This window comes from Kordia algicida OT-1 (genome assembly GCF_000154725.1).
GTDB classification, from domain to species: Bacteria; Bacteroidota; Bacteroidia; order Flavobacteriales; family Flavobacteriaceae; genus Kordia; species Kordia algicida.
Genome location: NZ_DS544873.1, coordinates 3,385,339 through 3,443,009, shown reverse-complemented (window position 1 = coordinate 3,443,009; position 57,671 = coordinate 3,385,339). Strand labels below are relative to the sequence as shown.

Annotated in this window: 44 protein-coding genes and 1 pseudogene (1 of these 45 running past the window's edge); 19 read left to right on the top strand and 26 right to left on the bottom strand. The window is 34.4% G+C overall.

Features of this window, described 5'->3' with window-relative positions; genetic code table 11:
• The 5 genes from KAOT1_RS14780 to KAOT1_RS14760 all read right to left on the bottom strand — a co-directional run.
• Nucleotides 1–343: the 5' end (the start) of a glycoside hydrolase family 13 protein gene (locus KAOT1_RS14780; RefSeq protein ID WP_007095659.1), read on the bottom strand. Its footprint begins 1,622 nt before the window's first position; 343 of the gene's 1,965 nt are visible here — the first part of the coding sequence; it begins with the start codon at nt 341–343; its stop codon lies off the left edge, out of view.
• A 286-nt stretch (nt 344–629) separates the two neighbouring features.
• Nucleotides 630–2,936: a glycoside hydrolase family 65 protein gene (locus KAOT1_RS14775; RefSeq protein WP_007095658.1), complete on the bottom strand. Its 2,307-nt coding sequence runs from the start codon at nt 2,934–2,936 to the stop codon at nt 630–632.
• A 93-nt stretch (nt 2,937–3,029) separates the two neighbouring features.
• Nucleotides 3,030–3,686, bottom strand: a complete 657-nt coding sequence (gene pgmB / locus KAOT1_RS14770; RefSeq protein WP_007095657.1) for a beta-phosphoglucomutase — start codon at nt 3,684–3,686, stop codon at nt 3,030–3,032.
• The gene (locus KAOT1_RS14765; RefSeq protein ID WP_007095656.1) at nt 3,676–5,184 is read right to left on the bottom strand and encodes an MFS transporter; all 1,509 of its coding nucleotides are present in this window, start codon (nt 5,182–5,184) and stop codon (nt 3,676–3,678) included. The genes pgmB and KAOT1_RS14765 overlap by 11 nt, the downstream gene beginning before the upstream one ends.
• Nucleotides 5,185–5,385: 201 nt before the next feature.
• Nucleotides 5,386–6,426, bottom strand: coding sequence for a LacI family DNA-binding transcriptional regulator (locus KAOT1_RS14760; protein WP_007095655.1), 1,041 nt, complete (start codon nt 6,424–6,426; stop codon nt 5,386–5,388).
• Between the two features lie 303 nt (nt 6,427–6,729).
• On the opposite strand from KAOT1_RS14760, the gene KAOT1_RS14755 reads away from it, so the two are divergent.
• The 4 genes from KAOT1_RS14755 to KAOT1_RS14740 all read left to right on the top strand — a co-directional run bounded on the left by KAOT1_RS14755 (nt 6,730) and on the right by KAOT1_RS14740 (nt 15,350).
• Nucleotides 6,730–9,654 carry a SusC/RagA family TonB-linked outer membrane protein gene (locus tag KAOT1_RS14755; RefSeq protein ID WP_007095654.1) on the top strand — a complete coding sequence of 975 codons (2,925 nt, stop codon included), beginning with the start codon at nt 6,730–6,732 and terminating at the stop codon, nt 9,652–9,654.
• Nucleotides 9,655–9,679: 25 nt separating this feature from the next.
• On the top strand, nt 9,680–11,260 hold the full coding sequence (locus KAOT1_RS14750; protein WP_007095653.1) for a RagB/SusD family nutrient uptake outer membrane protein: 1,581 nt from the start codon (nt 9,680–9,682) through the stop codon (nt 11,258–11,260).
• Nucleotides 11,261–11,272: 12 nt separating this feature from the next.
• On the top strand, nt 11,273–12,334 hold the full coding sequence (locus KAOT1_RS14745) for a SusE domain-containing protein (RefSeq protein WP_007095652.1): 1,062 nt from the start codon (nt 11,273–11,275) through the stop codon (nt 12,332–12,334).
• Between the two features lie 139 nt (nt 12,335–12,473).
• The gene (locus tag KAOT1_RS14740; protein ID WP_007095651.1) at nt 12,474–15,350 is read left to right on the top strand and encodes an alpha-amylase family glycosyl hydrolase; all 2,877 of its coding nucleotides are present in this window, start codon (nt 12,474–12,476) and stop codon (nt 15,348–15,350) included.
• A 212-nt stretch (nt 15,351–15,562) separates the two neighbouring features.
• Here the strand turns inward: KAOT1_RS14740 and KAOT1_RS14735 are convergent, their stop codons facing one another.
• Nucleotides 15,563–16,849: an AAA family ATPase gene (locus KAOT1_RS14735; RefSeq protein ID WP_007095650.1), complete on the bottom strand. Its 1,287-nt coding sequence runs from the start codon at nt 16,847–16,849 to the stop codon at nt 15,563–15,565.
• A gap of 303 nt (nt 16,850–17,152) precedes the next feature.
• Here KAOT1_RS14735 and KAOT1_RS14730 point away from each other — a divergent pair, with 303 nt between their 5' ends.
• Entirely contained in the window at nt 17,153–19,360 is a 2,208-nt protein-coding gene (locus KAOT1_RS14730; RefSeq protein ID WP_040559592.1) for a peptidase domain-containing ABC transporter, read from the top strand.
• A 1-nt stretch (nt 19,361) separates the two neighbouring features.
• Complete coding sequence (locus tag KAOT1_RS14725; protein WP_007095648.1) at nt 19,362–20,720, top strand: HlyD family secretion protein; 1,359 nt, start codon at nt 19,362–19,364, stop codon at nt 20,718–20,720.
• A gap of 88 nt (nt 20,721–20,808) precedes the next feature.
• On the opposite strand, the gene KAOT1_RS14720 is transcribed toward KAOT1_RS14725, so the two are convergent.
• The 9 genes from KAOT1_RS14720 to KAOT1_RS14685 all read right to left on the bottom strand — a co-directional run bounded on the left by KAOT1_RS14720 (nt 20,809) and on the right by KAOT1_RS14685 (nt 29,753).
• Complete coding sequence (locus KAOT1_RS14720) at nt 20,809–21,084, bottom strand: hypothetical protein (protein WP_007095647.1); 276 nt, start codon at nt 21,082–21,084, stop codon at nt 20,809–20,811.
• 166 nt (nt 21,085–21,250) lie between these two features.
• Entirely contained in the window at nt 21,251–21,484 is a 234-nt protein-coding gene (locus KAOT1_RS14715; protein ID WP_007095646.1) for a hypothetical protein, read from the bottom strand.
• Nucleotides 21,485–21,573: 89 nt separating this feature from the next.
• Complete coding sequence (locus KAOT1_RS14710; protein WP_040559591.1) at nt 21,574–23,286, bottom strand: helix-turn-helix domain-containing protein; 1,713 nt, start codon at nt 23,284–23,286, stop codon at nt 21,574–21,576.
• Nucleotides 23,287–23,445: 159 nt separating this feature from the next.
• Nucleotides 23,446–23,583 carry a hypothetical protein gene (locus KAOT1_RS23015; RefSeq protein WP_007095644.1) on the bottom strand — a complete coding sequence of 46 codons (138 nt, stop codon included), beginning with the start codon at nt 23,581–23,583 and terminating at the stop codon, nt 23,446–23,448.
• Between the two features lie 277 nt (nt 23,584–23,860).
• Nucleotides 23,861–24,775, bottom strand: coding sequence for a thiopeptide-type bacteriocin biosynthesis protein (locus KAOT1_RS14705; RefSeq protein ID WP_007095643.1), 915 nt, complete (start codon nt 24,773–24,775; stop codon nt 23,861–23,863).
• Nucleotides 24,768–27,023: a lantibiotic dehydratase family protein gene (locus KAOT1_RS14700; protein ID WP_162014344.1), complete on the bottom strand. Its 2,256-nt coding sequence runs from the start codon at nt 27,021–27,023 to the stop codon at nt 24,768–24,770. Before KAOT1_RS14700 ends, KAOT1_RS14705 begins: the two co-directional genes overlap by 8 nt.
• A gap of 5 nt (nt 27,024–27,028) precedes the next feature.
• Nucleotides 27,029–28,246 carry a lanthionine synthetase C family protein gene (locus tag KAOT1_RS14695; protein ID WP_007095641.1) on the bottom strand — a complete coding sequence of 406 codons (1,218 nt, stop codon included), beginning with the start codon at nt 28,244–28,246 and terminating at the stop codon, nt 27,029–27,031.
• 140 nt (nt 28,247–28,386) lie between these two features.
• Complete coding sequence (locus KAOT1_RS14690; protein ID WP_007095640.1) at nt 28,387–29,199, bottom strand: tetratricopeptide repeat protein; 813 nt, start codon at nt 29,197–29,199, stop codon at nt 28,387–28,389.
• The gene (locus tag KAOT1_RS14685; protein WP_007095639.1) at nt 29,196–29,753 is read right to left on the bottom strand and encodes an RNA polymerase sigma factor; all 558 of its coding nucleotides are present in this window, start codon (nt 29,751–29,753) and stop codon (nt 29,196–29,198) included. Before KAOT1_RS14685 ends, KAOT1_RS14690 begins: the two co-directional genes overlap by 4 nt.
• Before the next feature lie 169 nt (nt 29,754–29,922).
• Between KAOT1_RS14685 and KAOT1_RS14680 the strand changes: the two genes are divergently transcribed.
• From KAOT1_RS14680 to KAOT1_RS14665, 4 genes are all read left to right on the top strand, one after another.
• On the top strand, nt 29,923–30,315 hold the full coding sequence (locus KAOT1_RS14680) for a hypothetical protein (protein WP_007095638.1): 393 nt from the start codon (nt 29,923–29,925) through the stop codon (nt 30,313–30,315).
• A 2-nt stretch (nt 30,316–30,317) separates the two neighbouring features.
• A complete protein-coding gene (locus KAOT1_RS22060; protein WP_007095637.1) occupies nt 30,318–33,071 on the top strand; it encodes a choice-of-anchor L domain-containing protein in 2,754 nt (917 codons plus the stop codon).
• A 417-nt stretch (nt 33,072–33,488) separates the two neighbouring features.
• Nucleotides 33,489–34,796 (top strand): S8 family serine peptidase, encoded by a 1,308-nt coding sequence (locus tag KAOT1_RS14670; protein WP_007095636.1) that lies wholly within the window; start codon nt 33,489–33,491, stop codon nt 34,794–34,796.
• A gap of 1,379 nt (nt 34,797–36,175) precedes the next feature.
• Nucleotides 36,176–38,848, top strand: a complete 2,673-nt coding sequence (locus KAOT1_RS14665; RefSeq protein ID WP_007095634.1) for a CHAT domain-containing protein — start codon at nt 36,176–36,178, stop codon at nt 38,846–38,848.
• An 84-nt stretch (nt 38,849–38,932) separates the two neighbouring features.
• Here KAOT1_RS14665 and KAOT1_RS14660 read toward each other — a convergent pair whose 3' ends face one another.
• Entirely contained in the window at nt 38,933–39,883 is a 951-nt protein-coding gene (locus tag KAOT1_RS14660) for an NAD-dependent epimerase/dehydratase family protein (protein ID WP_040559585.1), read from the bottom strand.
• Between the two features lie 298 nt (nt 39,884–40,181).
• Between KAOT1_RS14660 and KAOT1_RS14655 the strand changes: the two genes are divergently transcribed.
• The 3 genes from KAOT1_RS14655 (at nt 40,182) to KAOT1_RS14645 (ending at nt 43,535) form a co-directional block, all read left to right on the top strand.
• Complete coding sequence (locus KAOT1_RS14655; protein WP_040559584.1) at nt 40,182–40,847, top strand: hypothetical protein; 666 nt, start codon at nt 40,182–40,184, stop codon at nt 40,845–40,847.
• A 7-nt stretch (nt 40,848–40,854) separates the two neighbouring features.
• Nucleotides 40,855–41,373 carry a nuclear transport factor 2 family protein gene (locus tag KAOT1_RS14650; RefSeq protein WP_007095631.1) on the top strand — a complete coding sequence of 173 codons (519 nt, stop codon included), beginning with the start codon at nt 40,855–40,857 and terminating at the stop codon, nt 41,371–41,373.
• A gap of 95 nt (nt 41,374–41,468) precedes the next feature.
• Nucleotides 41,469–43,535, top strand: coding sequence for a M13 family metallopeptidase (locus KAOT1_RS14645; RefSeq protein ID WP_007095630.1), 2,067 nt, complete (start codon nt 41,469–41,471; stop codon nt 43,533–43,535).
• A 324-nt stretch (nt 43,536–43,859) separates the two neighbouring features.
• Here the strand turns inward: KAOT1_RS14645 and KAOT1_RS14640 are convergent, their stop codons facing one another.
• Nucleotides 43,860–46,142 carry a M28 family metallopeptidase gene (locus KAOT1_RS14640; protein ID WP_007095629.1) on the bottom strand — a complete coding sequence of 761 codons (2,283 nt, stop codon included), beginning with the start codon at nt 46,140–46,142 and terminating at the stop codon, nt 43,860–43,862.
• Between the two features lie 122 nt (nt 46,143–46,264).
• On the opposite strand from KAOT1_RS14640, the gene KAOT1_RS14635 reads away from it, so the two are divergent.
• Nucleotides 46,265–46,735 carry a CBS domain-containing protein gene (locus KAOT1_RS14635; protein WP_007095628.1) on the top strand — a complete coding sequence of 157 codons (471 nt, stop codon included), beginning with the start codon at nt 46,265–46,267 and terminating at the stop codon, nt 46,733–46,735.
• Between the two features lies 1 nt (nt 46,736).
• Here the strand turns inward: KAOT1_RS14635 and KAOT1_RS14630 are convergent, their stop codons facing one another.
• The 4 genes from KAOT1_RS14630 to KAOT1_RS14615 are packed head-to-tail and all read right to left on the bottom strand — an operon-like array spanning nt 46,737 to nt 48,626.
• Nucleotides 46,737–47,426, bottom strand: a complete 690-nt coding sequence (locus tag KAOT1_RS14630; RefSeq protein ID WP_007095627.1) for a hypothetical protein — start codon at nt 47,424–47,426, stop codon at nt 46,737–46,739.
• Nucleotides 47,427–47,428: 2 nt separating this feature from the next.
• Nucleotides 47,429–47,737 (bottom strand): hypothetical protein, encoded by a 309-nt coding sequence (locus tag KAOT1_RS14625; protein WP_007095626.1) that lies wholly within the window; start codon nt 47,735–47,737, stop codon nt 47,429–47,431.
• A gap of 1 nt (nt 47,738) precedes the next feature.
• A complete protein-coding gene (locus KAOT1_RS14620; RefSeq protein WP_007095625.1) occupies nt 47,739–48,089 on the bottom strand; it encodes a hypothetical protein in 351 nt (116 codons plus the stop codon).
• A gap of 3 nt (nt 48,090–48,092) precedes the next feature.
• Entirely contained in the window at nt 48,093–48,626 is a 534-nt protein-coding gene (locus KAOT1_RS14615; RefSeq protein WP_007095624.1) for a GNAT family N-acetyltransferase, read from the bottom strand.
• A 183-nt stretch (nt 48,627–48,809) separates the two neighbouring features.
• Here KAOT1_RS14615 and KAOT1_RS14610 point away from each other — a divergent pair, with 183 nt between their 5' ends.
• Nucleotides 48,810–49,142 (top strand): single-stranded DNA-binding protein, encoded by a 333-nt coding sequence (locus KAOT1_RS14610; RefSeq protein WP_007095623.1) that lies wholly within the window; start codon nt 48,810–48,812, stop codon nt 49,140–49,142.
• A gap of 53 nt (nt 49,143–49,195) precedes the next feature.
• Here the strand turns inward: KAOT1_RS14610 and KAOT1_RS14605 are convergent, their stop codons facing one another.
• From KAOT1_RS14605 to KAOT1_RS14600, 3 genes are all read right to left on the bottom strand, one after another.
• Nucleotides 49,196–49,555: a hypothetical protein gene (locus KAOT1_RS14605; protein WP_007095622.1), complete on the bottom strand. Its 360-nt coding sequence runs from the start codon at nt 49,553–49,555 to the stop codon at nt 49,196–49,198.
• 418 nt (nt 49,556–49,973) lie between these two features.
• A complete protein-coding gene (locus tag KAOT1_RS23010) occupies nt 49,974–50,117 on the bottom strand; it encodes a hypothetical protein (RefSeq protein ID WP_007095620.1) in 144 nt (47 codons plus the stop codon).
• The gene (locus KAOT1_RS14600; RefSeq protein WP_083777311.1) at nt 50,110–50,724 is read right to left on the bottom strand and encodes an RNA polymerase sigma factor; all 615 of its coding nucleotides are present in this window, start codon (nt 50,722–50,724) and stop codon (nt 50,110–50,112) included. The genes KAOT1_RS23010 and KAOT1_RS14600 overlap by 8 nt, the downstream gene beginning before the upstream one ends.
• 254 nt (nt 50,725–50,978) lie before the next feature.
• Between KAOT1_RS14600 and KAOT1_RS23005 the strand changes: the two genes are divergently transcribed.
• Nucleotides 50,979–51,143 carry a hypothetical protein gene (locus KAOT1_RS23005; protein ID WP_007095618.1) on the top strand — a complete coding sequence of 55 codons (165 nt, stop codon included), beginning with the start codon at nt 50,979–50,981 and terminating at the stop codon, nt 51,141–51,143.
• 262 nt (nt 51,144–51,405) lie between these two features.
• On the opposite strand, the gene KAOT1_RS14595 is transcribed toward KAOT1_RS23005, so the two are convergent.
• On the bottom strand, nt 51,406–52,098 hold the full coding sequence (locus tag KAOT1_RS14595; protein WP_007095617.1) for a hypothetical protein: 693 nt from the start codon (nt 52,096–52,098) through the stop codon (nt 51,406–51,408).
• A 102-nt stretch (nt 52,099–52,200) separates the two neighbouring features.
• On the bottom strand, nt 52,201–52,878 hold the full coding sequence (locus tag KAOT1_RS14590; RefSeq protein ID WP_007095616.1) for a Crp/Fnr family transcriptional regulator: 678 nt from the start codon (nt 52,876–52,878) through the stop codon (nt 52,201–52,203).
• Between the two features lie 114 nt (nt 52,879–52,992).
• Between KAOT1_RS14590 and KAOT1_RS14585 the strand changes: the two genes are divergently transcribed.
• From KAOT1_RS14585 to ccoN, 3 genes and pseudogenes are all read left to right on the top strand, one after another.
• On the top strand, nt 52,993–55,365 hold the full coding sequence (locus tag KAOT1_RS14585; protein ID WP_007095615.1) for a heavy metal translocating P-type ATPase: 2,373 nt from the start codon (nt 52,993–52,995) through the stop codon (nt 55,363–55,365).
• A 338-nt stretch (nt 55,366–55,703) separates the two neighbouring features.
• Nucleotides 55,704–55,874 (top strand): cbb3-type cytochrome oxidase assembly protein CcoS, encoded by a 171-nt coding sequence (gene ccoS, locus KAOT1_RS14580; RefSeq protein WP_007095614.1) that lies wholly within the window; start codon nt 55,704–55,706, stop codon nt 55,872–55,874.
• Nucleotides 55,875–55,898: 24 nt separating this feature from the next.
• Nucleotides 55,899–57,671: pseudogene (gene ccoN, locus KAOT1_RS14575) on the top strand (cytochrome-c oxidase, cbb3-type subunit I); the annotation flags it as partial.

Here is a 57,671-nt window from a genome sequence, read left to right as displayed (position 1 = left end):
CTTTTTGTTTGAATTCAATATTGAATTTACCTGCTTGTGCGTTAGCAATGTTTAAGTCAATGAAAAGATAGTTGGGACTCTCGCCTTGTTGAATTTTTTCGATTTGAATATTTGCATTTGTTATGCTTGGTGTTGCTTTGGAGATGTTAGGATGTTTGACTAAGAGCTGGAGTTTGTTGTTTTTGAAACCTGTCCACCAATACGGCGGTTCTATGCGTTCTATGTCATTTTTGATTTCTGTGACTTCTGTAGATGATTTTTTTGCAGTAGTTATTGTTTTGTTTTCTTTGTTTTGACAAGAGAAGCAAAATGCTAGTAGCGTAACTAAGATTATTTTTTTCATCAGATTGGCTTTTTTAAAGGATTGAGCTGTTAATATTGAGAATTGAGACGTGTTTGTTTTACCTTTTGGTTAAAAAAAGAAGCAGATTACTTCGTCATACTTCCTCGCAATGACGTTTTTGAAGTACTTCTCAATACTAATATCTCAATTCTCAATACTATATATTCCAATATTTTATATGAAACTCAAAAGTTTCTGACTAGCCCTGATTGCAGCGACATCCTCCCGATTTTCTCGGGAGATACAGCGGAAAGCAGGAAATAGCTTCAAATTTTTATTTTTACAGTTAAACAGTAACCAAATCATTTGGCGAAACTGCTACTTTTTTTCCATCGACTAAGATTACTAAATCATCACCTTTTTCAAGTTCGAACGAGGTTCCATCTTGCGTTACGTTGATTTTGAGAATGTGATTTCGGTAGTTGACTTTGAACGAATATCCTTTCCATTGCCAAGGAATTCTAGGTTCAAAAGATAGCGTGTCGTTTTTCATACGCATGCCGCCAAAACCTTCTACAATACTCATCCAAGTTCCTGCCATTGAGGTAATGTGTAAACCTTCTTCGACTTCTTTGTTGTAATCGTCTAAATCGAGTCGCGATGTACGTAAATAGAACGTGTATGCCATGTCCATTTTATCGAGTTTTGCCGCCTGAATGCTGTGTACGCAAGGTGAAAGTGACGATTCGTGAACGGTAAATGGTTCGTAGAAGTTGAAGTGTTTTTCCAATTCTTCTTGTGTAAAATGATCTTCAAAGAAGTAGAAACCTTGTAAGGTGTCTGCTTGTTTGATGTATGGCGAACGCAGGATTCTGTCCCAACTCCATTTTTGATTGATTGGTCGTTGTGACGGATCTAAATCGGCAACACTTACCAAATCTTTGTCTAAGAAACCATCTTGTTGTAAGTATACGCCATATTGTTCGCTGTATGGGAAATACATGTTTTCGGCAACTTCCATCCACGATGAGATTTCTTGTTCGGATAAGCGAACTTTTTGCATGATGCGTTCGTAATCTGCCGTATATTCTTGTCTTACTTTTTCAATGTGTTCGTTGGTAAATTTGATACACCATTGTGCGATATAGTTGGTGTACCAATTGTTGTTTACGTTGTTTTCGTATTCGTTTGGTCCTGTAACGCCAAGAATTACGTATTTGTTTTTTGCTGTAGAGAAACTTGCTCTTTGATGCCAAAAACGTGCAATTCCGATCATAACTTCGAGTCCCATTTCTGGAATGTAGCTGTAATCGCCTGTGTAACGTGTGTAGTTGTAAATAGCAAAGGCAATGGCTCCGTTTCGGTGAATTTCTTCAAAGGTAATTTCCCACTCATTGTGACATTCTTCGCCATTCATCGTTACCATTGGATATAATGCAGCGCCATTGTTGAAACCGAGTTTTTGTGCGTTTTCGATGGCTTTTTCTAAGTGATTGTAGCGATATTGCAATAGGTTTCTAGCAACTTGCTGATCTTTTGTAGTCATGTAAAACGGAATGCAGTACGCTTCCGTGTCCCAATAGGTACTTCCGCCGTATTTTTCGCCTGTGAATCCTTTTGGACCAATGTTGAGACGTGAATCTTTCCCTAAGTAGGTTTGATTGAGTTGAAAGATGTTGAAACGAATTCCTTGTTGTGCTTTTACATCGCCTTCAATGGTTATGTCTGCCATTTCCCAAATTTTCGCCCAAGCTTCTTTTTGGTTTTCTAGCAAGGCATCAAAACCTAATGAAGTTGCTTGTTGTAGCGCTTTTTTGGCAGCAGTAATGAGTTCGTATTTATCATGATTTGTACAAACGGTGTAACCACCATATTTGTGAATGGTTAAGGTTTCGTTTGCTTTTACTTCTTGTGAATAGTGAAACGAAATGTCTGTTGATTTTTGCGAAACATTCGTTGGTAAGTCAATCGATTTGTCGTTTAATTTTAATTCCGTTTGCATGAAGGTACACGCATAGAAATCTGTTTTGAGTGTTTTGGCAACGATAAATGCTTGATTGTTTTCTTCTTTTACTTGAATGGTTTCCCAGAATTTTTCTTCCCAGTTGGCATCTTCATTTTTGATTCCAGCATCTAAATACGGTGTGTATGTTATGGTAGCATCATTGTTGAGTGGTTTTACGCTGTATGCGATGGCACCCACTTCGTCAATATCTAAGCTTAGAAATCGTTTTGCAGTTACTGCTATTTCGATATCATTTTGTAGTGTTGCTTTGAATGTACGTTCGTACCAACCTTCTTTCATGTTAAGTTCGCGACGAAAGTCAGCCACATTTTTACATGCGTTTAGGTCTAGTATTTCATCATTGATTTTCACATTGATTCCAATCCAGTTTGGTGCGTTGAGTACTTTGGCGAAATATTCGGGATATCCGTTTTTCCACCAACCTACTTTTGTTTTATCAGGATAATACACTCCTGCAATGTAACTTCCTTGGAATGTAGCTCCAGAGTAGTATTCTTCAAAATTAGCTCGTTGTCCCATAGCGCCGTTTCCGATGCTAAAGAGACTTTCGGAAGATTTGACACTTTCGGTATCAAATCCTTCTTCGATGATCGACCAGTTGTCTGGTTGTATATAATTCTGATTCATTTTATTTGGGTATTTGATATTTGGTTTTTGGTCTTAGGTTTTGGATTTTTTAACACAAATCCCTATTTCCTAATTCCACATCCCTAAATACCATCATATTTTTATTAATTCGTTTATAAAACTCGTTTGTATTTCGGTAAAATCTTTGAAGACATAATCGGCATGACCTAGTGTTTCTTTTGAACCTATTCCGATAGAGATCATTTCTGCGCTGTTTGCTGCGGTAACGCCTGCAACAGAGTCTTCAAATACAATACAATCTGTTGGTTTTTTGTTTAGTTTTTGAGCGGCAATTAGGAATACTTCTGGATCGGGTTTAGCTTTGCTTACGTCGTTTCCGTCTACAATAGCTTGAAAAACATCGAATAAGTCTACTTTTTGTAGAATTTTGCGTGCGTTTTTGCTTGCGGATCCTAAGGCGATTCCTTGCTGTGTTTCTTGTAAATAGTTGAGTATTTTTGGAACGTCTGGAAGAATTTCTCCAGCGTCCATTTGTGCAATATGCGATAAGTAATTATCGTTTTTCTCTGCCATGTATTTGTTGAACTCGTCTTCGGAGAGTGTTTTATTTCCCCAGTCTAAAATAATTTCTAGTGAACGTACTCTGCTAACTCCTTTGAGTTGTTCGTTTTGTGCTAGCGTGATGTCGAAACCTAGTTCATTGGCAAGCGTTTTCCAAGCTAGGTAATGGTATTTTGCGGTATCGACAATGACACCATCTAAATCGAATATAAATCCTTTATTGTTCATTGATTGCTGTTGTTGCTTCGTCTTTTACTCTAAGCGTTAATATTCCTGCAATAATCATTGATACTCCACCAACAACTAATGCATAAATTGGTTCTTTGTTAAAAAATGTAGTAAGGATAAATCCTAAAATAGAAGCCGCAACGATTTGCGGAATTACAATAAAGAAGTTGAAAACTCCCATGTAATAACCCATTTTAGAAGCTGGTAATGAACCTGTAAGCATTGCATATGGAATTGATAAGATACTAGCCCATGCAATTCCTACACCAATCATAGATATTAATAAATAATCTGGATCTGTGATGAAGAAGTAAGAGATCAATCCTAATCCTCCCAATGTAAGACAAATAAGATGTGTTACTTTTCTATTGGTGTATTTTGCTAATACGGGAAGTAAGAATGCAACAATGGCGGCTACTAAAAACTTGATTCCCATGAGGAAACCAACCCAATCGGCGCCTTCATTGTATAGTTTTGAAGTTGTTTCAACTGTTTTATAAATGTGACTGGTAACACCTGAAGTTGCATAAATCCACATAGAAAACATTGCAAACCATGAGAAAAACTGAACAAAAGCTAATTGTTTCATTGTTTCGGGCATTCTCAACAAATCTGTCATAATGTGTACAAATCCGTTGTCTGCTTTTTTACTTCTCAAATAAGATGCTAATAAAAATAGCAAACCAACAATGGCAATTCCAACTGTTAGAATGTATAAATCTTTTTTGAGCTCATAGAATACAATTCCCATTGTACCTAAAAGACCTGCGATCATCATTCCAATACCTACACTCGATTGCTTTTTTCGTGTAACTTCTTGTTGATTTTCCTCATTTGTTGCTTTTTCTTGTTCTTCGAAAGCTTCAAATTCTTCTGGTGAATATTCTTTAGAACGTAGCACTGTCCATAAAACAGCTAATAAAAAAGCTGCTGCTCCAAAGTAAAAAGAATATTTTACAGTGTCAGGAATGACACCATCTGGTGCTTCACTACTTATGTTTAGCCAATTAGAAAATACATATGGTAATGATGAGCCTACAAATCCACCAATACCAATAAAAAAGCTCTGCATGGCAAAACCTAGCGTACGTTGTTTTTCGGGTAAATTGTCTCCAACAAAAGCTCTGAAAGGCTCCATTGAAACATTAATAGATGCATCCATAATCCATAGAACACCTATTGCCATCCATAAAAGAGGAGAGTTTGGCATTAAGCACAAAGCAATAGATGCTAATATTGCTCCTACAAGAAAATAGGGACGTCTTCGTCCTAATTTAGGGTGCCAAGTACGGTCGCTGAAATATCCTATGATAGGTTGTATAACTAGACCAGTTACGGGTGCAGCTAACCAATAGACAGCTAAATCGTCTACTTGTGCTCCTAAGGTTTCAAATATTCTTGAGGTATTGGCATTTTGAAGTGCAAACCCGAATTGTATTCCTAAGAAACCGAAACTCATGTTCCATATTTCCCAGAAACTTAACTTACGCTTTTCCATTATCGTAATGTATTAGTTAGTACTCTATACGATAAGCGCTAAGACTTATCAAAACTTACTTTTTGGGTGAGAGGTAAAAATATAAGTCTTGATTTTTATGCTGTAAATATAGGTGTTTTTTTGAAACAGCCATCATAAAATTATAAATCTCATAGAGATTTTCTTGAAATTTTAACAGTTTCACGCCTGAAAATCACTATGTTATCGTGTAGTGTCACGCTCTATTAATGTGGTATTTATGACTTCTGTTTGATATTTTTCTTCATCAACTAGTTCTTCTAATTTGTCAATTAACATCGTTGCCGATTTCTCGCCCATTTCCACTGCATGCTGACTTATTGTGCTTAATGAAGGAATGGCATGTTTTGATAAAACGCCATCTGTAAAAGCAACAATAGACATGTTTTCTGGAATTTTATATCCTTTATTAATGGCAATTTTCATCGCAGTAATTGCGTAGAGCTCGTTTACGGCAAATATTCCGTCAATCGATTTTTCTTTGTCAAGCAAGGCAGAAATTTCTTTTTCTAAGGTTTCAATCTCAATTTCCTTGTCTTTGTTTTCTTCTACTTTGATAATGAGTGAAGATTTTGGCGTAATTTTATGTTCTTCCAATGCTTCTAGATAGCCTTGTGTTCTGAGCTTTCCGACGTTTACATAATCTTTAGTTGTGATGAGCGCAATGTTTTCGCATCCACTATCAATCAATTTGGCAACTGCTTTTTTAGAGCCTAGTTTATCATCAACCACAACCTTATCACAGGCAATTTCGTTCACAACTCTATCAAACATTACAATTGGCATTCCTTGATTGATGGTTTCATAAAAATGATGGTAATCTTGTAAGAGTAACGTTTCTTTAGCAACTGACAAGATAAATCCGTCAATACTACCGTTGGCAAGCATTTCAATGTTAATTACTTCTTTATCAAACGATTCATTCGACAATCCAATAATAACATTATAACCTCTATTGTTGGCTTCTTTTTCAATGCCGCTAATCACTTTGGAGAAAAAGTGATGCACAATTTCAGGAATAATGACACCAATGGTTTTGGTTCGCTTATTTTTTAAACTTAAGGCAATATTATTTGGGCGGTAATTATAAAGTTTTGCAAACGCTTGCACTTTGCTTCTGGTGTCTAAACTTATTTCTTTACTATTCCTTAAAGCTTTCGAAACAGTTGATACTGAAACGTCTAATTCTTTGGCTATTTGTTTGAGAGTTACTTTTCGCTTCATAAGGGTTTATTATAAGATCAATAATTAAAGCTACGAATTTTTATTTTTTTGTTAAAAATACACTGTTTTAATTGGATAAAACCTAATGTTTACAAAAGTTTTCAACACGAAAACGTTTGCGTAGTACCAAAAGTTATGCCTAGATTTTGATTTACTTAAATTTTACATAGTTTTAACATCGAGAGGTGAAAATATAAGAGTATTTAATCAAAAATAACACGGATTTTGTCAAAAAAAATTCAGAAATAATTGGAAAAAATACGTGATTATTTTACGACAATTTTGAAAATAAAAACTAAACAAATGAAGAAAATGCAAAAATTTATTTTGTTTTTGGCTTTTTTAATTCCCATCGGAATGCTTGCCCAAACAAAAGTGACAGGTGTTGTTACTGAGCAATCTACAGGCACTCCATTATTAGGAGTAAATGTAGTTCTTAAAGGTACATCTACTGGAACCACAACCGATTTTGATGGTAAGTATCAAATAACTGCTACGAATGGTCAAACCATCGTATTCACGTATGTGGGCTACAAAACTCAGGAAATTCCGTATACAGGACAAGCTACTGTAAATGTAGCACTAGAAGAAGATGCCTCTACACTTGATGAGGTTGTCGTAGTAGGATATGGTTCTGCTGTAAAGAAAGATGTAACTGGAGCTGTTGAATCGGTAACGTCAGAAGACTTTAATGGTGGAGCAATCGTTTCTCCTGAACAATTAATTGCTGGTAAAACTGCCGGAGTACAAGTAACACCACCAAGTGGAGCACCAGGTTCTGGTTCTGCTATCAAAATTAGAGGTGGAGTTTCTTCGTTATCTGCGAGTTCTGCTCCTTTAATTGTAGTTGATGGAGTTCCGTTAGATCAAGGAAATAGTGGATTAAATTACATCAACGCCAATGATATTGAGTCATTCACAGTATTAAAAGATGCCTCTGCAGCTTCTATCTACGGATCGAGAGCAACAGGTGGTGTTATTTTAATTACGACTAAGACAGGAAAATCTGGTCAGTTAAACTTTAACGTAAACCATTACACTTCAGTTGGAAATAATGTAAATGAAGTAGATGTATTATCATCAACACAGTTTAGAGACTTGGTATTGGCAAACGGAAACGCAAATCAAATAAGTGATTTAGGGAATTCAAGTACTGATTGGCAAGATCAAATTTATAGAGGTTCTTTAACAACAGATACAAACGTAACTGTTTCTGGAGGTTTTGACAATTCGAACTTCAGAGCTTCTATTGGATATGTAAGCCAAGAAGGAACATTGAGAAACTCTAAAGTTAATCGTTGGACAGGTTCTGTTAAATTTATTCAACGATTATTAGACGACGATTTAAGAATTGAAGCAAATGTATTAGGTGCATTGATAGATGATACTTTTGGAAATCAAGGTGCCATTGGAGCAGCCGTTTCTTTTGATCCTACGCAATCTGTATTTGACCCGAATAGTCCTTTTGGCGGATATACGGAAAATGTGAACAACGACGGTTCTATCAACACAATTGCTGTTCGTAACCCAGTTGCTTTGCTAGAATTATATAGCAATACAGCAGATACAAAAAGAAGTACAGGAAGTTTAAAAATTGACTATACATTACCATTCTTTAGAGATTTGAAATTAACAGCAAAAGGTGGTTATGATTATTTTGAAGTAGACGGAAACTTAGTCATTCCTGCAACTGCTGCTTCAAACTCTAATACAGATGGTTTAATTGGAACAAATAGTACATTAAACAGAAGTAGACTATTAGACTTATATGCAAACTATAAGAAAGATATTGAAAGCATTAAAAGTACGATCGACTTAACTGTTGGTCACTCGTTCCAAAGTTTCTACAGATCAAACCGATTTCTAAATACACCTGGAGTTGGACAAGTTACAGGCAACGTTTTTAAAACAGAAAATGCTTTAGAATCATATTTTGGTAGACTGAACTTTGCATACGATAACAAATACTTAGTGACTTTAAATCTTAGAAATGATAGTTCATCTCGTTTAAATCCAGATGATCGTTCTGACTTCTTTGGAGGAGTTTCTGTTGGATGGAACATTATCGATGAAAACTTCATGAAAGATTCAAAAGTATTCTCTCAATTAAAACTTAGAGCTGGATACGGAGAAACTGGACAGCAAGAATTTGGTCAAGACTACGGATACATTCCACGTTACACAACAGGAGATGGACAAGTACAATACCAATTTGGGTATAACTCAGATGGATCACCACGATTTGTAACAACAATTCGTCCAGAAGAATATGATGAAAACTTACGTTGGGAACGTTCAAAAACAATCAACCTTGGTTTAGACTTTGGGTTTTTCAACGATCGTTTAACAGGTTCGGTAGAAGTATATGAGCGTAAAGTAGAAGACTTAATCAACTTTATTCCAGTACCAGCAGGAACAAACTTATCAAACGCTTTGTTTACAAATGTTGGTAACTTAGAAAATAGAGGTCTGGAAATCAACTTGAATGCTGCCATCGTTGAAAATGAAAACTTCTCATGGAATACCAACTTCAATGTTTCATTCTTTGACAACGAAATCACAAAACTATTCTTAACAGACGATCCAACATCACCAGGATCTCCAACAGGAGGAATTGCAGGTGGAGTAGGTAACACAATTCAAATCAACTCTGTTGGGTATGAAGCAAACTCTTTCTTTGTATATAAACAAATATATGATGCAAATGGTGCGCCAATTGAAGGAGCGTATGTAGATATTAACGGTGATGGAGTAGTTGATACAGATGACAGATACAGATATAAAAGCCCAAATCCAGATGCCGTATTAGGTTTCAATTCTAACATGCAATACGGTAATTTTGACTTTAGTTTTACAATGAGAGCAAGTTTAGGTAACTTTGCATATAATAATGTAGCGTCTAACACAGGAAATGTACAATCATTATTCGGTGCAAACTCTATCAATAATGTAAACTCATCAATTCTTGATACAGGATTCCAAAATCAGCAACTATTCTCTGATTACTACGTGCAAGATGCTTCTTTCTTAAAATTAGACAACCTAACAATAGGTTACAGTCTTGATAACGTCTTTAAAGACGTACGCATGAGAGTGTATGCAACAGGACAAAACCTATTTGTAATTACTGATTACGATGGATTAGATCCTGAAATCAATGGAGGAATTGACAACAACTTCTATCCAAGATCAAGAAACATATTAATGGGAATCAATTTGAACTTATAATAAGTAATACCAAATACACACAATGATGAAAACAATGAGAAAACAATCAAATCGTATAGGTATTGTACTGCTATTGCTAGTGGCAAGCATAGGATTCACGTCTTGTGAAAGCGAACTAGACTTAGAACCAATAGTAGAACAGTCAGCAGCAGATGTATTTGACGATCCTGCAGCATACGAACAATTCCTTGCAAGAATATATGCAGGTTTTGTAGTGAGTGGACAACAAGGTCCAGCAGGTAATCCTGATATTACAGGAATTGACGAAGGGTTTTCAAACTACTTAAGACAATATTGGAAACACCAACAATTAACTACAGATGAAGCATTAATTGCTTGGAATGACGGAACAATTCATGACCTTAACTGGCAAGTATGGACGCCAGCCAATGAATTTATCACAGCAATGTATAACAGAATTTATTTTCAGATTTCAATCTCAAATGAATTTTTAAGAGCAACTGCAGATGTACCAGAATCAGAATTCTTACCAGCAGCTTATAAAGCTGAGGTTCGTTTCTTAAGAGCGTTAAGCTACTGGCACGCAATCGATATGTTCGGAAATGTTCCTTTTGTAACTGAAGAAGATCCTATTGGAGCATTCTTACCAGTACAAGGAAGCAGACAAGAAGTATTTGACTTTATTGTAGCTGAATTAAACGAAATTGAGCCAATAATGATCGATGCACGCCAAAACGTTTACGGACGCGCAGACAAAGCAGCCGTTTGGATGTTATTGGCAAAACTACACTTAAATGCAGAAGTGTATACAGGAACAGATCAAAGTGCACAAGCAATTCCGTACTTAGAAAACATTATTAGTGCAGGTTACATGCTTCATGATGACTACGACGAATTGTTCTTAGCAGACAATGACACCAACGGAGCGCAAAACGAAATGATTTTCTCTTTCAACTCTGATGGATTAAATACTCAAGGATTCGGAGCAATGACATTCTTAGTTCATGCACCAGTTGGAGGAAACATGAGTGCAGCAGAATTCGGTATCAACGGAGGTTGGGGCGGAATCAGAACAACCAAAGCATTGGTAAATCAATTTCCTAATGGAGCTTCATCTGTTGATGACAGAGCAAACTTCTTTACAGATGGACAAGAATTAGAAATTGCAGATGTATTCAACTTTAATGATGGATATGCTGTTGAAAAATACAAAAATGTAACAAGTGAAGGAGTACCAGGATCTGATGCTTCAGGAGACTTTATCGATACAGATTTCCCAGTATTCCGTTTAGCAGACGCGTACTTAATGTATGCAGAAGCTGTAAAAAGAAGCGGAACAGGCGATCAAGGATTGGCCGTACAATACGTAAACTTAGTAAGACAACGTTCTAATGCAAACCCAATTGGTGGATTCTCTGAAATTACAGATGAATTCTTATTATCAGAACGTTCAAGAGAACTCCACTGGGAAGCACACAGAAGAACAGATTTAATTCGCTTCGGGCAATTCTCAGATCAAGGTATATGGCCATGGAAAGGAAATGTTGAAAATGGAACAACAACAGAATCATTCAGAGATTTATTCCCAATTCCATCTACAGATATTACTGCAAACCCTAACTTAACTCAAAACCCAGGTTATTAAAAAAATTCACAAATGAAAAAATTAAATAAAATATCAGCAGGCTTTTTAGCAATCGTAGCCTTTGTTGGATTCAACGCGTGTAGCGATGATGACAACCTAATCATTGCTTCTCCTCAAGGTGGACCAGAATTACGAACTCCTGCATCAGGAACGGCTTTAATCTTAAATGCTGATAATGCTCAAGATGTAGCAACTACACTTGTGTGGGATGATGCAGATTATGATACACAAACAGCTGTAACATACGATGTAGAAATTGCTCTAGGCGGAACAGAATTTGCAGCACCAGTTAATGCGGGTTCTACAAATGAAAGATTTCTTTCTTGGACACACACGCAATTAAATGATGCGGCAATAGGATTAGGATTAAGTCCATTTATAGCTGGAGATGTAGACGTTCGTATTGTTTCTTCTATCGGAACACAAGATGCTCAACAACAAGTTTCGGAAGTACTTACAATTAGCGTAACTCCATACACAACTTCATTACCAAAAATTGCGGTTCCAGGAAATCACCAAGGATGGGATCCAGGAACAGCACCAAGATTGGCAGCTTCTGATTTTGGAGCTTCTGATTATGAAGGATATGTTTGGTTAGAAACAGAATACAAATTTGTTGCTCCAGATGACGCAGGAAACTTTGCTTGGGGTAACTTAGATTGGGGAGATGATGGAAGCTTCTCAGGAATATTAACAGATGACGGAGAATCTAACGTACCAGCAACGCCAGGATACTACTTATTACAAGTAGATACTGAAAACCTAACATACAGTGCAACTCAGTATTCAAACTGGGGACTTATCGGATCAGGAACACCAACAGGTTGGGACAGTGATAACGATATGACGTATGATCCAGCAACGCAAACATTCTCTATTACAATTGATTTAACTGCAGACGAAATCAAATTCAGAGCAAACGACGGTTGGGATTGGAACTACGGAGATACAGGAGCTGATGGAAAATTGAATCCAGGAGGAGACAATATTGCCGTTCCAGCAGCAGGAAACTACACAGTAGTCTTAGACCTAAGCAATCCAAGAGAATATACATATACATTGACACTTAATTAATTCAACGATCAATCAAAAAGGCTGTAACAATTAGTTACAGCCTTTTTTATCTTATACAAGAAAGCATTTAAATAATAGCTATGAAATAGGTTGTGTAGCAAAATCACGCAACATATTCCATCTGAAAAAAAAGAAACAGATGAAAAAAAAATTACACATATTATGTTTATTGTTTGCAAGTATTGCGTTTGGTCAAGTAACCATTACGCCATCACCTTTTGAGGTAAACCAATCAATAACGATTACAGTAGATATTAATAGTTCGGCAACAGACTGCGACGGAATCAACAATCCAAATAAAGTATACTTGCATTCTGGAGTTGGAACAGACGCCAATCCTTGGACGTATGTTGTTGGAAATTGGGGACAAGATGATGGTGTAGGAGAAATGACCGATATGGGCGGCGGATTATGGCAAATTACTCTTGTTCCAGAAACATACTACGGATTAACTAGCGCTCAAGCTGCCACCATTACAAAAATGGGAATGGTTTTTCGTAATGAAAACGGAGGACAAGAGCTAAAAGCAACAGGTTGTAACGATTTCTTCTTTGATGTAGGAGCGTTTCAATCAACATTAGTAACGCCAGATGATGGAAGTACAACCATTTTAGCCTCAGGTTCAAACCTTACTATCACAGCAAACAACACAGGTGGAAGTGCAACGTATGTACTAAAAGCAAACGGAGCAACCATCAATTCAAACAGTGGTACTTCATATTCATACACAGATACAAACATCACTGAAAATAAAAACTACGCATTAGAAGTTACACTTAGCGGAACAACAATTACCAAAAACTTTAATGTTATCATCAACCCTGGAACGGTTACAGAATCATTACCAGCAGGCTTAGAAGACGGAATTAACTACAACGCCGACACATCAAAAGCAACGTTGGTGTTAGATGCGCCAAACAAAGACTTTGTATACATTGCAGGAAGTTTTAACAACTGGCAACCTGACGGAAGCTACGCAATGAAAAAAGATGGAACTACAGGAAAATTCTGGTTGGAAATCAGTGGATTAACGCCAGGACAAAACTACACCTATCAATATTGGGTAATTGACGAAACGCCAATAGCGAATTCACCATCGTTAGTAAAAACAGCAGATCCATATTCTACATTAGTATTATCGCCTTTTGACGATCCTTTTATTCCTGCATCAACATATCCAAACCTTCCAACTTATCCTGCGGGACAAGAACGTGAAGTAACGGTATTACAAACAGGACAAACACCTTACAATTGGCAAGTACAAAACTTTACAAAACCAAAGAAAGAAGACCTAATCGTATACGAAGTATTAATTCGTGATTTTGATGCCGATAGAAATTATCAAAACTTAATTGATCGTATCGATTACTTCAAAAACTTAAACATAAATGCCATTCAGTTAATGCCAATCATGGAATTTGAAGGCAATGAAAGTTGGGGATACAACACGTCTTTCCATTTAGCTTTAGACAAATACTACGGAACGGCAGACAAATTCAAAGAATTCGTAGACTTATGTCATCAAAACGGAATTGCCGTAATCTTAGATGTAGCTTTAAATCATGCTTTCGGAAGAAACCCAATGGTGCGTATGTGGATGAACGATCCTGACAATGATGGTTGGGGAGAACCAAGCTCAGAAAATCCATACTTCAATCAAGTAGCAACACACAGTTACAGTGTTGGTTCTGACTTTAATCACCAACAATCAAGAACGCAATATTACACAGAACGCGTGGTAAAACATTGGATTGAAGAATATAAAATTGATGGTTTCCGTTGGGATTTAACCAAAGGATTCACACAAGAATGTACTGCCAGCGACGAAGGTTGTACCAACGGTTACCGAAACGATCGTGTGGCTATTTTAAAACAATACGCTGACTATTCTTGGAGTTTGGATGATACACATTATGTGATCTTTGAACATTTAGGACAAGACAACGAAGAAAAAGAATGGGCAGATTATCGTTTAGGTGAAGGTAAAGGAATAATGATGTGGGGAAAAATGACCGATCAGTACAACCAATTAACAATGGGTTATGCATCAAATGCAGATATTTCTCGTATGGGACACAACAGTAGAGGTTTTAACGGACCTAGACTCATCGGTTATGCAGAAAGTCATGATGAAGAACGATTAATGTACAGAAACCTACAATTTGGAAACACCGCATTATCGTCTCACAACGTACAAGATTTAAACACGGCATTATCAAGAATGTCTGCGCTAGGCGCAGCGTCATTGACAATTCCAGGTCCAAAAATGATTTGGCATTTTGGTGCTTTAGGAATGGAGAACTCTATCTTTACTTGCAACAACGGAACAGTAAATACACCAAGCGATCCAGCGCCTGGCGATTGTAAATTAGATACCAAACCACAACCACAATGGACAGATAACTGGTTGGCAGATGCAAACCGAGCAAAAATCTATAACGATTGGGCGCGTATCATCAACCTAAAAGTTGCAGAACCTGTATTTGAAGGAAACTATTCTATAAGTCCTTATATTAATGACATTCGACAACGTATTTATATTTGGGATGACAATATTCCTGCAACAGATTTAAAGAATGTAGTGATTTTGTGTAATTTCTCTGTAGCAGATTTAACAATTGTTCCAGACTTTCCATATAATGGTGTTTGGTACGACTTAATGGACGAAACAGGCGCAACTAGCATCTTAGTAACCAATACGGCAGATCCAATTGCAATTCCTGCGGGACAATTTAGAATCTTTGGAAATCAGCAATCAATTTTAAGTACAGAAGAATTTCAAAATACAACAAGCACAATTTCATTATATCCAAATCCTGCTTCCGACAGTTTTAAACTAGACAAAAACGTACAAGAAGTTCAGATTTACGATATTACTGGAAAGCAAATCAAAACATTTGAAGGTAGTTTTGCTGCCGGACATACATTTGATGTTTCAGAATTAACAAACGCTTTATACTTGGTAAAAATAGTTTCTAACAAAGGAACAGCAACCAAACGCTTGTTGATAGAATAACATTTTTTTCTAATGAATGAATCGGCTATATTATTATTTGACTAAACTTGTTCGTAGCTTGTGTATTATCAATAAAATAAGAAGAAAATGTTTTTAAAAAAGGTCGCTAGTAATAGCGACCTTTTTGTTGTTATAGTTGCTTTTACTGGTAGAATAAAAGTGTATATAGCAATGTAAATCGTGTTTTGAATGTTCTCGCGAAAGCGAAAAGTTTACGCATCAAACAAACGAAAATTATCATCAATTTTCAAATCAGGAATTCCATCATACTTTCCTTCGAGATAGTCTTTTTCGAAAGAAGCATCTTTGCGGATTTTTTTGTCGTACAACGATTCTAGTGAAGTAACGCCGTACTGATCTTTTTCAGCAATAATAATTTGATCGCGTCTAAAAAGTTTTCGTTTTGAATTGATTAATGAAGAATTGTGCGAAGCAAAAATCAATTGCGCACCATGCGGATTGTTCTCTTTAGAGTTGAACAACTCTACAATAGATTTACTTAAATGTGGATGTAATTGTGCGTCAAACTCATCAATAATCAGTGTTTTTCCGTGTAATAATGTATCTATAATTGGACCCGAAAGCGCCACGTATTTTCCCGTACCTAACGATTCATTCACAAATAAATTAAAGTAAATAGTGTCTATTTCTTCGTTGTTTTCATCATAAATAGGATGTTTTGTACTTACCACAACATTTTCCTCATCCGATTCTAAAATCATTTTTCTAATTTCCTTCGGAACGTTTCCTTTCTCCAAAATTTCTTCTGTAAGTTTAAAACGTTCTACTTTCGTTTCGGTAAATCCTAAATCGGCACCAGCAATAAAATTATCAATATATTTTTTCTTTTCAGGATCGTCCATCATGTCAATCGTAAAATTGATTGTAAACCGATCTTGCATTCCAGAAATATATTGCACATTGTTCAATGCTTTTAAAATAGACATCGCCACAGGAATATTGAATTGTGCACAAACCGATAAAAACAACGCATTTTTTCGTGTAATTGAAGTCAGATTTGTGCTTGCAGCATCATATTTTTTAGTAATGCTGATATCTTGCAGCGCTCGTTCAAACAAAAGTTGTTCTTTATTCTTTGTGGTCATGTACAACCATTCTTTGTGAATTTGTTCTTCATCTACTTCAAAACCGTATCGGTATTTTACACTTTCATGAATAAATATAAACTCAAAAAAACTAGGATTTTCAATGGTTTCAACAGACAAGCAGAAAGGTTGCACTTCTATAGCTTCATCTGCTTGCGAGTTTTTAGAAGAATTAATGATAAACTTTCGCGCAAAGTTGATGGCCTTAAATAAATTACTCTTACCGTTAGAATTTGCTCCGTAAACAATCATACTTTTTAAAAGCGTCAAATTTTTCAATGGCGCATCATAAAGATTGGTACTTCGCAATTCGGTAAGTGAAGTAGCTGTCAAATCAATAGAGGTTCTATTTTTAAAAGATAAATAGTTTTCTACTGTGAATTTTACGAGCATTTAGGTAATTTTTTTAGGTTCTGCATTACAAATATATCATTTTATACGAAAATATCGTACAAAAAGATGTTTTTTGTTTTGGCTAGATGAAATAAAAGTATATATTTGTACGTGTTTTTCTCATAAATGATAATTTTTTTATTGAAAAAACATGAATTTTAGAAGAATCATCGTAAATACCGCATGAACTGTTAAAAACAATAATTAGTTGCTTAAATGATTCTTCAAACATAAAAAGATCAGCTGTTTAGTGCGTCTTTTTACAACATCGATTAAGTATAAATTACACGATAAAGAAAGTTAATGATAAAGAGAGAATTTCCTTTTTACAGGCAGTTAGACCAAATGGATTGTGGACCTACATGTTTGCGTATGGTAGCAAAACATTTTGGACGCGCATATACAATTGATTTTCTACGAAGAAAAGCAAACATTACCCGAGAAGGTGTTTCCTTAGGAGGAATTGCTGAAGCTGCTGAAGAAATTGGCTTGCATACATTGGCAGTAAGTGTCGATTATAAAACCTTAGTTGACGAAGTTCCGTATCCGTGTATTGCGCATTGGAGACAGCGTCACTTTGTGGTCGTATATAAAATAAAAAGAAATAAAGTGTATGTTGCCGATCCTGCGCATGGATTGGTAAAATATTCTAAAGAAGACTTCTTAAAAGGTTGGATAGGAAATACTGCTGATCCAGATACTGCGGAAGGATATTTACTGCTTTTAGAGCCAACTCCAGAGTTTTACGAAATGGAGAAGGAAGAAAAGAAAGAATACGGATTTAAGTTTCTATTCTGGTATTTTAAGCCTTACAAAAAATACATCATGCAGTTGGTGTTGGGACTTATTGTAGGGAGTTTGTTGCAATTGATATTTCCGTTTTTAACCCAATCTGTAGTGGATTATGGTATTAATTATCAGAACAAAAACTTTGTATTCCTGATATTAATTGCGCAATTAACACTGTTTATATCGCAAACTACTGTCGAACTGATTCGAGGTTGGATTTTACTCCACATGACGAGCCGGATTAATATTAATTTGATCTCAGATTTCTTAATCAAGCTGATGCGTTTGCCAATTGCATTTTTTGATTCGAAAAATACAGGAGATATCATTCAGCGTATTTACGATCACAATAGGATTCAGAGTTTTCTATCGTCAACTACATTAAATACACTTTTCTCGGCGTTTAACATGATTATTTTTGGAGCCGTATTAGCATATTACAACATGCAAATTTTCGCCATATTCTTTATTGGTTCAGCTTTGTATATTGGTTGGACGTTGCTGTTTATGAAAAAGAGAGCCGAACTTGATTACAAACGATTTGACCAATCTTCCGACAATCAAAGTAGTTTGTATCAGTTGATTTCTGGAATGCAGGAAATAAAATTGAATGGTTCTGAACGTAGAAGACGTTGGGAATGGGAAGCAATTCAAGTGCGTTTATTTAAAATTTCGATTAAAGGTTTAGCGCTTTCGCAAACACAAAATACAGGAGGACGATTTATCAACGAATTAAAAAATATTATCATTACCTACATTGCGGCGACTTCCGTTATTGACGATCCATTATTTACGTTGGGTATGATGCTTTCAGTTCAGTATATCATTGGACAATTAAACATGCCAATTAACAACTTTATCACATTTATTCAATCTGGACAAGATGCAAAAATTAGTTTGGAACGTTTGTCTGAAATTCACAATAAAGATGATGAAGAAGATCGTTTTGAAGATAATATTAAAGAATTACCAGCAGATAAAACCATCAAATTGACCAATGCAAGTTTCCGTTACGGTGGAAAAAGTTCGCCATTAATTTTAGATGATATTACAGTTGATATTCCAGAAGGAAAAGTAACCGCAATTGTGGGAGCGAGTGGAAGTGGAAAAACAACATTGATTAAGTTATTGTTGAAATTCTACGACTTTAATGAAGGTTCTATTCACATTGGTCCGCATAAATTGGGCGACATTAGTACTAAAACTTGGCGTAAATCCTGCGGTTCAGTAATGCAAGATGGTTTCTTATTCGGCGATACGATTGCAAGAAATATTACAGAATCTGATTCAGAAGGAATTATTGACAAACAACGTTTGATTCACGCAGTAAAAGTTGCCAATATTGAAGATTTTATCGAAGAATTGCCATCAGGATATAATACTAAAATTGGATCAAGTGGTGTAAATGTTTCTGGAGGACAAAAACAACGTATTCTCATTGCACGTTCGGTTTACAAAGATCCGAAGTATATTTTCTTTGACGAAGCAACCAGTGCTTTGGATGCGAATAACGAAAAGGTAATTATGGAAAACCTACAGGAATTCTACAAAGGAAAAACCGTTGTTGTTGTTGCGCACCGTTTGAGTACTGTAAAAAATGCAGACCAAATTATTGTACTTGACAAAGGAAAAATTATCGAATTAGGAAACCATGAAGAATTAACCGCAAAACGCGGATCATATTATACGTTAGTAAAAAATCAATTAGAGCTAGGAAACTAATATGGCAAAGAAGAAAGACGAGAAAAAAGAAGAAGAAAAAAAGGAAGAAAGACGCAAGAAGATTAATGATCTTGACGAACGTTCCGATCAGGTAAAGGAAATCCTTGGCCAAGCTCCGAATTGGGTAATTCAATGGGGAATTTCGGTTGTATTTGTCATTATTATTCTGTTTTTGGTCGGATCGTCCTTACTGAGTTACAACGATATCATTCGTGCAAGAGTAACGATTACTTCTGAAAATCCGCCTGCGCATTTAACGGCAAAAACCTCTGGAAAATTAACCAGTATTTTTGTAGAAGCTGGACAAAAAGTAGAAGCCGATCAAGTGTTGGCAGTTATTGAAAACACAGCAAATTTTGAAGATGTACAATTGTTGAAGAAAAAATTAAAAGACTTTAAACCTAATCAGAATGATTTTGATTCTTTAAACTATACATTTCCAACAAAATTAAAATTAGGACCAATACAGTCGGTTTATAATGCGTTTAGAGCACAATATCTTACATATTTAAACTACACAACCTTTAGTGAAGATAAAAATCAGGCGGCGAATATAAGTTTGCAATTGGGGAGAGTTCGCAATAGGTTACGAAATAGTAAAAATCAGTTGGATTATTACAAATCTGAGCTGGAAAACTCAAAAAAGCGTTATGAAAAGTTTAAGCGATTGTTTTCACGTCAGAGCGTATCTGAACGAGAATTTAAAGATCAAGAAAATTTATATTTAGGAGCGCAACGTGCGTATGAAGGTTTGTTGGCGAGTATTGAAAACGATGAAAGTTCTATATTAACATTACAAAACAACTTACGTCAGGCTTCAGTTGGTGACAAAAGTTCTGAAATTTCTACAGATCAAAATTTAGAACAAGCCAAACAAGATTTAGAGAATCAAATTTTACAATGGGAACAGCAATTTGTACTAAAATCGCCTATACAAGGAGAAGTAACTGTTTTTGACATTTGGTCAAAGTACCAAAATGTAAATGTAGGACAGGACTTATTTACTGTAATTCCAGATGAAATAGAAGGCATTATTGGGCGTGTATCGTTTCCTGTGCAGAATTCAGGAAAAATTGAAGTTGGTCAAAGCGTAATTATCAAATTAGATAGTTATCCATACCAAGAATGGGGAAGTTTATCGGGAGAAATTATCAATATTTCTGGAGTACCACAATTAAATCCGCAAGGTGGACCGCCAATGTATGTGGCATATTTAAAGGTAAAATCATTAGAAAGTTCTTTTGAAAAGTCTATTGATTTTAAACAAGAAATGGAAGGTGCCGCAGAAATTGTCGTAGAAGAATTGACCGTAATGCAACGTATTTTCTATCAGTTACGAGAAGTTTTTAGTAGAAAATAGTAATAATATAACAATGTTTACATTCTTTTTTTTCATTATAAAAATCCTTTCAGGAAGTTAGCCTGAAAGGATTTTATATGATTCATTTTTAACATGCTTCGTAGCAGGAAATAATTTCTCGTGTTTGTGTGTTTCCGCAACCATTAGAGCATCCGTTGGTTTGGCAACCATTATTGGTATTTCCACAATGATTTGCAGTATTGCAGTTGCCTGTTACTTCACAACCATCATAAATACCTGTAGCAAGACAATCTGGATTTGTAGATGCTGTATTCCAACCACCTTTTGCATTATGCGAATTTAATTCTGCAATTTTTGACTTTGCTAAGTTCAGTTTGTTTAATCCTAATTTTTGTTTTTTCATGATTTAATTTTTTTAGTTAATAAAAAATACATCATTAGGAATTTGAGGAATAATAACTTTAAATATACAGAACAAACTCATACATAACGCTTAAGGAATTGTTAATTAACAAAAAAAGTCTTTAGTGGATTGCTAAAGACTTTTTGAAATTATTGGTGATTTTGTTTTACTCTCCGTCGTCTGTACCACCACTAAATCTACCACTTGTTCTCTGTCCACCAGTAGTATTAGTTACTGTATCACATTCATTATGCATTGACTTAATACATTCTATATTTAATGTAAGAGGTGGCGGTGGTGGCGCAGTTGTGCAACCATTATCGTTTGATGCTCCTCCAAATAGGATATGGGGATTTCCTATTCTTGAAATTTTTACTTTTTTCAGTTTTAGTGATTTCATAATAATCTTTGTTTTAGTTTAACGAGTTAAATGTCTAAAAAAAAAGGCAACTATTTAAAAAGTATAAGTGATATTTTATAAAACGTCACTTATGTATCTTTCTGATTTTGAAGGCTTTTTATGTAATATGATGGGTACATGTCTGTTTGCGCTTTAAAGGCTCTTGAAAAGGTTTCTGAACGCTTAAAACCGAATTCTTCTGCAATGGCTTTAATGGTATACGAACGTAATTTAGGATCATTTTTCAGTTGTATTAAGGCAGCATTGATTCGTAATTCTGAAAGGTAGGTTTTAAATGATTTTTCTTTGTACGTATTAATTACGTTTGATAAATAACTTGTATTTGTTTTTAATTTCTTAGCAACATAACTCAGTGTACAATCTTGTCGTAAGTACAATTCTTTTGCTTCAAATTTCTCCAAATCTTTTAAAATCTGCAGTGCATTTTCATCAGTGACTGTATTGGAAGTTTCCTTCACAACAACCTCAGGAATTATTTTCTCTTTCGGTTGTTCTAGTTTTTCAATGGTAACTAATAATTCTTGAAAACGTTTTTTATTGCGTTGTTGCTTTTGCTTAAACCAAATAAAGAACCCAATAAGGAATATGATTAGAATAGTCGAAATGATATATAAATATTTGGTATTTTTATCTAAAGAGTCAATTTCTTCTTGCAAAGGAATAATATCATGCTCTTTATGAATTCGGTTGTTTAGAGAAATATCAAGACTGTCGTTTATCTTATCTAATTCATAGAATTTCTTAGAATATTCAGTGGCTTTTTTATGATTTCCTATTTCTGAATTTGACCATTGTAAATACTTATATACTTCTTTTTCTTCTGAAAAATCTAACTTGAATTCATCGGAAATAGTAATTACTTTTTCTAAATATTTTATAGCTTGATGAAACTCTTTCAATTCATAAGAGTTTTTTCCAATGTAAAAATATGGCGTTGTTAAATTGGGAAGCTCATTTGTACTTAAATAATATGTTTCTATTTGTTTACAAATATCAATACTTTGTTTATAATTTTTATTTTGATAGTGAATAATACTTTTATTTGATAAAGCCCAATAATAGGCATTTGGAAATTGTTTTTTAGGAGATATTTCTAAAGCTAAATCGTTATAATAGTCAGCTTTTTTTGGTTGACTAATCCTAAGATATGTATCTGCAAGCTGTGATAAAATGATTCGTTTATTGTATGTTTTTTCTCTGCTTTCAGTATCTAATGTTCCTAAAAGCTTTAAATTTTCTAGTAAAATATTAATTGATTCTTGGTAATCTTTATGCACCTTTTTTATAAGCGCTATATTAATGTTGACCGTAGATATATGTATTGGATTTTTCGTAAGCCTTGCATATTTCCTAGCTTCTTTATAGGCTTCAAAACCCTCACTATTTTTATTGAGATCACATAGATTGTTTCCCTTTAAATTATGACTTCTAAATAATAATATATTGTCGTTGAGTTCTTCAGCAATTTTAATAACATCATTAAGGTTTTCAATTGATAATGTATATGCTGCAATAGTATAGTTGGCGTGGGCAATGCTATATTTTGCCAGCGCTTTTTTTTCTAAATTATTTTCTTCCTTAGCTAATTGATATGATTTTTCAGCATACACTTTCGCTTTTATAGCATCTTTCCGTAAAGTAGTCTCAAAAAGTGTTATCAACTCCTCATACGATTTTTCTTGTAGTGAATCGGTTTGTGCATTCAGCGAAAGCGAACAGCAAAAAAGGATGACAACAACTATGTAATAGCATGTTGGGTAAGAAGATTTTTTAGGATACATTCTTAAAATATTAAGGTAATTGGGAATATACAAGTATAACGGTTTTCTGTGGAGAAAAAAAATAAGTAGGATGAAAGGTAATTGCTTTCGTGTAAAGGATAGAAAATAAAAAAGGTCTAGTAATTTACTAGACCTTTTCGTAGATTTATGTTATTATTATTAACAGTTATCTGTTGATTCTACAGCAGGATCAGTTTTGTATGTAGGAAGAGTATTAGTTCCTCCTTTAATAGCATTTGTTTTTAAAGTAGAAATTACTTTTTTAGCTAAATGAAGTTTTGAATTTTGTTTTTTCATAATTTTTAAAATTTTAATTAATACACAATTTTAACGTAAATTAAGAATACATTATTGTTACTTTTCTTATAATTATATGTTAAGAATAATTTATTGTGCATTTAGAACTCAAACATTTAATAAACGTCCGTTCGAGTGATTTTGAGGAACGGAAAATCGTATCGAGAACTTGTTTCATATCAAAAATTCTATTCTCGATACTAATTTTACTTATTTTCAATCGTAAAATTCACTCGAATTGACGAATTTTATCCAAATGCACAGCGAGTCGAGAATATTACTTCTTCTTGTTTTTATTTTTATTCATGTGCTTTTTACGCGCAATCATCGATTTGTAGTAACGATATAAGAAATCGTAACATACCATTTCATGAATACGGTTTTTTGATTTGAACAAACGATTCATTAACATGTGCAAATAACTTCCCATTAAGTCGTTAATTGGCATCATCAATGTTTCATCTTCTTTGTGTTTAATGATTGCTGCCGCAATATCCTTGATGCCTTCTTCTTTTTGTGCTAAAACATCTAAAATTGGTTCGTAATCTGGATTTTCTTCCGCCGTAAATACCATGAATTCTTCAATTTTTTTACGCTCGGCTCTAAATTTGTCGTCCAATTGCTTTTTTAGCGGACGCGACATCCCGAATTCATTTCCGAATCCAGTTTTTAAACGATCTAAAAGTTCTAGCTTTTCATCGTCGTTGTAGCCGTAACTTGTTAAATGAGAATCCATTGCACGGATAGAGAACAACCAACGTAGTTCTTCGCCTTCATCGCCTTCAATCATGTCAATAAAATCAACAATCATTTTACTATCATGGTAAAACATCGCTTCTGCCAATTCCATCGTATTGGATCCGTAACGTTCTATTTCGCGTTGATACGTATCAATTTGGATTTTATAGATTAAATCTTGATCGATAAATTCTTTAAACTTCGGATACAATCCGTTGATAATAAATCCAACATTTTCAGGTTTGGTATAGTGAAAACGTACACGAACATGATGTTTTGGATCGGCATATCGGATAAAAAACCATTTGTCAATTATTCCGTGTGCTATTAACTGTTCGGCAATAGGTTTGATGATTTCCGTTAGCACAGCATCACAGGTTTTTGGTCCTGTATATATTTTATAATACAGCCAACTGTCTCCTAAGATAAAATTTCTTTGTATTTCGTTATTCATTGCTTTGCTTGCTTTGAGTTAATTTTTGTTCGTTATAAAATGAAATTACTACTTGGTTTGTGTAATATTCATCTCCCTCTTTTACAACACCGCGTTCGCTAAATAAGAACTCGGTAAGTTTGAAAGAACCTCGCTTACTTACGGTGTTTAGTAACATACGTACAGAAGTAAGGTTTTCAAAGTTGACAAGCAATTCATTATCTCCATCGGCAAGCATTACGTATTGCGGAATTTTTAGACTATCGCGCAATGTTTGTATAGCTTCCGTAAGTTTATCATTGTCTTTTTTAACTTTTAATAATGGCTCAATGTGACTTTTCTTTAAGTTCCACGTAGCATCGTGTAAGATTAAGTTGTTAAATTCTACACGAGGTAAAAATGGATAGTCATTTGCAAAAGGACCTAATCCGAAACCAACGCCACTTCGTATTCCTTGCGTTTGCATGTCTGCTAAGAAATGATAAATTGGCAAGGAATTGTGTGAATAGTTGTGCGCATTGGTTAAGTGTGGTACAACTTCTTTGTTGTGCTTTTTAGAACGCAACAATACTTTGCTGTGATTTTTTACAGAAACCATTAAATCGTCAATTGGTAATTGATCTTCTTCCGGTTTGATCGATTTTGCTAAGTATGGAATTTCGTATTTACGTAAATCTGGACGCATGAGAATGTTTCCTACTCTCGATTCTGGAAGATGCACAATTTCTGCTAATATTTTTTCGCTGTTCATTTCCGCTTCCATGTCTACCATTTCTTGCGTGTACGCGAATAGTTCTTCATCTCCATGACAAAAACGTCCTAATAAGTTGGCAGCACTCGATCCGCCACCACCGCTAAATTTGATTTTGTGTTCGCCGTTTTTATCTTCTAAGATTTCAATCATACATGACATGGTATCTGGAAGATCGTTCCAGTTGAGATCGTAGTCTTTAAAGTCGTCTTCATTGATCGTAATGATGTAATCATCATTTTTAAATGCTTCAATAAGCTTGTCTTGAAAGAATGAATTGATAGGCGACCAACGCACTTCCATCATTTGATGTTTGGATTGTCTGCCAGGAATGACAATATTATCTACCAACGGATTTACGTCTCCTGCACCTTGATCTTGCTTGTAACCAATTCCGATTTCAACATCTAATGCTGTCGAAAGTGGTACTTCACGTTCTTCGAAACGTTCGTGAAACGCATCTCTAAATTTCGTTAAGGTTGTGGTACTTTGCGGAAATGAGATTCTGTTGAGCAATGCATACCCTTTTTTGATGTCGTCTACCACTGTTGAGCTAAGTGTGTTTTTGGTATTTTGTAATACCATATCGGTTTGAAACATGAATTTCAGTTCGAAATCGGTTTCTAGTTGCTGTAAAAATTCACTGAGTTCTAGGTATACTTTTGGGTTGTTTCCGATAGATTCGTCAATCTTATTGATTTTGTTGTCTGCTTCTTTGAGTGCTGCCAGAATTCCTTCAACACCTTCTAAGCGTTCTAACACGTTGCAGATTTGTTCTAAGAATTCAGGACCAGAAACTGAAGGTTCTAGTTCGCTGATAAGCAACTGACTTGACACTAATTCTTCTATGAATTCGGTAGCTTCTTCTATGGTAATTTCATCATCCACCAAAAGTTTTGCCAATTCTGATAAGGAAGCTCCATTGGAAGCTTTTTCTAAAACAACGGCCAAATATTCAGTATCATCAACCGCTACAATATGGTGATGACGTCTACTGTTAAAGTATTTGTATTCAATATATCGTAATTGCGGTCCGGCTTTGTATATACTTGAGTTTGGATAGAATAAGAGTTGTTCTCTAATTTTTTTATTAGTTACCAAATCTTGCGAAAGCGCTACCAAATAGTTCATATCCAAACGTGTGTGACGCTTGTTTTGAGCAGAACCTTTGAGTTTGATATCTGTTTCTTCTCCAAATTCACCTACAGAACATCCTGCAAAGAGTCCAAAGGGTGTACATCTGGAAGACATTCTAGAGATATATTTTAAGATAGAGTAACGTAGTTTTTCTTCTTTTTTAGCATCGTCCATTTCGCCAGCGAGCCAACGATTCATTTCTTCAAATAGGGAAGGTGATGCTAAAAATAGTGCTTCTCTCACAACAGGATTTTCGCAAACTGTTTTGAAATCTTCATCAGAGATTTCTTTTTTGGAAGTTAATTCTTGATAAGATGTGAATGAGAAAAGTGGTGTTCGTAATATGTATTTTGAAAAATTCTTGTATGGATTTTTACTCATCTGTTTTAGCTTATCATTAAACATTCATCCCATTTGGTATCGTAATCTGCTAGGTAATCGAGAATACTTAGTCCAATTCCTGCTACACCTTCTAAAAGTGATACTTCAGGTTCCCAGCTTTTGTCCATACCTTTCCACTGTTTGTAGCCAGCATATCCATCTTCAAAGTTACCTCTATCAATTCCGTCTTGAATCCAGAATTCAAATGCATCTTTAAATACTTGATCTCCTGTTTCTTTGTACATTCTGTAGAACATTTGCGCATTTCCGTACGAACCGTGACAAACTCCAGCATCGCGCACGAGACTGTCATCTACTTTAGTCCTTGCGGCAGAATGTTTTAATACTTCTAAAGCAGTTTCGCCTAATGCAGCATCATTCAGTGTTTTGGAAGCAAACCAAAAACGCATGGCAACACCAAGATCACCATAACACCAAGCCAAGCGACTTTGTCCGTTTTCATCTTCTTTATTTTCAGTTATCCAACTTGGAAAAATAGAGAAAGGGTTTTCTTCTGTGGTTTTATGACTTAAAATGTACTTAATGGCACCTTTAAGCATAGGTTCTGCTTGTGTTTTGAAATCGTCATACACGTGAAGTTTGGTTAAAATACCAACAATACTTGACATTCCGTGTGAAAGACTAAGGTTGTAACCTCTTTCTTTGGTTTCAATGCTCAACTCAGATTCCCACTTTATTTTTCCGTCACCATCATCTTCAGACAAATCTTTTAATAAGTCCATAAATTCTTTAAGAATGGTGATATATTTTTCTTTTAATTCGTCAGATTTTGTATTTCTATACCGGTTTAAAAAGTAAAAAGCGTATCCAATGGCTCCGTGAAGAAAATCGTAGTTTCCATTTTTCATGTCGGTTACCATAAATGTATGTATATACTGATCTAATTCGGGTAATAAATCGTCATTATCAGCATCCATAAATTCTTCTTGTTCTAGATGGTCTAAAACCCATCCAGCTCCTGCAATACCTGTACAGAATGTAGGATAACTGTACCCTTCGTTTATTTTATCGATACAATCTGTAAGCATTTCCACACCAACATCGGCGTGGTCATCAATATCAAGATATTTAGAATAGTAAAACTCAAATAAAGCGATGCCAGAAAGTCCTGCTAACACTCCTATTTGAGTTTCTTCTTTGTATTTCTCTTTGATGATTTGGTCAATTTCTTTTAACTTTTTTTCTAATAGCTCCTTATTCATAATTTTTTCAAATGATTCAAGTTTTGGTCTACCTCAAATTAAAGGCTTTTTTTATATTCTTACAAGCATACGAAGCAGTAATAACTTATAAAAAGTGAAATAAGTTATCGAAATTTATAAAATACAGGAAGATTTTTGTGTTATTTTAATTTTTTTAGCAATTCTGTTGCTTTTTCGTAATTGTAGTTGTCTGGATTTTGAACTAAGGTTTTAAGTATTTTTTTTGCATTTTTAGCATCATTTTGCTTTAAATACGTAAGCGCAGTGTACCAATATGCTTTGTGATTGTCGAGTGCGTCACTATTTAGTAAAGCGTCAAAAGTTTGAAGTGCCTCGTGATAGTTGCCAAGTTCTAGGTAAGAAATACCAATATACAAATGCTTTTTCGGATCGTAAATAGCATCTTTTTTGGCAGATTGCTCAAAGATTGTTAAGGCTTCTTGATATTTTTCTTGTTGGAATAAATTTTCCGCATTTACCAAATTGTTAAGTGTATCACTTTTGGTTTGAAAAGATGACAATGTACTCCAATCATGGTATTGCTCAAAAGCATCTGTTGCAGTAATTGACTGCATGAATGTAAAGTAAAACATGGTCATAACAGCCGCAATAGCCACCGCAGAAGAAATATAGTAGAAATATGACTTTCTGTTTCCAGAAGAAGTGGTGTTATTTTCTGTTTGTTGGATATCACGAATTTTCTTTGACAATGCTAATACATCATCTGCACGAAATTCGTTGGCAAGTGCTTTTACCTCGGCAACACTTGCATTGCTTTTTACAGTCCATGTATCTTCATTGTACACACTTTCTAATGAAGAAAATGTTTCTACAAATGAAGCAAGTTCTGTGTCATTTTTAAGTAAAGCTTCAAAGGTAGATTTTTCAGCTTCATTCATCTGATTGTTCAAATATGAAGCGATTTGCTCATACGTTTTATCATCAAAACTCATAATTTTTTTATTTTAGAAAACTTAGCGTCTCCTTGAATTAGCTTGGTTAATTTAGCTTTGCACTTAAAAACTCGTTGTCTAGCTACTACTTTAGATGAATATGAAAAAGTTTCCACGATTTCTTCATACGAAGTTCCATTAAACAAGAGCGTTAACACCTTTCTACAATTTTCAGAGAGTAATTGAAACTTTTCTATGTACAATTCCCACTGTTCTTGTTCAAGTAATGCAAATGCATTTTCTGTTTCTTTATCTTCTAGTTCAACAACCTCTTGTTTTGTTACCCGTTTTTTATTTAATTCTCTTCTCCAGAGATTTTTACAGGTCGTAAAGAGGTATGCTTCAAAAGAAGATTTTATTTCTAATTCTCTCTTTTTGAGTCTTATATAAATTTGAATTAACGCGTTGTGAAAAACGTCTTCGGCATCTGTAACAGCACCTTTATTTCGTAAAACAAACGTTTTAACCTTCGCGAAAAACTGATTATATATTTCTTGCAATACAGTTTTTTCTCCAGAACGAAGTCCTTCAATAAAATGAGCATCATTTGACATAAAAAATAGGGTTGATTATAAAATCAAGTTCTAAAAATAATGAAATAAATCGGGTAACGAAAGTTATTCAATATAACTATATAATGAATCGATTCATCACATAGGCGGTATCCGAAAAGCCTACAATCAAATAGAGTAGGAAATAACCAATAAATCAAACACTTTAATTATGAAAAAAGTTATACAAAGTATGTTTTGTTTATTACTATTGACTTCTTCCATGTTAACTGCACAAAATAGCAGTGACAAAAAAGGAATGTCAATTGATAAGCAATTAGTGTTTGTATTAAATGATACAAACATCAATGAAATTCAATCAACATATACTGTTGATATTACTGACCTAGGATTCAAATCCTCAGAAGATTTGAATGATTTTTGCACAATATTTTCTTTTGATTTTCACCAACTCAAAGGAGATTTTGCGTCAAAAAAAATCATTATGACTTTAGACAAAAAATCTTTAATAGATAGAAAGTTTACCTTACTACAAGTGAATGAACATTTTAGTTCAATATCAAAAAGAATGCGCTACACCTATAATTTTACTAAACAAAAATAATTATGAAAAAGATATACTATTTTTTAGCAATTATTACCTTTTTACCTTTAGTAGCTTTAGGTCAAATAAATGTAAATACTAATTTAGATAATAACGCACTTATCCAGACTCTTGGAGGTAACGGAGTTGATATAAGTAACGTAAACGTTACCGCTGCAAATGGTTCTTATGGTCAATTTACAAATGGAGGTTTTGGAATCGCCCAAGGAGTATTACTCACAACAGGATCAATACAAGATGCTGTTGGACCAAATGATGTGAGAAATGCAGCAACTGATACAAATGCAGGAGGAAGTGCCTTATTGGATGCCTTGGTAAATGATGGTGCAACTCAAGATGCCACTATAATTACCTTTGATATTGTGCCAGAAGGAACAAACATAAGTTTTAATTATGTATTCGCCTCTGAAGAATATCATCGTTTTGTGAATTCACAGTTCAATGATGTATTTGGATTTTTTATTTCAGGACCTGGGATCAATGGGAACCAAAATATTGCTACTATCCCTGGAGGCAATACTCCCGTGGCTATAAATACAGTCAATAACGGTCAATCTAATGATTGTAATGCTCCTGGAGGAGGAACTAATTCTAATTTCTTTATAGATAATTGTAATGGGAATTCCATTCAGTATGATGGGCATACAACTGTATTACAGGCAGTTGCTAATAATTTGCAAGCTTGTCAAACATATACAATTACGTTAGCTATTGCAGATGTGTCTGATGGTATTTTTGACTCTGGAGTATTCATTCAACAAGGAACGTTTAGTTCAAATGACTCTGCTGTAGATTTCCATTTTGAACATGAAAATGGAGTAGAAGATACTGTATTCAATCTTTGTGAAGATGTAATTTTAGATGGAACAGGTACTACCGCTACAGGAAGTTACTTTATTGATATTTGGAGAGTTAATGGAGATGGGTCTGTAAGCTGGCTTTCTAATCAGAATGATGATGGTTGGGCGCAAGGATTTCCTAATCCAGTCAATATAACTCAAATATTTGTTGATGATGAAGATAATCCAGTTACGTTCCAAGCAGGAGTTACATATGAAGTAAAGTTAGCAATTGTAGATCCTAATTGTGGATGGATCTCAGAAACTAGAAGATTTACTTATGAAGAAGGACAAATGTCATCTGCGTTTGATATTATCAATTATGATTGTTACGACGGTGTGTTTGATGTTACAGTAATCGCACAAGATACAGCTCCAAATCAATGGTGGAGAGTCTATGAAACGAGCGTTCCAGGATCTACTACAGATGCAGACACAATTGGGCCAGTAAGTGAAATTCAAGGAGATATTACAGTAACCTTTACAGAGTTAGATCCAACGAGATTCTATTACATCAAACATGGAGTATGGACTAATAACTGCCCGTGGCAAGAAACGAGAATACCTTTAACTCCAGATTGCTGTGATGAATTTGACTCGGCAGACTTTAGTGTCGGTGTTGACTTTGATTACGACTTTTGGGTAGGTAGTTATGAAGGATATCAAGATATTGGAGCCACTCACGAATGGTATATATTATCAAGTCCTAATGAAACTGGCGGACCATACACTCCAGTATTTAGTACAACCACTACAGGAGGTAATGATTTTGAATTGTATACAGATGGTCAATTTGGAGTATACTACACAATTATACACAAAGTTGTGAGTTATTGTGGAGAAATTTGCTACGGACAAGTGCAATATCAAAAAGAAGCAGAGACACTAAGAAAAGAAAATAGTGCCATTGCTGCAGAAGTCGACTGTTGTTTAGTTTTTGATTTTTGGCCAAATGGACCAGGAGCACCAGAAGAATTCACGGCTGCATTTGATATAGGAATTGATCCACAAAGTGGCACTATTCAGACATTTGTGCCAAATACATATCCAAATAACTCAAGCATTGAACACGAGTGGACACTCTTTTCAAGTCCAAATGAAACGGGCGGACCTTATATTTTAGTAGACGAATCAACAGCAGTAAACTACTCATACAGTAGTGCGCAAAACGGACTTTACTATTTCCTATTCCACAAAGTAAAAAGTGATTGTGGTGAAGTGTGTTTCGCTCAAACAATTTGTAGAAACTGTGGAGAAGCAACTGTAGCTGGAAATTGTGAATTATGTGGAGTTATCGATTGTTCATTAATTGATGAAATCAAAGAATCTATTTGTGATGCACCAACAAGCTTGGTATATAGTTGTAAAACTTCAACATTAAATTGGGAAGACATTCCAAATGCAGATAGTTATATCGTTGAAATTATTTGGGATGATCCAGAGTGCTGTAAATCTACTCAAAGTAATGCTCCGCAACAATGGATGGTTACAGAAAGTAAATTTCAATTACCATATATTAATGTCTCAGGATGTTTTAGCTGGAAAATTGGAGTAAAGTGTAAAGAAGACATCGTTTGGTCAAATAAAAAATGCAGTAGTTGTTTTACAAAACCACACGACGGACCAACAAAACCACAGGAACCAAGTGCAAGTGATGTAAAAACTGAAGCAAAAATTTCTCCAAATCCAAACGACGGTAACATGAATATTGAAATTTCTGGAAAAGACAAAACAAATTTCACCATAAGTGTATATCGTTTTGATGGAACGCTAATCAAAACATTCGATCAAAATCGTATAGAAAATAATTCGATCAATATATCTTGGAATGGTAAATCTGTATTAACGCAAGGAATGTACTTCTTTGTCATCACTACAGATACAGAAACAATCACTAAAAAGATAATGGTAGAATAAATATCATTTTTTAAATACCTGAATAAATTCCAGTCAATCTCTATTGGCTGGAATTTTTTTATCTAAAATATTTACAACGATTATAAAATTAAATAACATTACAGTTAAAAATATGTATTTTGCTGTATCTATCTACCATGAAAACGATCAAAATAAGTTTGTTAAAATTTTCATAAAAAAGTTGGGTAACAAAACTCCTCCTTCCTAACTATTCTATAAATGAATTCATTTTAAAGGTCGAATCCGAAAAACCTTTTAGCTAAAAATAGAGTAGGAATAACCAATAAAATCTTAAAAAAGCACATTAAAAAACCTAATAATGCAAGAGAATTTGAGCTAGTTTGAACTAGCGATAATTTTTTTAAATACCTAAACCATTATTAAAAATTAAACAATAAATTTAAACTTATTAACAACATGAAAAAAGTAATAGTATACTGCTGTGTAATCCTATCCTTAACTTTAGTAGGATGCCAAAAAGAGTCTTTAAATCTTGAAACTGAAATTGCAAAAGAAACTGAGATCACACAAAAAGGAGGCGCTAATTCTGGAGGAAACGAACTTGTCATTTTATATCCTGAAGGAACTACAGAAGCAGAAAAAGTAATAAAAAGAAACGAATACCACATCCAAGAATATAAAAAATGTGAATGTGCCGACCCTAACCTCGAACTTTGGATTTTTAGCAAAGGACAAGCCAATGGCGGTGGTTTAGAGGAGAAAAAAGCGACTGCAAAATCTGATGAAGAAATTGAAGGAGCCGAATACAATCCAACTATTAAAATACAAGAAAATATGTTTGTAGATTTTGGTGGCACTGGGAATATCAATGATGGATTATCAAAAATGGTTAGCTCAAATCAAGGTGTCACTGTAGCAGTATTAGATACAGGAATCATGTATGAGTATCCAGGTTTCTCATCACCATATTTATACAACAGTGGAACAGATGCTTGTTCGGATAATGGCTACAATGAATTGTTTGGATGGAATTTTGTAGATGAAGACAACAATCCGTACGACGATCACAGAGGAAGACACGGAACGATTGTTTCAAGCTTAATAGCTTCTCAGTTTGAAGCAGCCAATGTAAACTATCAAATATTGCCTGTAAAAGTGGCGAATAGCAATGGGAATATCCGTTACTTTGATGCGCTTTGCGGATTTCAATATGCAGCAAACAAGCCAGACGTAAATGTCATTAACATGAGTTTTGGTTGGAATTATTATGAACGTGAGTTATTGGAGAAATTTATTGATGATGCAGAAGATATTTTAGTAGTGACTTCCGCAGGGAACAAAGGATTAAACAATGATACCACACCACATTATCCATCTTCTTACGAATCTGACAATTTATTAGCAGTAGCAGCATTAGCAGCACACGGATCACAAGGAACAAATTCAAGTCCTTATGCAAGTGGTTCATTAGTAGATATCAACGGCGCATCTAGTAATCCAAACTCTGGTTTGGCAAGTTTTTCAAATAGAGGTGTATATTCTGTCGACATTGCAGCCTCAGGAGAATACATTCCTTTTACGTACAATAACCAAACATTATACATAAGCGGAACTTCGTATTCTGCCGCATTAACCTCAGGATATAGTGGAACTCAATATCAATTAGGAATGTCAGGAGTTTTATTAAAAAGCACCGTCATAGAAAATGCTATCTATGATCCTAACTTATCAGAAATACAATATTCAAAGCACATTCCTGAATAGAGAAGAAAGAAAATTAGTTAGTACAGAGTTCCCATAAAAGGTTTATAGTTTAAATTAGGTTTAGGTAATCTTGCATTTAGACTATTTAAAAGGGGAGCGTAAAAACTCCTCTTTTACCTTAATGAAACTCAATATTGTGAAGTCTGGAAGACGCACACAATATTGCTAGTTGAATTAATCCCGTTGCATAACGGGATCTCAAGATCAAGTATGGGAAACTCAACATTGTGAAGTCTGAAAGACGCACACAATATTGCTAGTTGAATTAATCCCGTTGCATAACGGGATCTCAAGATCAAGTATGGGAAACTCAACATTGTGAAGTCTGGAAGACGCACCCAATATTGCTAGTTGAATTAATCCCGTTGCATAACGGGATCACAAGATCAAGTATGGGCAACTCAATATTGTGAAGTCTGAAAGACGCACCCAATATTGTTAGTTGAATTAATCCCGTTGCATAACGGGATCACAAGATCAAGTATGGGCAACTCAACATTGTGAAGTCTGAAAGACGCACCCAATATTGCTAGTTGAATTAATCCCGTTGCATAACGGGATCACAAGATCAAGTATGGGCAACTCAACATTGTGAAGTCTGGAAGACGCACCCAATGTTGCTAGTTGAATTAATCCCGTTGCATAACGGGATCACAAGATCAAGTATGGGCAACTCAACATTGTGAAGTCTGGAAGACGCACCCAATGTTGCTAGTTGAATTAATCCCGTTGCATAACGGGATCACAAGATCAAGTATGGGCAACTCAACATTGTGAAGTCTGAAAGACGCACACAATGTTGCTAGTTGAATTAATCCCGTTGCATAACGGGATCTCAAGATCAAGTATGGGCAACTCAATATTGTGAAGTCTGGAAGACGCATACAATATTGCTAGTTGAATTAGAGTCTGTCCAGAAAGTCAAAATTTCATCAAACAAAACCATGTGCTGAACTTAATTCAGTATCGATTCGGTTTTTCATAAAGATTGATAATTAGTGTGATGAGATTCTGAGTCAAGCTCAGAATGACGTTTCTAAGAATCTTGTATAAAAAAATCCCGCAATAACGCAGGATTTCATATTGTAAAATTTGATTTTATTCAATTTCTTCATCGGCTTTTGCTGCTTGTTTCTTTTCACCACCATTAATTTTGGAAATGATTAGGGAAGGAATTTGAAATTGTTTAAATTGTGAAATACTTTGTTGATTTTTCATAATAGTAATGTTTTATAGATACATAACTTAAGAAAGTTACTAATTATTGTACAGATTTTACGTATTGCAAAAAAAAAATAAATACCCAAACCTTTATGATTACTTTACATACAAGAATTCATAAGTTTCCCCTAACACTCCTTTTTTTAGTATCATTCTACATGCTTCAAGCGCAAAATTTGGAGTTAGCTGCCTATTATTACCAGCGAATTGAAGACAAAGAGTTGACTTTTAATGAAAGGGAAGTATTATTAGATAGTTTATTGCTCGTAGAAAATATTAAAGTAGACACACTAAAATTGGCAAAAATATATAGAAGTTTCATCAGAGAAACAGGTTTTTCTGAACTTAAAAAATCTATTCAGCTTACAGAAAAAATCGAAAACCTAGCTGTAAGCTTAAATAACTTTAATTTTGATGATTTCAAAAAAAACCATAGAAATAGAATTGTTTTTTTATATCGAGATCAACAACTATACAAAGCACTTAAAGCAGGAAATAATTATTTAAAAAGATATCCCAAAATTGACGAATATACAGGCAAAATATATCGTTCATTAGGAAATATTTATAGTGATTTAGGAGATTTTCAAAAATCAATTTCTAATTATGATAAATCTATATACCTTTTAAAAAAATATGAAAATAATCAAGAATTAGTTAGATCTTATGTATGTAAGCTCGAAACGTTGATAGGTTTATATGATTCTAGTTACACTAAACAAATATTAGAGATTAAGAAAGAATTAGAAATATTAAAAAGTTACATAAGTATAGAAAATAATATAGTTAATTACTTGAATTTAGGTGCTTTTTACGATTTTCAAAAAGATTTTGAATCTGCAAAAGAAAACTACATTAAAGCACTAAATGTTTCAATTTCAGAAGAAGATTCTATAAATATTTTCAGAAGTAATATTAATTTGGCAATTGTAAGTAAAAAAATAAATCAACTAGAGAAAGCAAAATATTATTTGAATGAAGCTAGAAGCAATATTTTATACGATAAAGATGCTATTGATATGATTTCCAACAACCTAGCAGACATCTACCAAAAAGAAAACAACCACAAAAAAGCCATTATTCACTACCAAAAAGCAATCACACAAGCATTGCAATCCAAAGAATTAGACTACAAAACATTGCCTAGTTTTCAAGACATCGAATTATCTCCAAACAAACTAGACATCTTAGGATATTTAATTGACAAAGCCAATGGTTGGATTGCCTATTATGACGCAGAAGAAAAACCAGCATACCTGCAAAATGCACTCGAAACATTCACACTAGCCGATCAATTAATTGATATTATTTATGTGGAAAGTCGTGAAGACTTATCAAAACTATTCTGGCGTAAAAAAAGTGCCACTTTTTATCCGAAAGCAGTTGAGGTTTGTTATCGTTTGCAACAACCTGAAAAAGCATTCTTCTTTATGGAAAAAAACAAAGCGATGTTGCTGTTGGAAAACATGACCAATGCAACGGCAAAGCGTCTTTCCAAACTTCCAGAAGATATCTTAGAACGTGAACAAAACCTTATCAAAGAAATCAAAACGCTAGAAGCAGAAATTCAAGCAAGCGCAACAGATAATCAAACCTTAGATTCTCTAAAAAATAGCGTATTCAAATACAAAAAAGAATACAACAGCTTTGTAGATTCTTTAGAAACTAACTATCCAAAATATTACAATTACAAGAAAAATATCAACATTATAACACTACAAGAAGTACAAAAAAATCTACAGGAAAACGAATTGGTATTGCAATACATTGTTGGAAAAGAAAAAGGATTTGTAGCATTAATCTCTCCAAAAACAATTGAATTAGAAGCATTACCAAACACCGGAATCTTGACCAAAACAGTTGAAACCTACAAAGCATCTGTTTCAAAACCATTCATAAACAAAAAAGACAAAAAAACATACCAAACTGTTGCCAAAAAACTCTATCAACAACTGATTCCGTTCAAAGAAAGTAATGCTCTTTTTCAAAAACGTGTAACGATAATTGCAGATGGAATGTTGCAGTACATTCCTTTTGAAGCTTTGTTAACGCCAGACAATGAATACCTCATTAAAACGGTTGGCATTCACTACAACTACTCGCTTTCTTCGGCTGCACAATCAAAACAAAACAAAGTGCCGATATCAAAAATGTTCATTGCTATTGCACCTACAAAATTCAAAAATGATAACTACGGAAAACTTGCCACAAGCTCGGCAGAACTCGAAAAATTAACCAATATCTTCAAAGCAAACCATTTTCAATATGAAGATGCTACAAAACAGCGATTCACGGAAGCCTACGGAAACTACAAAATCATACATCTTTCTACGCATGGCGGCATAGACAATACTGTTCCTTGGATGGCTTTTTATGACGAAAAAATGACGCTTGACGAACTGTATTTTACCAAAAACCAATCGGAATTAGTTGTGCTAAGTGCTTGTAAAACCTCAGATGGCGAGCTCAAAAAAGGCGAAGGAGTCATGAGTTTGGCAAGAGGATTTTTCAATGCAGGTGCAAAAAGTGTAGTTTCTTCACTTTGGGATATCAACGAAAAAGCAAGCAATGATATCATTCAAGAATTTTACAAAAATCTAGCCAATGGAGATACCAAAGCATGCGCATTGCAAAAAGCAAAGCTTACCTATATCAAAAACAATGGAAATACGAGTGAAGCTTCTCCGTATTATTGGAGCGCACTTACCATTACAGGCGATGTAACTCCGATTTACGAAACCTCAAGTTCGTATATATCTTATATTTTAGGCGGATTATTACTCACAGGAATCATACTTTTTATCCGATCAAGAAGAAAAAAACAAGCTTGAAATAGTAGTGAGTATTGAGATATTAGTATTGAGAAAAAGTATTTTCGTCTAACAAGTCTAACAAGTCTAACAAGTCTAACAAGTCTAACCAAGTCTCTTATTCAAATTCGTAATCATTTCAGAAACAATTGCTTTCATATCAAACTCAGATGACCAATTCCAATCATTAGTAGCAGCAGAATCATCAATGCTTTCTGGCCAACTATCAGCAATTTGTTGTCTAAAATCAGGTTCATATGCAATTGTAAACTCAGGAAGCAACTCTTGTATTGCTGAGGTCAATTCTTTTGGTGTAAAACTCGTCGCAGCAATATTATACGAAGAACGTATGTTTATGTCAGTAACTTCGGCATTCATAATAGCAATTGTAGCTCGAACGGCATCGTCCATAAACATCATTGGAAGCGAAGTATCTTCACTCAAAAAACAAGTATACTGTCCGTGTTTAATCGCTTCATGAAAAATTTCCACGGCATAATCAGTCGTTCCGCCACCAGGATTTGCTTTCCAGCTAATAATTCCCGGATATCGAATACTACGTACATCAACGCCATAATTCTTATAATAATACTCGCACCAACGTTCACCAGCCAATTTGCTAATTCCGTAAACGGTAGAAGGTTCCATAATCGTATGTTGTGGTGTATTTTTCTTCGGAGAATTTTCGCCAAAAACCGCAATAGAACTTGGCCAAAATACTTTTTTGACGATCTTATCTTTCGCAAGATTCAGTACATGAAGTAGTGAATTCATATTCAAATCCCAAGCAAACTCCGGATTCTTCTCAGCAGTTGCAGAAAGTAGCGCAGCCATCAAATACACATCGGTGATTTCATGTTTTTCTACACATGCCTGAATTGCTTCCTTATTGCGTGCATCAAGCAGTTCAAAAACACCTTGAGTAAACACTTCGCTTTCGCTTTGGCGAATATCAGACGCAATCACATTTTCAGCGCCGTAAGTATTTCGCAAAGCTGCTGTTAATTCTGTGCCTATCTGTCCGCAGGCACCAATAATTAAAACTTTTGTACTCATCAAAAAAACAATCAATTACCTCAGGACAAGTCCGTAGGGTATTTATAAGAAATTCATATTCGTATAACAAGGAAATCCTTGCAACATTTTAAATCTCGATTATCGAGTAAAAATTGATTACAAATATAGAGAAATCTATTTCTAGCGAATGCGAAAAATGAAAATTAACTGCCATTTTTTTGATAAATTCATAAAATACAACAGCTTAGCATGGTAAACTTTGTTAAAAATACAGGCAAACCTAAAAAACTAGCTATATTTGTTTCTCTTTTTTAACAAAGTTGACATTCAAAAATTAATGAAGAAAATCATCACATTAGTTCTTATCATCATTTCCTTTATTTCTTGTGAAAAAGAAGCAGAAGCAACACGTGCACAAGAAACACAAAGTAAAGAGGAATATCTTGCCAAAAACAAACTCAATATTCCCCGAAAAGGAAAACTTGAAGAATTGACACCAAATCAAAAAAAGTTGGTGCAAGATTGGTTGGAGTTTAATACCGTTCATGAAAACATGAAACTCATCAATTCTAGTACGCGTTTTGCCATTGTAGAAGACCTAGAGCAATTGGCAGCAAACATTGATGTCATAGAAAAAAAGAAATATCCAAAAGACTTAGATGTCATGCAAATACGCAGTCGTTTCTTAGTGCTAAAAACCAAAGCACTAAAGCTTCAAGACGACGCAACAGACGAAAATACTTCCAATGATTTCATAGAAAAAGAAATCGTAGAAATGAACAAAGTATTCAATTCGGTTTGTTATCAAATAGTACAAGCTTCTCAATTAAACATTAAACCAGAAGAAATTCTTGGCGATGCTATGAAATTAAAAGACAGTACTAATGTTGATGAGACAAACGCACTCAAAAAAGAACAGCAAGCCAGAAAAGAATTCCTACCAAAGAAAAAGGCAACGTCACCTAAAAAACCATTCCAAGAAGTAGAATCAGAAGAAAACTAATTATATTTTGAAAAAAATCATTCCATTATTAGTCGTTATTACATTCATAGCGTGTAACACTGAAAAAGCACGTGAAAAAGTAGAAGAATTTCGTTTAGAAAAGCAAAAAACCACCATCAATTCAGTCTTAGATGCTTGGCATAAAGCTGCTGCAGATGCTGATTTTGACGCATACTTTTCCAAAATGACAGATGATGCTATCTTTATAGGAACAGATGCTACTGAAAACTGGCAAAATAAAGAATTTAAAGAATTTTCAAAGCCATATTTCGACAAAGGAAAAGCTTGGAGTTTTACAGCACTAGAAAGAAATATATTTATTTCAGCTTATGGCGATATTGCTTGGTTTGATGAAATGCTAGACACACAAATGGAACTATGCAGAGGTTCTGGCGTTCTCAAAAAAGAAGGCGACACCTGGAAAATTTCACATTATGTACTTTCAATTGCAATTCCAAACGATAATGTAAAGGAAATTGTAAAACTAAAGAAGGAAAACGACTCGATCGTAAAATCACAATTATAAATTATCTTAAATAAATGTTAATGTCCTGAGTTTCGGTAACATTCGCGAAACTTTTTATACTAAATTGCGTAGAACTAATTAAACTCAATCAAAAAATGAAGACAAATACCTTGAAGTTAGCACTTTGTTTCACCGCTAGTGCCCTTCTTTTTTCTTGTGAAGGAGAAAAAAAAGAAGAAGCTAAAGAAGTAGCACAAGTTCCCGGAATCAACTTAGAATATATGGACACTTCTGTACGTCCAAATGATGACTTTTACACATATGTAAACGGAAAATGGATGGAAACTACCGAAATTCCTGCCGATAGAACATCTTGGGGAGGTTTTGGAGTATTGCGTAAAGATACTGATGCAGACGTATTGGAAATTCTTGATGAAGCTAACAAAAGCGGAAAATACGGTCCAGAAACAGATCAGGCGAAAGCATTAATGATCTACAACTCTATCTTAGATACTGCCGCAAGAAACAAAGCAGGAATTGCACCTTTGCAACCAGCTTTAGACAAAATTGCAGAAATCACTTCTGTAGAAGACATGCAAACGGTTTTAGCTAAAAATCCGGCAACAATTTCAGCGCCTTTTATGGGATTAACTGCTTTTGCAAACTTAAGCGATAGTAGTATGAACGCTGCGTATGTGGTTCCTGGCGGATTAGGATTGCCTGAAAGAGATTATTACTTAGATGAAGATGACAAAGCAAAAGAAATCAGAGCAAAATATGTAGCACACATTACACGTATGTTACAATATTTAGGTGACGATGAAGCAAAAGCTAAAAAAGATGCAGAAACTGTATTGGCGTTAGAAACAAAATTAGCAAAGCCAAGATTGGACAAAGTACAAAGCAGAGACATGCGTAACTTTAACAATCCACGCTCTGTTGCAGAATTAGCCAAAATGACTCCAGCAATTAACTGGAACAAATTTATGGCTGACTTAGAAATCAAAAAACAATTAGATACAGTAATCGTAATGCAACCAAAATACATGACAGCATTACAAGAAATCTTAACATCTACAAGTATTGACGATATCAAAACCCTAATGCGTTGGTCTACACTAAACAATGCTGCAGGAATGTTGACTACAGAGTTAAACAAAGCAAGCTGGGATTTCTATTCGAAAGAACTAAACGGAGCAGAAAAGCAACGTGACGCAAAAGAAAGAGCATTGGCAACCGTAAATGGTTCTGTAGGAGAAGCTATCGGACAATTATATGTTGATGCTAAATTTCCGCCAGAAGCGAAAGAAAAAGCAGAAAAAATGATTAAAAACGTCATTGAAGCCTACAAAGACAGAATCATGGCGTTAGACTGGATGAGTCCAGAAACGAAAGAAAAAGCGGTTGAAAAACTAGATAAATTCACCGTAAAAATTGGATATCCTGACGAGTGGGAAGACTACTCTACTTTAGAAGTAAAAGAAGGAAACTCATACTATGAAAACATGGTGGCAGTTGGAAAATGGGGATTCAGAAAAAATCTTGATGAAATTAATGAGCCAGTGGACAAATCAGAATGGGGAATGTCGCCACAAACGGTAAACGCATACTTCAATCCATTAAACAATGAAATCGTTTTCCCAGCAGCAATCTTACAACCACCTTTTTACAACTATCAAGCAGATGATGCGGTAAATTACGGTGGAATTGGAGCTGTAATCGGTCACGAAATCTCACATGCGTTTGACGATTCTGGATCACGTTTTGATGCTAATGGAAACCTAACTAATTGGTGGACAGAAAATGATTTAAAACAATTCACAGAAAGAGGAAATGCTTTAGCTGCTCAGTACAGTGCCATTGAAGTATTGCCAGACGTATTTATCAATGGTAAATTTACGCTAGGTGAAAACATCGGAGATTTAGGTGGTGTTTTAGGTGCGTACGACGGATTACAACGTCACATTAAAGAAAACGGACGACCAGACAAAATTGACGGATTTACCGCAGAACAACGTTTCTTCCTTTCTTGGGCAACCGTTTGGAGAACAAAAATGAGAGAAGAAGCTTTGCGTACACGTATCAAAACAGATACGCACTCGCCAGGACAATACAGAGCGTATGTTCCTTTACAAAACATCGACGCTTTCTATGAAGCATTCGATATCAAAGAAGGAGACAAAATGTACATTGCTCCAGAAGATAGAGTTCGCATTTGGTAATAATATCAAATCAATAAAAGACGAAAGCCTGAATGTATGTTCAGGCTTTTTTTTGGTTGAATTTTTATTTAAAAAGTATTGAGTAATGAGATGTTAGTATTGAGAAACTAAACATAGAATATTCAGTATTTTCAATATGGTAATACATCAGGTTGAACTTGATTCCGAAACAAATGCGGAATGACAAAGGTGTGAAAAGAGTCAAGACTTTTTGAGTCAGGAATCAAGATGTTTTCAAAGAATGTTTCTGTCAAGATAAGAATATAAAATGTTTCAAATTAAATTCTGCAACAAATGTGGAATGACAATGAGAAACCCCAACACCTAAAACCTAATTACCTTCTTCACAATCACAGCATCATTCAATACAAAAGGTCGTGGCATCATATTTTTTGCTCTTTCAGGAATTGAAAACAATGGATTCGTCATCAAATCAAAAGAAGCTTCATACATAATCAATTCCTGTTTGTCTTCTGGGTTCATCGTAAATGATAATTCCAAAGGTTCATTATCTGAAATATAATAGGTTATCAAACGCTTTTTCCAGCCATTTTCTGGTTTTTCCAATGGAAGATTATTAATTGTTAGCGTTGTAAAGTTTGCTTCTTCTTTTCTAAATATTTCTATACGATTTACATTTCGCTGTGGCGTGATTTTTAACGTTACATGTCGCATGTGCGTTATTGTATCACGAATAATTTCAATTTTTGGTTGTGGAATTGCTTTTATTGGCGCATTTTCCGTATACGTAAAACCAGCATTATACTTGCTGTCCATCACTTCTTGATGGCTTGAAGTTTTGGAAACATCTTTGATGTAATTCTTTGTCCAATCATCCAAAATACCATCATATGTATTCCAATTGGCAGTATTTTTATCGGCATCTAAAACATACACCAAACTATTTGGCTTCTGAGTTGTTTCGGTAAATCCTGAATTGGAATGCGCTACAAAAAATGTCACAATTGCTAACAAAAAGAACAATCGTGCTGTCCATTTTTTACGTTTGTACAATGCAAAAACGGGCATTAAAACGCCAAGAATCAACACAATTAATAATGGAACAACGGCAATCATTTTCAATCCTAAACCAACAGGAAACAACTTGATAAATGGAGCTAAAATCATCACGGCAGGAACTCCGAGTACTGTCAACAACAATACGGAAGGTCTTTTTTTTCGTTTGATGAGAATGAACACAGAAATCAAACTCAACAATACTGGAATTGCAATAAAACTTGCGCCATCTAAGTAAAAAGCGGCAAGTGTTGCGATAACAATCCAAAAGAATAAAGGAGCAATTGTAAGATTGGCAGGCGTTGTTTTTTTACTGAATTTATGATAGAAATAAAAACTAATTCCCAAAGATAAAAAGGCAAAGAGTAAAATATACGTATATCCATTATAGGTAAATCCGTGTTGAATTTCCGCGTAGTGTGGATACATCCAATTGATAATTTTCCAACCTAAAACTGTCGCAATACAACCTACAATAAGCGCTACTAAAAATGGTATAAATCCAAGCAACATTCCTTTAGTAGAGAGCATTTTTTCTTTTACGCCATAAATAATTACGCCAATAAAAAGGATGATAAGCACAATTAAAATTGGGAAAATCCACGAATATGGATAGGTATGAAATCCGAAAGGTGTATTGAAATAAATTAGATCGTCATCGGTTGTCATTTGTGTCAAATCTTGCTCAGAAAAATACGCTAACAACGGCATTAAATACGATCCTTGATGCGTTAAAGTATTAAAGTCTAAATTTTCAGGCGTATCGTTTGCGGTGTGATAGTCAAAATGATCGCCAATAAACGCAAAATTGAATCCTTGAATGTTTCCATCTTCCCTAAAAACGGTCAAATCGGTATCATTTGGCAACATTTTATAAATACTATACGCAAGCGAATTTCCAACAGGATATTGCATGTTAGCATCTTTAAATGCTTTGATGAGTTTGGCGTTTCCGTTATTCGTTTCCAACAACATAATACTTGGTCCGCCACTTCCGCGCGCTTCAAAATTGAGCACTAAACCGACATCTTTTGCCCACGGATGTTTATTTACAAACAATTCGGCACCATTTAATCCTAGTTCTTCTCCATCAGATAATAACAAAATAATATCATTTTCTGGTTGTTTTCCTTGGGCTAAAAATGCTCTTATTCCTTCTAAAATAGTTGCAACACCACTAGCGGCATCACTTGCGCCAACTGCTGAATGTGGATCACTATCGTAATGTGACAATAATAAAAGTGCTTTTTTGCTATTTTTCCCTTTTATACGTGCTAATACATTTTTTGGTTTTGAAATGTTTCCATAATCATCTAGCGTAAAACCTTCTTGTACTATGGGGTTGAGTCCTAATTGTTTCAACTCTGCAATAATATAATTCCGAACATCTGTATGCGCTTTTGAGCCGAGATAATGTGGTTCTTTCCCCATTTCATTTACATGTGCAAATGCACGAACCGTAGAAAACGCTTCTTTGGGTACATTATTTTCGGAAGTTTTTTGAGGCATTACACCATAAAAACTGATATACGTAACAATAGCGAGTAACAGAAATGAAAGTGAAGTATAAAGCGCTTTTTGAGAATTCATGATGATTAATTATACGGTTGCCTAAAAATAGTAAAAAGTACACAGTAAATATGATTATAAGGCGGTTTTAGGTTAACTGGTTAAAAATAAGTAACTTTAGTAAGGACTAAATCTTAAAAGTTATGGGAATTAAAAGTTTTCAAGGCGCGCGAAAAGTACAAGCCAACAGCACCAACAAAGCAGAAGCATTTAAAGTAAGTGATTATATGACGCGAAATTTAATCACATTTAAGCCAGAACAAACCGTGGAAGAAGTGATTCAAAAATTGATTCAGCATAAAATTTCTGGCGGACCTGTGGTAAACGATCAAAATGAGTTGATTGGAATTATCTCGGAAGGAGATTGTATCAAGCAAATTTCTGACAGTCGTTATTACAACATGCCGTTTGAGCACAATAAGATAGAAGCACATATGGCAAAAAATGTAGAAACTATTGATGGAGATTTGAATATTTTTGATGCAGCGAATAAGTTTATTGAAACGAAAAGAAGACGTTTCCCTATTGTAGAAAATGGAAAATTGGTCGGACAAATTAGCCAAAAAGATATTTTAAAAGCTGCCATGAAGTTAAAAGGGCAAAGCTGGAAGTGATTTACAATTTTCTTTTCACACGTTCCAACGCTTTCGGTTCATCGGTAATTAACAATCGTTGTTTTGAATTCCCTGATAAAGTTAAAATTCGGGAATCAGAATAGCCATCAATTGGTGTGTCTATCGTAGACCATTTTCCAATGCCCATGACTGCAATTTCTTCATCAACTTCAATGATGCGTTCTGTATAGCGCATCGTCCGATTGAATCCAAATGCGCCTTTACTATTTTTTCCGTATTGACCTAAGTAGCGTTCTACTTCTTCATCAACCGTATTTAAAAAACCAGAACTGAATGCATGATCGGCAACTAAGTGTACTCTTTTCTCGAATCCGCGTCGTGTGTTAAGATGAATTATAGCACTGTCTGTACCTGTTTGGATAAAAAAATCTTGAAATTGCACATCGTTGATAATATTTCGCCAGTGTTTTCCACGTTTCTCCTTCACTTTTACATCATAATAGACACATTTTCGTTTGCTCAATGGTGCAATTAACGGTTCGCCAGCATATTTGGCTTTCCCCACAATTTTTACATATTCGTTTTCACGAACACTTTGAATATTCTTTCGACGTACTTTTTTCAATTCTCGAAGAATCTTGTTTTTGATGCTGAAATAGATGGCAACGAAGATAAATGCGCCAACGCCGAGAACGAAAAGTGCAGGAATTATAAATTCGAAATAGTCCATAATTAGTTTGTATTATTTTGTTTGGCTTCTTCTTCAAGTCTTTTTATAGTTTCCTTTATTTGTTGTATCTGTGCTTCGCGTTCTTTCTTTTCTAGATTGAATATGGAATCTCGTTTTGCTTTTATGATTTCTTGTTGTGCTTCATATTCTTCTTTTTCCTGCAACGCTTTGATCTTTAAAAACAGTTCTTTATTTGCTTCTAAGACTTCATTGTTTTTTTGTTGCTTCTGATGATTTCGATATAGCAACGAACCAGCAATTGATACGATTAAAATAAAAAAAGAAAAGACACTTACACTTTTTTTAGTCATACTAAGCATTCTTTTTTACCAATAAATAATAATCATTTTCTAGCGACAAATACCCTTGATCGTACACGTAATAATACGTCGCTTCTGCTTTTGTCACATAAATAGAAGTAAAATAATTAAAGTCAAATCCTTTTTCTAGAAGTTTTGCTTTCGTTGTTTTTGTTTTGTTGTTTACGTTTAAATCTTCTAAAATTCGCCAGTTTTTACGCAAACGATTGTTGATATTCCGAATGAGATTTTTTCCATCTTTATTCAGTCGATTGTTATAGGTGTTTCTACAATAATCACTACAAAATTTCTTATCAACGCGACCTTTAAATGCATCGCCACATTCTAAACATTTCTTTTCCATCGCTTATTTAGGTTTTGAGATACTGTACCAACGCAGCATCATATTTTCGGGTTTGTAGAAAAAATCTTCTATATAATTCAGTCCAATTTTGAGTAATACTTTGTGTGAAGCTTCGTTTCCTTTTTCGGTAATTCCATAAACTGTATTGAGTTTCATTACATTCCAAGCATATTTCAGACATACTTTTGAAGCTTCTGTAGCATAACCTTTTCCCCAAAATTCACGTCGCAATCGGTAGCCGATATCGTGAAAATTTGTGTGATTGTTAAAGGTATAATCGGTATACAATCGCAAGCCACACCAACCTATAAATTTGCCTGTTTCTTTCAATTCTACTGCCCAACGTCCGATACCGCGTTCTACATATTGGGTATTTACATCTTTAATATATTTTAAAGCTTCGTCTTTATGTTTGATGGGTTTGTTGCCTAAATATTTGTGTACTTCCGGATCGGAATCCAAAGCAAACATGCCGTCAATGTCTTGTTCTGTAAGGTCTCGAATGATAAGTCGTTGGGTTTCTAAGTGTATGTTCATGTGTAACTTATAGATGCCTAAGGTATGAAAAATTATCCATTTACAAACGACTACAAATATTTGTAAACGAAAGTAAGTGCTTTGTAACCGAATAAAATTTGCGTGTCGTTTCATATTTGCACTGTCGAATTACGATAACGATTTGAATACAAAATCAACTATTAATTTTAAAAACATAATCTTATGAACACGCTTAGAAACAGAGTACAGTTAATTGGAAATTTAGGAAATGACCCAGAAATTATCAATTTAGAAGATGGTAAAAAGATTGCAAAATTTTCTATTGCTACCAACGAAACGTATAAAAACGCACAAGGAGATAAAATTGAAAATACGTATTGGCACAACCTAATCGCATGGAACAAAACTGCCGAAATCGTGGAAAAATACTTATTAAAAGGAAAAGAAATTGCGATAGAAGGGAAATTGACGAATCGTACTTATGAAACAGACGAAGGCGAAAAAAAGTACGTTACTGAAGTATTGGTAAACGAAATTTTAATGTTAGGCAGATAGAATTTAAAAAAAGGAAAGACAGTCTTGTAATATGGTAAGACTGTCTTTTTTTACTACATTTTCTCTAAAGCTATGATGGTATTCATGCTGACCAACATATCTTCGTCATCCTTTTCAGGAACATTTTTCGTTGTGTAAGTAATCTTGAATTTTTTTCCGATTATTGATGCATCGTTGAAGTTGAATGCTTTTTTGACTTCAGGTGTTATTTTTTCGAAAATCATTTCACTTTCTTCTCCGTCAGTATCCGTATAGGTAAATACAAATGTATTTTTGTCCATACCTTTAAAGTTGGCAATCAAGACTGTAGGTTCATCAATTTCTTCAATTGCTTCTTCCTCTTGCGCTGCGCATGTGTAGGAATTTATTAAGAAGATTAACAAGAATAACGGAACTAATTTTATTGCTTTCATGTTTTTAATTTTAAAGTTTTGTTGTTTGTTTTTACAATTTTTGTGCTAAATGTATTTATAAGACACCAAAACATGATGCGGGTCACTTTTAATTTACGATATAGATTTTTGTATTGCAGAATTTATATTGAAATAGCTGTCGTTTCTCGTAAATGCTCTTGTAGACTTGTGTCTGAGAAGTTTTTTGATAAAACAATATAAGATTTGCATGCTGTGAAGAATCTGCAAATGTTTTCACATTGTTGAAAATTTAATTTTTTGCAGTGATGGCTATAATTTTTGAAAGAATGATTTCTTTTAACTGTGCGGGAACTTCTAGGAGCGGTTTTCCTAAAATTTTAAAAGAATGTTTTTTCTTCATGTGTCTAGAATTTATAATTCATATGTAATGAGACACAGAAGAAGCAATTACGTCACTTTAGATATCTTGTGATTCTAAAGAACTATCAGTATCCTGCGAATCTTCCGTATATTCTTTGATCTCTTGAAGAATATCTTCTTTAAGTGTTTCAGGAAGTTTCAATTCAGGTGTTATTTTTTTAAATGGATTTTCCTCAGTCATTTTCTTGTAATTTTTGATACACATTTACGAGTTTGATACGCGCTCTTTTTAACCGCATTTTAACCGCACTTTCGTTGATTTGTAATAAGTTTTGAATGTCTTTTACAGATACATCATCTTGATATTTGAGTAATAATAAAGCTTTATCGGCAGGTTCAATACGATCGAGTGCTTTTTCCAAACCTGAGAGTTTTAATTCAAAAAAATCTTCTTCTGCTACATCTTCAATCTGTAACAAATGCTTTTCGTTTTTATTGAGCTTTTCCCAGCGTTCTCCTAGTTTTTTCTCAGATTCTCTCTTTTTATAGTTCACCAAAAAATTATAAGTAAAAGAATACAACCACGTAGAAAATTTAGCGCGACCTTGATATTTATGGAGTTGTTCAAATAGTTTTAAAAAAATGTCTTGCGTTACATCTTGGATTTCGTCGGTATCTTTTACAAAACTGTAGCATTTGTTGTAGATTTTTTTCCCGTATCGATCATATAATTCACCAAAAAGAGATGCATCTTGCGTTTCCACAATCAGTGCAACCAATTCTTCATCAGATAGTGATTTTTTATTTTTTTCCACAGGAACACCAAACAAGACTATTATTTTTTTCATACTACGATGCTTCACGCTGAATTCAATTTACACAAAAAAGATAAATTCTTAACGTACGCCAAAATAAATAGACATCCAAAAGTAATTTTTTTTGATCAGATAGTTGGTTAAATAATTAAAAATCAGATAGTTGAAATTAGGATAAAAAATTTTTGAAAAAAATGTGATTTTGATGTGACCTTTTAATTTTTTGGTGTCTTAAGATTACAATTAAAAGAATAATTATTTATATCAACAATTAAAAAACCAAAAAAATGGGAGCAACAAAAGTTAGCAAATCAAACGATACAAGAAAAAAAGCAGAAGCATTAAAAGCTAAAAAGAAAGCTGCAAGAGATGCAAAAGCAAAATCAGTTGTGACAAAATCAAACAAAAAAGGTCCTTCTATCGTATCGCAATCTAAGAAAAAGAAAAAGTAATTATAGTGTAGAAAAGCATATAAAATGCTTTATACTTCAAAATCCCGAAGAAATTACCCTCGGGATTTTTATATAAAGAAGTGATTTAAACTTTTTTGATTTGCTAAAAAATTACTGTTTTTCAGCCCTGTTTTCGTCTTTTTTTCGTTCAGTAGCGCTGCTATGAAACTCAAAAAAGCCTTCAACAGTACTTAAAACTTCTAATTTTCGCTTAAACCCGAAAAGTTTAAATCACTTCAAAATTTCGATTCTAAAAAGTCACTTATTCTTGATCTTTTTTCTTGTAATCAAACAGATTCTTGGTGTCAATATTTTTCTTGTCAAAATTTAAATAAAAATCATGAAGCTCAGCTGATTTTTTCATCACACCAGAATACAATTTTGTAAAGCTGATAGAATCTCCTTCAATATCTGTTCCTGTAGCGCAATAATTGACCAATTGCTTTTGTAGATTGTCATAATTTATAAAAGCCTGTCCATTCCTGTGAATGCCGTCTTTTTGGTCAAAAGTTGAGAGTGACAATCCAAAAAATGAAGTAATTGCAGTAAAAATAAGGAACAACGTTTTTACATATGATGAGGTATGTTGCCATCCGCTATGCGTAATTACAAAAACAGTCAACGCCGATAAAATAGAAAAGATGATGAAAAACTTCATTGAAACATATTGATACATATACAACTTTAAAAACGTAATTTCATGCTGTTGTTTATGATTTTGAATGATATTATTAAGTGTTATCAAGTTGGCCGCTTCTCGTTCTGTTCTTCCCTCGCAATCGGTAATGCCATCCGTAGTCTGAATTCGGCTTACTTCATCCATTGGACTCATTAATTCTCTACCTTCTTTTTCAGCGTGATTTTTTAAAATGAAAAATCCAATAATGATAAGCACAATAATTACGATAAAAGTAATCAAGACTTCCTTAATTTGTTGTTTGCTAATGATTTCCATGGTGGTGGTTAGAATTAATTTATCAAATTAAAGATAGGGAAAAGATTGAAAATCTAGAAAAAGAAATTAATTGACAATATTAGGTAGTTAAGTTCATCCAAATTATTCCACACGCTTCAAAGTCACTAAATCTTCAATTTTAATTTGTTTGCCTTTGGTAGAAATCAATCCATCTTTTTTAAACTGAGATAAAATACGAATGGCTGATTCTGTCGCCGTTCCTACAATATTTGCATAATCTTCACGAGAAAGAATCACGGAAAGCATGTCGTCTTCAGTAGTTCCAAACGTATTGTAAATATAAATCAATGCTTCTGCCAAACGCTGACGTACCGATTTTTGCGCCATATTTACAATTACATTATCGGCTTTTCTCAAATCTTTTGCCATATGTTGTAGCACATCTAAAGTAAAATCGGAGTTCTCATGTAAATCATGCATAATTTCCTGCTTCGGAATAAAACAAACCTGCATTTCACTCAACGCGGTAGCACTCAAATTCGTTACTTCATCACTTACCAACGAACGTTGTCCGAGTAAATCGCCTTTTACAACCAACTTTACAATCTGATCTTTTCCGTTAGCACTCAATTTGGTCAATTTACAAACACCATCTTTAATGCAATACACTCCATTCACATTTTCTCCTTCATCAAAAATCAATTGTCCTTTTTTAATAGTTTTTGAAGTTTTGCAACCAGAAATACGAATCAATTCTTCTTTTGTCAAAGATTTCAAAGAATTAAACTGTCGTACAATACACTGTTCACAATTACTCATAGCTGAAAAATTAGATGATTATAAAGTTACTCAAACTATGACAAATATCATATTTTAAAACGGAATCATTTGTAACCTTTGTTACTGTGGTAAAAGGTACAAATGAGCAATATTATGAGTGAAACAACATGTTTTCATTGTGGTGACACATGTAAAGAAGAAATCATTCAACTAGAAGAAAAATCTTTTTGTTGTTTTGGATGTAAAACGGTATATGAACTATTTTCGGAAAACGATTTAGCATGTTATTACGACTTGCAAGCGGCACCAGGAGCCATTCCAAAAGAAATAGCAGGGAAATACGATTTTTTGAGTCAGCAAAATATCATTGATAAATTATTGGAATTTAACGATGATACTATACAAATAGTAACTTTATACATTCCACATATTCATTGTAGTTCGTGTATTTGGATTCTAGAAAACTTACACAAACTCAATCCTGAAATTACGGCTTCGCAAGTAAACTTTGGTAAAAAAACAGTTCGAATCACATACAATGCCACAACTTTTTCACTTAAAGAAGTCGTTTTATTATTGAGCAAAATTGGTTACGAACCGTATATCAGTTTAGAAGACTACAGCGCAGGAAAAAACAAAATTAATCGTACGCTCATTTACAAACTCGGAATTGCAGGATTCGCTTTTGGAAACGTAATGTTTCTATCATTTCCAGAATACTTTCAAGTCAGCGGTTTTTGGATAGAACAATACAAAATTCTATTTCGTTGGCTCATGTTTGCTTTCTCACTTCCTGTAGTTTTCTACGCGGCGCAAGATTACTTTATCTCAGCTTACAAGGGTTTGCGAGCAAAACTACTCAACATTGATGTGCCTATTGCGTTGGGAATTTTAGTCTTATTTATAAGAAGTACTGTTGAAATCATCTTTGACTTCGGTTCTGGATTTTTTGATAGCCTTACGGGATTGGTCTTTTTTCTATTACTTGGAAAATTCTTTCAGCAAAAAACATACAGCTTTCTATCATTTGAGCGCGATTACAAATCGTATTTTCCCATTGCAATTACAAAGATTTCTAACGGAAAAGAAACGCCAATTCAGGTCTATGACATTGAAAAAGGAGATCGTTTATTAATCAGAAATGAAGAACTCATTCCGGTTGATGGAATCCTTATCAATGGAATTGCAGCGATCGATTATAGTTTTGTGACTGGCGAATCTGAAACGGTTCAAAAACAATCGGGCGACAAAGTATTCGCAGGCGGAAAGCAAACTTCAGGAATCATCGAAATAGAAGCCATCAAATCGGTAGAACAAAGTTATCTCACACAATTGTGGAGTAATGATGTTTTCGAAAAAAACAAAGAAGAAGGTTTTACTACAGTAACCAATGCAATTAGCAAGCACTTTACCGTAACGGTATTATCTATTGCAGTAGTAGCAACTATTTTTTGGTTGATGGTGGATGCTTCCAAAGCAATGAATGTATTTACAGCAGTCTTAATCATCGCATGTCCGTGTGCCATTGCATTAGCGGCGCCATTTACCTTTGGAAACCTATTGCGCATTTTTGGAAAATTGAAATTCTATGTAAAAAATGCAAGTGTTTTAGAACAACTTTCCTCTATAAACACGATTATTTTTGATAAAACAGGAACTATTACATCCAATCAAAAAAGTACGGCAAGTTATGATGGAACTCAACTCACTACTGCTGAAACTACTTTATTAAAAAGTACGTTGCGTGGTTCAAATCATCCGCTAAGTAGAACCTTATACAACATTTTAGAAGAACAAAATATTGTGACGCTCGATCATTTTGAAGAACACATCGGAAAAGGAATGACCGCAAGTTATCACAACGATCATATAAAAGTTGGTGCTGCAAAGTTTGTAGGTTATACAGATGATGCTACGGTATTAAATACAACTGTTCATATTAGTACAAACAATACATACAAAGGAAAATATACCTTTTACAACAAATACCGAAAAGGACTATCGAAACTATTCAACAATCTAAAAAAACAATATGATTTAGCCATTCTTTCAGGCGATAATGAAGGCGAACTTGAAAACCTGAAAAAACTATTGCCGAGCAAAACAAAGTTAATCTTCAATCAAACACCAAACGACAAGCTAGAATACATACAATATCATCAGGCAGAAGGCGCAAAAGTGTTAATGGTCGGCGATGGTTTAAATGATGCAGGCGCATTGGCACAAAGCAATATCGGAATTGCCTTGTCGGAAAATGTAAATGTATTTTCTCCAGCGTGTGATGCCATTTTAGATGCTTCAAAATTCAATCAGTTAGATCAATACATAAAAGCTTCCAAAACAGCGATAAAAATTATCAAATGGAGTTTTGTATTATCATTTATCTACAACAGTATTGGTTTATACTTTGCCATCACAGGACAATTAGCACCTGTAATTGCAGCAATATTAATGCCATTGAGTTCTATTAGTATTGTGGTTTTCACCACGATTTGCACATCAATCTTAGGAAGAAAATTAAAGTAAATTTGAGTAGCTGTTAAAACATTTTTTTGCTGTTTCACTCTGTAAAACACTTCAACGGACTTCTCGAATTCAAATTCAAATCCACAACACGTCAGTTCGAGTATTTTTTGTAAAAATGTATCGAGAACAGTTTTGAAGTGTAAAATAAACATTTACAAATCCTGTTTTTCAATGGGATAAGTTCCACTTACAATTTTGAATTTGTCTTCAAAGACGTCTCAAATTCAAGTTCTAATTCAAGTTCAATTTCAAATTCTTAAAAATAAATCTGAAACATGATAAAAGTCATTTTTTAGGAAATCGCGTCACAGTACTTTTGAACTATAACTTCAATAGGTATGAGTGTTATATATGTTTTACTAGCCATTAGTATTGTAGTAGCAATACTCTTTTTTGTCGCCTTTATTATAGCGGTAAAAAACGGACAATTTGACGATAGTTACACACCATCGGTACGCATGCTGTTTGAAGATGAATTGGTAAAAGAAAAACCAAAAAAGCAGAACTAACTATAAAAATTAATATATAATATTATGGAAATCCAACAGTTTTATTACGATAATAAAATCGTTAAAAACTTCATCTATGCAACTATAGTATGGGGAATTGTAGGAATGCTAGTAGGATTGTTATTAGCCTTCCTATTTCTATTTCCAGAACTTGGAGAAGGTATTTTCTTGGCTAAGTTTTGGTCGTTTGCGTCCATTACATACAAACGCAGTCATTTTTGCCTTTGTCGGGAACGCCATTTTTGCGGGTGTATATTACTCGCTACAACGATTACTAAAAGCTAGAATGGCAAGTGATTTTCTAAGTAAAGTGAACTTTTGGGGATGGCAACTTATCATTGTTGGAGCCGCAATAACACTTCCTTTAGGATACACAACGTCCAAAGAATATGCTGAACTCGAATGGCCATTTGATATTGCAATTGCACTTATTTGGGTTGCTTTTGGGGTCAACATGATATGGACGATCTTAAAAAGGAGACAACGTCACTTATACGTAGCAGTTTGGTTTTACTTAGCAACCTTTGTTACAGTCGCAGTCTTACACATCTTCAACAGTTTAGAATTGCCTGTAAGCGCATTAAAAAGTTACTCAGTATACGCAGGTGTGCAAGATGCCTTGGTGCAATGGTGGTACGGACACAATGCGGTGGCATTCTTCCTTACAACACCATTCTTAGGATTAATGTACTACTTTGTACCAAAAGCGGCAAACAGACCTGTATACTCGTATAGATTATCTATTGTACACTTCTGGTCGTTGATATTCATATACATTTGGGCAGGACCACACCATTTACTATACACAGCATTACCAGAATGGGCACAAAACTTAGGAGTTGCGTTTTCAGTAATGTTACTAATGCCTTCTTGGGGAGGAATGATAAACGGATTGCTAACACTTCGTGGCGCTTGGGATAAAGTACGAACCGATCCTGTATTAAAATTCATGGTTGTGGCAATCACAGGATATGGTATGGCAACCTTTGAAGGACCAATGCTATCCTTAAAAAATGTAAATGCAATTGCCCACTTTACCGATTGGATTATTGCCCACGTTCACGTAGGAGCTTTAGCTTGGAATGGTTTCTTAACCTTTGGAATGATCTATTGGTTAGTACCAAGACTATTCAAAACAAAACTATACTCTAAAGGATTGGCAAATGCACATTTCTGGCTTGGAACGTTGGGAATTGTCATGTACGCACTACCAATGTATGTGGCAGGATTTACGCAGGCAACCATGTGGAAACAGTTCAACCCTGATGGAACATTATTTTATGCAAACTTCTTGGAAACTGTAGTTGAAATCATGCCAATGTATTGGATGCGTGCTATTGGAGGTTCCTTATACATTTTTGGAATGTTCTTCTTAGCATACAACATTGTAGTAACCATTGCAAGATCAAGACACAATGTAAGCGACGAACTTGCAGAAGCACCAGCATTGCAACGTGTTTCTAAAAAGCGTGTAAAAGGAGAAGGATGGCACACTTGGTTAGAGCGTAAACCAATCAAACTTACCATTTATGCTACTATTGCTATATTAATTGGTGGAATCGTACAAATAGTTCCAACCATTATGATTGACTCAAACATTCCAACAATTACAGAAGTAAAACCATACACACCATTAGAATTGGAAGGTAGAGACATCTACATCAGAGAAGGTTGTGTGGGTTGTCACTCGCAAATGGTGCGTCCGTTTAGAAGTGAGGTAGAACGTTATGGAGAATATTCAAAAGCAGGAGAATTTGTATATGATCATCCATTCCTTTGGGGAAGTAAACGTACAGG

Excerpts from the sequence above, each read along its gene's own strand:
- KAOT1_RS14775 (WP_007095658.1), bottom strand. The coding sequence starts at position 2,936 with ATGAATCAGAATTATATACAACCAGACAACTGGTCGATCATCGAAGAA.
- pgmB (WP_007095657.1), bottom strand. The coding sequence starts at position 3,686 with ATGAACAATAAAGGATTTATATTCGATTTAGATGGTGTCATTGTCGAT.
- KAOT1_RS14765 (WP_007095656.1), bottom strand. The coding sequence starts at position 5,184 with ATGGAAAAGCGTAAGTTAAGTTTCTGGGAAATATGGAACATGAGTTTC.
- KAOT1_RS14760 (WP_007095655.1), bottom strand. The coding sequence starts at position 6,426 with ATGAAGCGAAAAGTAACTCTCAAACAAATAGCCAAAGAATTAGACGTT.
- KAOT1_RS14755 (WP_007095654.1), top strand. The coding sequence starts at position 6,730 with ATGAAGAAAATGCAAAAATTTATTTTGTTTTTGGCTTTTTTAATTCCC.
- KAOT1_RS14750 (WP_007095653.1), top strand. The coding sequence starts at position 9,680 with ATGAAAACAATGAGAAAACAATCAAATCGTATAGGTATTGTACTGCTA.
- KAOT1_RS14745 (WP_007095652.1), top strand. The coding sequence starts at position 11,273 with ATGAAAAAATTAAATAAAATATCAGCAGGCTTTTTAGCAATCGTAGCC.
- KAOT1_RS14740 (WP_007095651.1), top strand. The coding sequence starts at position 12,474 with ATGAAAAAAAAATTACACATATTATGTTTATTGTTTGCAAGTATTGCG.
- KAOT1_RS14735 (WP_007095650.1), bottom strand. The coding sequence starts at position 16,849 with ATGCTCGTAAAATTCACAGTAGAAAACTATTTATCTTTTAAAAATAGA.
- KAOT1_RS14730 (WP_040559592.1), top strand. The coding sequence starts at position 17,153 with ATGATAAAGAGAGAATTTCCTTTTTACAGGCAGTTAGACCAAATGGAT.
- KAOT1_RS14725 (WP_007095648.1), top strand. The coding sequence starts at position 19,362 with ATGGCAAAGAAGAAAGACGAGAAAAAAGAAGAAGAAAAAAAGGAAGAA.
- KAOT1_RS14720 (WP_007095647.1), bottom strand. The coding sequence starts at position 21,084 with ATGAAAAAACAAAAATTAGGATTAAACAAACTGAACTTAGCAAAGTCA.
- KAOT1_RS14715 (WP_007095646.1), bottom strand. The coding sequence starts at position 21,484 with ATGAAATCACTAAAACTGAAAAAAGTAAAAATTTCAAGAATAGGAAAT.
- KAOT1_RS14710 (WP_040559591.1), bottom strand. The coding sequence starts at position 23,286 with ATGTATCCTAAAAAATCTTCTTACCCAACATGCTATTACATAGTTGTT.
- KAOT1_RS23015 (WP_007095644.1), bottom strand. The coding sequence starts at position 23,583 with ATGAAAAAACAAAATTCAAAACTTCATTTAGCTAAAAAAGTAATTTCT.
- KAOT1_RS14705 (WP_007095643.1), bottom strand. The coding sequence starts at position 24,775 with ATGAATAACGAAATACAAAGAAATTTTATCTTAGGAGACAGTTGGCTG.
- KAOT1_RS14700 (WP_162014344.1), bottom strand. The coding sequence starts at position 27,023 with ATGAGTAAAAATCCATACAAGAATTTTTCAAAATACATATTACGAACA.
- KAOT1_RS14695 (WP_007095641.1), bottom strand. The coding sequence starts at position 28,246 with ATGAATAAGGAGCTATTAGAAAAAAAGTTAAAAGAAATTGACCAAATC.
- KAOT1_RS14690 (WP_007095640.1), bottom strand. The coding sequence starts at position 29,199 with ATGAGTTTTGATGATAAAACGTATGAGCAAATCGCTTCATATTTGAAC.
- KAOT1_RS14685 (WP_007095639.1), bottom strand. The coding sequence starts at position 29,753 with ATGTCAAATGATGCTCATTTTATTGAAGGACTTCGTTCTGGAGAAAAA.
- KAOT1_RS14680 (WP_007095638.1), top strand. The coding sequence starts at position 29,923 with ATGAAAAAAGTTATACAAAGTATGTTTTGTTTATTACTATTGACTTCT.
- KAOT1_RS22060 (WP_007095637.1), top strand. The coding sequence starts at position 30,318 with ATGAAAAAGATATACTATTTTTTAGCAATTATTACCTTTTTACCTTTA.
- KAOT1_RS14670 (WP_007095636.1), top strand. The coding sequence starts at position 33,489 with ATGAAAAAAGTAATAGTATACTGCTGTGTAATCCTATCCTTAACTTTA.
- KAOT1_RS14665 (WP_007095634.1), top strand. The coding sequence starts at position 36,176 with ATGCTTCAAGCGCAAAATTTGGAGTTAGCTGCCTATTATTACCAGCGA.
- KAOT1_RS14660 (WP_040559585.1), bottom strand. The coding sequence starts at position 39,883 with ATGAGTACAAAAGTTTTAATTATTGGTGCCTGCGGACAGATAGGCACA.
- KAOT1_RS14655 (WP_040559584.1), top strand. The coding sequence starts at position 40,182 with ATGAAGAAAATCATCACATTAGTTCTTATCATCATTTCCTTTATTTCT.
- KAOT1_RS14645 (WP_007095630.1), top strand. The coding sequence starts at position 41,469 with ATGAAGACAAATACCTTGAAGTTAGCACTTTGTTTCACCGCTAGTGCC.
- KAOT1_RS14640 (WP_007095629.1), bottom strand. The coding sequence starts at position 46,142 with ATGAATTCTCAAAAAGCGCTTTATACTTCACTTTCATTTCTGTTACTC.
- KAOT1_RS14635 (WP_007095628.1), top strand. The coding sequence starts at position 46,265 with ATGGGAATTAAAAGTTTTCAAGGCGCGCGAAAAGTACAAGCCAACAGC.
- KAOT1_RS14630 (WP_007095627.1), bottom strand. The coding sequence starts at position 47,426 with ATGGACTATTTCGAATTTATAATTCCTGCACTTTTCGTTCTCGGCGTT.
- KAOT1_RS14625 (WP_007095626.1), bottom strand. The coding sequence starts at position 47,737 with ATGACTAAAAAAAGTGTAAGTGTCTTTTCTTTTTTTATTTTAATCGTA.
- KAOT1_RS14620 (WP_007095625.1), bottom strand. The coding sequence starts at position 48,089 with ATGGAAAAGAAATGTTTAGAATGTGGCGATGCATTTAAAGGTCGCGTT.
- KAOT1_RS14615 (WP_007095624.1), bottom strand. The coding sequence starts at position 48,626 with ATGAACATACACTTAGAAACCCAACGACTTATCATTCGAGACCTTACA.
- KAOT1_RS14610 (WP_007095623.1), top strand. The coding sequence starts at position 48,810 with ATGAACACGCTTAGAAACAGAGTACAGTTAATTGGAAATTTAGGAAAT.
- KAOT1_RS14605 (WP_007095622.1), bottom strand. The coding sequence starts at position 49,555 with ATGAAAGCAATAAAATTAGTTCCGTTATTCTTGTTAATCTTCTTAATA.
- KAOT1_RS23010 (WP_007095620.1), bottom strand. The coding sequence starts at position 50,117 with ATGACTGAGGAAAATCCATTTAAAAAAATAACACCTGAATTGAAACTT.
- KAOT1_RS14600 (WP_083777311.1), bottom strand. The coding sequence starts at position 50,724 with ATGAAAAAAATAATAGTCTTGTTTGGTGTTCCTGTGGAAAAAAATAAA.
- KAOT1_RS23005 (WP_007095618.1), top strand. The coding sequence starts at position 50,979 with ATGGGAGCAACAAAAGTTAGCAAATCAAACGATACAAGAAAAAAAGCA.
- KAOT1_RS14595 (WP_007095617.1), bottom strand. The coding sequence starts at position 52,098 with ATGGAAATCATTAGCAAACAACAAATTAAGGAAGTCTTGATTACTTTT.
- KAOT1_RS14590 (WP_007095616.1), bottom strand. The coding sequence starts at position 52,878 with ATGAGTAATTGTGAACAGTGTATTGTACGACAGTTTAATTCTTTGAAA.
- KAOT1_RS14585 (WP_007095615.1), top strand. The coding sequence starts at position 52,993 with ATGAGTGAAACAACATGTTTTCATTGTGGTGACACATGTAAAGAAGAA.
- ccoS (WP_007095614.1), top strand. The coding sequence starts at position 55,704 with ATGAGTGTTATATATGTTTTACTAGCCATTAGTATTGTAGTAGCAATA.